The sequence below is a fragment of the Mycobacterium ostraviense genome, from assembly GCF_002705925.1.
Lineage (GTDB): Bacteria > Actinomycetota > Actinomycetes > Mycobacteriales > Mycobacteriaceae > Mycobacterium > Mycobacterium ostraviense.
On sequence record NZ_NKRE01000001.1, the window covers coordinates 3,559,706 to 3,616,331 of the forward strand.

54 protein-coding genes and 4 pseudogenes (1 of these 58 only partly in view) are annotated in these 56,626 nt (G+C 66.0%); 32 read left to right on the top strand and 26 right to left on the bottom strand.

Going from position 1 to position 56,626, the window contains the following annotated elements; all coding sequences use genetic code 11:
* Positions 1-40: 40 nt before the first annotated feature.
* Together chsH3 and kstD are read right to left on the bottom strand one after the other, a co-directional pair.
* Entirely contained in the window at positions 41-922 is an 882-nt protein-coding gene (gene chsH3, locus CDN38_RS16510) for an enoyl-CoA hydratase ChsH3 (RefSeq protein WP_099319061.1), read from the bottom strand.
* 1 nt (position 923) lies between these two features.
* Positions 924-2,618, bottom strand: a complete 1,695-nt coding sequence (gene kstD, locus CDN38_RS16515; protein ID WP_099319410.1) for a 3-oxosteroid 1-dehydrogenase — start codon at positions 2,616-2,618, stop codon at positions 924-926.
* A gap of 83 nt (positions 2,619-2,701) precedes the next feature.
* On the opposite strand from kstD, the gene CDN38_RS16520 reads away from it, so the two are divergent.
* The 6 genes from CDN38_RS16520 (at position 2,702) to CDN38_RS16545 (ending at position 9,024) form a co-directional block, all read left to right on the top strand.
* Positions 2,702-3,487 (top strand): 2-keto-4-pentenoate hydratase, encoded by a 786-nt coding sequence (locus tag CDN38_RS16520; protein WP_075510145.1) that lies wholly within the window; start codon positions 2,702-2,704, stop codon positions 3,485-3,487.
* A gap of 229 nt (positions 3,488-3,716) precedes the next feature.
* Positions 3,717-4,643: an acetaldehyde dehydrogenase (acetylating) gene (locus CDN38_RS16525; RefSeq protein WP_099319062.1), complete on the top strand. Its 927-nt coding sequence runs from the start codon at positions 3,717-3,719 to the stop codon at positions 4,641-4,643.
* Positions 4,640-5,680 (top strand): 4-hydroxy-2-oxovalerate aldolase, encoded by a 1,041-nt coding sequence (dmpG, locus tag CDN38_RS16530; protein ID WP_036406166.1) that lies wholly within the window; start codon positions 4,640-4,642, stop codon positions 5,678-5,680. Before CDN38_RS16525 ends, dmpG begins: the two co-directional genes overlap by 4 nt.
* A 277-nt stretch (positions 5,681-5,957) precedes the next feature.
* On the top strand, positions 5,958-7,094 hold the full coding sequence (locus CDN38_RS16535) for a hypothetical protein (protein WP_099319411.1): 1,137 nt from the start codon (positions 5,958-5,960) through the stop codon (positions 7,092-7,094).
* Positions 7,095-7,096: 2 nt separating this feature from the next.
* The gene (locus CDN38_RS16540; RefSeq protein ID WP_036406160.1) at positions 7,097-7,879 is read left to right on the top strand and encodes an SDR family oxidoreductase; all 783 of its coding nucleotides are present in this window, start codon (positions 7,097-7,099) and stop codon (positions 7,877-7,879) included.
* The gene (locus CDN38_RS16545; RefSeq protein ID WP_036406157.1) at positions 7,879-9,024 is read left to right on the top strand and encodes a sulfotransferase family protein; all 1,146 of its coding nucleotides are present in this window, start codon (positions 7,879-7,881) and stop codon (positions 9,022-9,024) included. Before CDN38_RS16540 ends, CDN38_RS16545 begins: the two co-directional genes overlap by 1 nt.
* Positions 9,025-9,180: 156 nt before the next feature.
* On the opposite strand, the gene CDN38_RS16550 is transcribed toward CDN38_RS16545, so the two are convergent.
* Both CDN38_RS16550 and CDN38_RS16555 read right to left on the bottom strand, forming a co-directional pair.
* The gene (locus tag CDN38_RS16550; protein WP_036415881.1) at positions 9,181-9,630 is read right to left on the bottom strand and encodes a hypothetical protein; all 450 of its coding nucleotides are present in this window, start codon (positions 9,628-9,630) and stop codon (positions 9,181-9,183) included.
* 5 nt (positions 9,631-9,635) lie between these two features.
* Positions 9,636-10,796, bottom strand: coding sequence for a 3-ketosteroid-9-alpha-monooxygenase, oxygenase component (locus CDN38_RS16555; protein ID WP_075510143.1), 1,161 nt, complete (start codon positions 10,794-10,796; stop codon positions 9,636-9,638).
* 115 nt (positions 10,797-10,911) lie between these two features.
* Here CDN38_RS16555 and CDN38_RS16560 point away from each other — a divergent pair, with 115 nt between their 5' ends.
* Positions 10,912-11,436 (top strand): gamma carbonic anhydrase family protein, encoded by a 525-nt coding sequence (locus CDN38_RS16560; RefSeq protein WP_075510142.1) that lies wholly within the window; start codon positions 10,912-10,914, stop codon positions 11,434-11,436.
* A 92-nt stretch (positions 11,437-11,528) separates the two neighbouring features.
* Here CDN38_RS16560 and CDN38_RS16565 read toward each other — a convergent pair whose 3' ends face one another.
* From CDN38_RS16565 to CDN38_RS16595, 7 genes are all read right to left on the bottom strand, one after another.
* Positions 11,529-12,461, bottom strand: coding sequence for an NHL repeat-containing protein (locus tag CDN38_RS16565; RefSeq protein WP_438502292.1), 933 nt, complete (start codon positions 12,459-12,461; stop codon positions 11,529-11,531).
* Positions 12,462-12,605: 144 nt separating this feature from the next.
* The gene (locus CDN38_RS16570) at positions 12,606-12,977 is read right to left on the bottom strand and encodes a hypothetical protein (protein ID WP_075510141.1); all 372 of its coding nucleotides are present in this window, start codon (positions 12,975-12,977) and stop codon (positions 12,606-12,608) included.
* Between the two features lie 10 nt (positions 12,978-12,987).
* Complete coding sequence (locus tag CDN38_RS16575) at positions 12,988-13,398, bottom strand: nuclear transport factor 2 family protein (protein WP_075510140.1); 411 nt, start codon at positions 13,396-13,398, stop codon at positions 12,988-12,990.
* Positions 13,395-14,276 carry a TIGR03619 family F420-dependent LLM class oxidoreductase gene (locus tag CDN38_RS16580; RefSeq protein WP_075510264.1) on the bottom strand — a complete coding sequence of 294 codons (882 nt, stop codon included), beginning with the start codon at positions 14,274-14,276 and terminating at the stop codon, positions 13,395-13,397. The genes CDN38_RS16575 and CDN38_RS16580 overlap by 4 nt, the downstream gene beginning before the upstream one ends.
* A gap of 5 nt (positions 14,277-14,281) precedes the next feature.
* Positions 14,282-15,469: a thiolase family protein gene (locus tag CDN38_RS16585; protein ID WP_075510139.1), complete on the bottom strand. Its 1,188-nt coding sequence runs from the start codon at positions 15,467-15,469 to the stop codon at positions 14,282-14,284.
* On the bottom strand, positions 15,469-16,533 hold the full coding sequence (locus CDN38_RS16590) for a thiolase family protein (RefSeq protein ID WP_075510138.1): 1,065 nt from the start codon (positions 16,531-16,533) through the stop codon (positions 15,469-15,471). The genes CDN38_RS16585 and CDN38_RS16590 overlap by 1 nt, the downstream gene beginning before the upstream one ends.
* Positions 16,534-16,548: 15 nt before the next feature.
* Positions 16,549-17,541, bottom strand: coding sequence for a Zn-ribbon domain-containing OB-fold protein (locus tag CDN38_RS16595; protein ID WP_075510137.1), 993 nt, complete (start codon positions 17,539-17,541; stop codon positions 16,549-16,551).
* A gap of 57 nt (positions 17,542-17,598) precedes the next feature.
* Between CDN38_RS16595 and CDN38_RS16600 the strand changes: the two genes are divergently transcribed.
* Positions 17,599-18,630 carry an LLM class F420-dependent oxidoreductase gene (locus CDN38_RS16600; protein WP_075510136.1) on the top strand — a complete coding sequence of 344 codons (1,032 nt, stop codon included), beginning with the start codon at positions 17,599-17,601 and terminating at the stop codon, positions 18,628-18,630.
* A 51-nt stretch (positions 18,631-18,681) separates the two neighbouring features.
* Here CDN38_RS16600 and CDN38_RS16605 read toward each other — a convergent pair whose 3' ends face one another.
* Positions 18,682-19,401, bottom strand: coding sequence for an acetoacetate decarboxylase family protein (locus CDN38_RS16605; RefSeq protein ID WP_075510263.1), 720 nt, complete (start codon positions 19,399-19,401; stop codon positions 18,682-18,684).
* A gap of 28 nt (positions 19,402-19,429) precedes the next feature.
* Between CDN38_RS16605 and CDN38_RS16610 the strand changes: the two genes are divergently transcribed.
* Positions 19,430-20,635 carry a cytochrome P450 gene (locus CDN38_RS16610; protein ID WP_075510135.1) on the top strand — a complete coding sequence of 402 codons (1,206 nt, stop codon included), beginning with the start codon at positions 19,430-19,432 and terminating at the stop codon, positions 20,633-20,635.
* 62 nt (positions 20,636-20,697) lie between these two features.
* Here the strand turns inward: CDN38_RS16610 and CDN38_RS16615 are convergent, their stop codons facing one another.
* Positions 20,698-21,555, bottom strand: coding sequence for a type IV toxin-antitoxin system AbiEi family antitoxin (locus CDN38_RS16615; protein ID WP_075510134.1), 858 nt, complete (start codon positions 21,553-21,555; stop codon positions 20,698-20,700).
* A gap of 105 nt (positions 21,556-21,660) precedes the next feature.
* Complete coding sequence (locus CDN38_RS16620; RefSeq protein ID WP_233027202.1) at positions 21,661-22,395, bottom strand: crotonase/enoyl-CoA hydratase family protein; 735 nt, start codon at positions 22,393-22,395, stop codon at positions 21,661-21,663.
* Positions 22,396-22,544: 149 nt separating this feature from the next.
* On the opposite strand from CDN38_RS16620, the gene CDN38_RS16625 reads away from it, so the two are divergent.
* Positions 22,545-24,194, top strand: coding sequence for an acyl-CoA synthetase (locus CDN38_RS16625; protein WP_075510132.1), 1,650 nt, complete (start codon positions 22,545-22,547; stop codon positions 24,192-24,194).
* 301 nt (positions 24,195-24,495) lie between these two features.
* Here CDN38_RS16625 and CDN38_RS33050 read toward each other — a convergent pair.
* Positions 24,496-25,355 (bottom strand): annotated as a pseudogene (locus CDN38_RS33050) (PE family protein); the annotation flags it as partial.
* Positions 25,356-25,704: 349 nt separating this feature from the next.
* Here CDN38_RS33050 and CDN38_RS16635 point away from each other — a divergent pair.
* Together CDN38_RS16635 and CDN38_RS16640 are read left to right on the top strand one after the other, a co-directional pair.
* Positions 25,705-26,544 (top strand): amidohydrolase family protein, encoded by an 840-nt coding sequence (locus tag CDN38_RS16635; RefSeq protein WP_075510129.1) that lies wholly within the window; start codon positions 25,705-25,707, stop codon positions 26,542-26,544.
* Positions 26,541-28,088 (top strand): acetolactate synthase large subunit, encoded by a 1,548-nt coding sequence (locus CDN38_RS16640; protein ID WP_075510128.1) that lies wholly within the window; start codon positions 26,541-26,543, stop codon positions 28,086-28,088. Before CDN38_RS16635 ends, CDN38_RS16640 begins: the two co-directional genes overlap by 4 nt.
* A gap of 12 nt (positions 28,089-28,100) precedes the next feature.
* On the opposite strand, the pseudogene CDN38_RS16645 reads toward CDN38_RS16640, so the two are convergent.
* The 4 genes and pseudogenes from CDN38_RS16645 to CDN38_RS16660 form a co-directional block, all read right to left on the bottom strand.
* Positions 28,101-28,812 (bottom strand): annotated as a pseudogene (locus CDN38_RS16645) (hypothetical protein).
* Between the two features lie 34 nt (positions 28,813-28,846).
* Positions 28,847-30,352, bottom strand: a complete 1,506-nt coding sequence (gene fadD17, locus CDN38_RS16650; protein WP_099319063.1) for a long-chain-fatty-acid--CoA ligase FadD17 — start codon at positions 30,350-30,352, stop codon at positions 28,847-28,849.
* Positions 30,353-30,433: 81 nt separating this feature from the next.
* On the bottom strand, positions 30,434-31,531 hold the full coding sequence (locus CDN38_RS16655) for an acyl-CoA dehydrogenase family protein (protein ID WP_075510126.1): 1,098 nt from the start codon (positions 31,529-31,531) through the stop codon (positions 30,434-30,436).
* Between the two features lie 16 nt (positions 31,532-31,547).
* The gene (locus CDN38_RS16660) at positions 31,548-32,750 is read right to left on the bottom strand and encodes an acyl-CoA dehydrogenase (RefSeq protein ID WP_075510125.1); all 1,203 of its coding nucleotides are present in this window, start codon (positions 32,748-32,750) and stop codon (positions 31,548-31,550) included.
* 233 nt (positions 32,751-32,983) lie between these two features.
* Here CDN38_RS16660 and CDN38_RS16665 point away from each other — a divergent pair, with 233 nt between their 5' ends.
* The 13 genes from CDN38_RS16665 (at position 32,984) to usfY (ending at position 45,322) form a co-directional block, all read left to right on the top strand.
* Positions 32,984-33,175 carry a ferredoxin gene (locus CDN38_RS16665; protein ID WP_036395462.1) on the top strand — a complete coding sequence of 64 codons (192 nt, stop codon included), beginning with the start codon at positions 32,984-32,986 and terminating at the stop codon, positions 33,173-33,175.
* Positions 33,176-33,286: 111 nt separating this feature from the next.
* Positions 33,287-34,180, top strand: coding sequence for a 3-oxoacyl-ACP reductase (locus CDN38_RS16670; RefSeq protein ID WP_082277064.1), 894 nt, complete (start codon positions 33,287-33,289; stop codon positions 34,178-34,180).
* Positions 34,181-34,426: 246 nt separating this feature from the next.
* Entirely contained in the window at positions 34,427-35,191 is a 765-nt protein-coding gene (locus CDN38_RS16675; protein ID WP_063470958.1) for an MlaE family ABC transporter permease, read from the top strand.
* 34 nt (positions 35,192-35,225) lie between these two features.
* Positions 35,226-36,068 carry an MlaE family ABC transporter permease gene (locus tag CDN38_RS16680; protein ID WP_099319065.1) on the top strand — a complete coding sequence of 281 codons (843 nt, stop codon included), beginning with the start codon at positions 35,226-35,228 and terminating at the stop codon, positions 36,066-36,068.
* A gap of 15 nt (positions 36,069-36,083) precedes the next feature.
* Entirely contained in the window at positions 36,084-37,286 is a 1,203-nt protein-coding gene (locus CDN38_RS16685) for a virulence factor Mce family protein (protein WP_099319066.1), read from the top strand.
* Positions 37,286-38,338: a virulence factor Mce family protein gene (locus tag CDN38_RS16690; RefSeq protein ID WP_099319067.1), complete on the top strand. Its 1,053-nt coding sequence runs from the start codon at positions 37,286-37,288 to the stop codon at positions 38,336-38,338. Before CDN38_RS16685 ends, CDN38_RS16690 begins: the two co-directional genes overlap by 1 nt.
* Positions 38,328-39,428, top strand: coding sequence for a virulence factor Mce family protein (locus CDN38_RS16695; protein WP_099319068.1), 1,101 nt, complete (start codon positions 38,328-38,330; stop codon positions 39,426-39,428). Before CDN38_RS16690 ends, CDN38_RS16695 begins: the two co-directional genes overlap by 11 nt.
* On the top strand, positions 39,425-40,831 hold the full coding sequence (locus CDN38_RS16700) for a virulence factor Mce family protein (protein WP_099319069.1): 1,407 nt from the start codon (positions 39,425-39,427) through the stop codon (positions 40,829-40,831). Before CDN38_RS16695 ends, CDN38_RS16700 begins: the two co-directional genes overlap by 4 nt.
* Positions 40,828-41,988 (top strand): MCE family protein, encoded by a 1,161-nt coding sequence (locus CDN38_RS16705; protein ID WP_099319070.1) that lies wholly within the window; start codon positions 40,828-40,830, stop codon positions 41,986-41,988. Before CDN38_RS16700 ends, CDN38_RS16705 begins: the two co-directional genes overlap by 4 nt.
* Positions 41,989-42,018: 30 nt before the next feature.
* On the top strand, positions 42,019-43,689 hold the full coding sequence (locus CDN38_RS16710) for a virulence factor Mce family protein (protein ID WP_099319071.1): 1,671 nt from the start codon (positions 42,019-42,021) through the stop codon (positions 43,687-43,689).
* Positions 43,689-44,405 (top strand): Rv1363c family protein, encoded by a 717-nt coding sequence (locus CDN38_RS16715; RefSeq protein ID WP_099319072.1) that lies wholly within the window; start codon positions 43,689-43,691, stop codon positions 44,403-44,405. The genes CDN38_RS16710 and CDN38_RS16715 overlap by 1 nt, the downstream gene beginning before the upstream one ends.
* Positions 44,405-44,905 (top strand): mammalian cell entry protein, encoded by a 501-nt coding sequence (locus CDN38_RS16720; RefSeq protein WP_099319073.1) that lies wholly within the window; start codon positions 44,405-44,407, stop codon positions 44,903-44,905. Before CDN38_RS16715 ends, CDN38_RS16720 begins: the two co-directional genes overlap by 1 nt.
* Positions 44,906-45,025: 120 nt before the next feature.
* Positions 45,026-45,322, top strand: a complete 297-nt coding sequence (usfY, locus tag CDN38_RS16725) for a protein UsfY (protein ID WP_099319074.1) — start codon at positions 45,026-45,028, stop codon at positions 45,320-45,322.
* Between the two features lie 66 nt (positions 45,323-45,388).
* Here the strand turns inward: usfY and CDN38_RS16730 are convergent, their stop codons facing one another.
* From CDN38_RS16730 to CDN38_RS16740, 3 genes and pseudogenes are all read right to left on the bottom strand, one after another.
* A complete protein-coding gene (locus tag CDN38_RS16730) occupies positions 45,389-45,967 on the bottom strand; it encodes a hypothetical protein (protein WP_099319075.1) in 579 nt (192 codons plus the stop codon).
* Positions 45,968-46,112: 145 nt separating this feature from the next.
* Positions 46,113-46,427 carry an Rv3488 family transcriptional regulator gene (locus CDN38_RS16735; RefSeq protein ID WP_099319076.1) on the bottom strand — a complete coding sequence of 105 codons (315 nt, stop codon included), beginning with the start codon at positions 46,425-46,427 and terminating at the stop codon, positions 46,113-46,115.
* Between the two features lie 26 nt (positions 46,428-46,453).
* Positions 46,454-46,984 (bottom strand): annotated as a pseudogene (locus CDN38_RS16740) (multicopper oxidase domain-containing protein); the annotation flags it as partial.
* Positions 46,985-47,203: 219 nt separating this feature from the next.
* Between CDN38_RS16740 and CDN38_RS16745 the strand changes: the two are divergent.
* Together CDN38_RS16745 and CDN38_RS16750 are read left to right on the top strand one after the other, a co-directional pair.
* The gene (locus CDN38_RS16745; RefSeq protein WP_099319077.1) at positions 47,204-47,899 is read left to right on the top strand and encodes an ABC transporter ATP-binding protein; all 696 of its coding nucleotides are present in this window, start codon (positions 47,204-47,206) and stop codon (positions 47,897-47,899) included.
* Positions 47,896-48,678: an ABC transporter permease gene (locus CDN38_RS16750; RefSeq protein ID WP_099319078.1), complete on the top strand. Its 783-nt coding sequence runs from the start codon at positions 47,896-47,898 to the stop codon at positions 48,676-48,678. Before CDN38_RS16745 ends, CDN38_RS16750 begins: the two co-directional genes overlap by 4 nt.
* Here CDN38_RS16750 and CDN38_RS16755 read toward each other — a convergent pair.
* From CDN38_RS16755 to CDN38_RS16765, 3 genes and pseudogenes are all read right to left on the bottom strand, one after another.
* Complete coding sequence (locus CDN38_RS16755) at positions 48,675-50,171, bottom strand: alpha,alpha-trehalose-phosphate synthase (UDP-forming) (protein WP_099319079.1); 1,497 nt, start codon at positions 50,169-50,171, stop codon at positions 48,675-48,677. The two genes, CDN38_RS16750 and CDN38_RS16755, sit on opposite strands and share 4 nt — an antisense overlap.
* Complete coding sequence (locus CDN38_RS16760; protein WP_023368290.1) at positions 50,171-50,335, bottom strand: hypothetical protein; 165 nt, start codon at positions 50,333-50,335, stop codon at positions 50,171-50,173. Before CDN38_RS16760 ends, CDN38_RS16755 begins: the two co-directional genes overlap by 1 nt.
* A 55-nt stretch (positions 50,336-50,390) precedes the next feature.
* Positions 50,391-50,612 (bottom strand): annotated as a pseudogene (locus tag CDN38_RS16765) (FAD-dependent oxidoreductase); the annotation flags it as partial.
* A gap of 240 nt (positions 50,613-50,852) precedes the next feature.
* On the opposite strand from CDN38_RS16765, the gene CDN38_RS16770 reads away from it, so the two are divergent.
* The 3 genes from CDN38_RS16770 (at position 50,853) to CDN38_RS16780 (ending at position 53,693) form a co-directional block, all read left to right on the top strand.
* Entirely contained in the window at positions 50,853-51,800 is a 948-nt protein-coding gene (locus tag CDN38_RS16770; RefSeq protein ID WP_075510108.1) for an enoyl-CoA hydratase, read from the top strand.
* Between the two features lie 263 nt (positions 51,801-52,063).
* Entirely contained in the window at positions 52,064-52,897 is an 834-nt protein-coding gene (locus tag CDN38_RS16775; protein WP_075510107.1) for an SDR family oxidoreductase, read from the top strand.
* 4 nt (positions 52,898-52,901) lie between these two features.
* A complete protein-coding gene (locus tag CDN38_RS16780; protein WP_075510106.1) occupies positions 52,902-53,693 on the top strand; it encodes an SDR family NAD(P)-dependent oxidoreductase in 792 nt (263 codons plus the stop codon).
* A 56-nt stretch (positions 53,694-53,749) separates the two neighbouring features.
* On the opposite strand, the gene CDN38_RS16785 is transcribed toward CDN38_RS16780, so the two are convergent.
* On the bottom strand, positions 53,750-55,309 hold the full coding sequence (locus CDN38_RS16785; protein ID WP_075510105.1) for an LCP family protein: 1,560 nt from the start codon (positions 55,307-55,309) through the stop codon (positions 53,750-53,752).
* Between the two features lie 269 nt (positions 55,310-55,578).
* On the opposite strand from CDN38_RS16785, the gene CDN38_RS16790 reads away from it, so the two are divergent.
* Both CDN38_RS16790 and CDN38_RS16795 read left to right on the top strand, forming a co-directional pair.
* The gene (locus CDN38_RS16790; protein WP_075510104.1) at positions 55,579-56,271 is read left to right on the top strand and encodes an LppP/LprE family lipoprotein; all 693 of its coding nucleotides are present in this window, start codon (positions 55,579-55,581) and stop codon (positions 56,269-56,271) included.
* A gap of 54 nt (positions 56,272-56,325) precedes the next feature.
* On the top strand, positions 56,326-56,626 hold the 5' end (the start) of the coding sequence (locus CDN38_RS16795) for a DUF2510 domain-containing protein (protein WP_075510262.1). It continues 446 nt past the right edge of the window; the window shows 301 of its 747 coding nt (coding positions 1-301); it begins with the start codon at positions 56,326-56,328; its stop codon lies off the right edge, out of view.

The window sequence follows — 56,626 nt, forward strand, 5'->3', positions numbered from 1 at the left end:
GACGCTGCAGTCACGCACCGGCTCGAACGTGACGATGCAGTCACGCCCGGGCGAAAGAAAGAGGAGAGGGCACCAGCTCGATACCGCTGAGCACAACGGTGTTGTCGCGCGACGGCGCGACAACACCGGCAACGATGCGGCCCTGGTCTTTCCACATGTTGACCTGAAGCGTTTCGCCGGGGTACGCCACGCCCGCGAAGCGGGCGCCGTAGGCGGTTACCGCCGTGGCGTCAGCGTCGAGCAGCGCGTCGGTGATGGCCTTGCAGGCCATGCCGTAGGTGCACAGCCCGTGCAGGATGGGCGCGGGAAAGCCTGCGGCAGCGGCGAATTCGGGGTCAGAGTGCAGCGGATTACGATCACCGCACAAGCGGTAGAGCAGCGCCTGCTGCGGCAGCACCGGCATCGCGACCTGCAGATCGGGTGCCCGCTCCGGCGGGGCGTCCGAGGTTGACGGCCCGCGTTCGCCGCCGAATCCGCCCTCGCCGCGGGCGTATATCGAGCGTTTCTGCGTCCACAGCAGTTCGCCGTCGGGTGTGGTCACCCTCGTCTCGCTCCAGATCACCGCGGCCTTGCCCTTGTCCCAGATATCGGTGAACCGGGTGACGGCGCGCGCGGAGCCCGACGGCGGCAGCGGCCTGGGTACTTCCACGCGTTCGCTGGCGTGCAGTACCTTGCTCAGTTCGATGTCGATGCCGGGGAACCGGACGGTGGGCGGTTTGGTGGCGTGGAAGGTGGCGGCTACGGTGGCGAAAGTCGGCAGCACCTGCGGGGTGTCGTCGACCAGGTACCGCAGCTCGCGCGGGTCCGTTGGGTTCGACCCGGCGCCCAATGCCAGTTGGTAAAGCTGGACATCGCTACTGGCCCAAGTGAATTCGACCGGATCCAGTTCGGCGTTCAGGGCGACTTCGACATCGATCGGCATGTTAGCGCTCGCCAGCGATATGCAGGGCGGCCAGGTAGCCGAAGGTCATCGCCGGCCCGATGGTGCCGCCCGGGCCGGGGTAGGTGTGTCCCATCACCGGCGAGCTGACATTGCCTGCGGCATAAAGACCGTCGATGATGCTGCCGTCGTCGCGGAGCGCACGTCCGTGGACGTCGGTGCGGATACCGCCTTTGGTGCCCAGGTCTCCCGGAACCATCTTCGCGGCGTAGTAGGGTGCGTGCCGGATCTCGCCCAAGTTCGGATTGGGCTTGTTGGTCGGGTCACCGTAGTAACGGTCGTAGGCGCTTTCCCCGCGGTGGTAGTCCGTGTCGACGCCGGACCGGGCAAAGCCGTTGAAACGCTGGACCGTCGCGATGAATTGGTCAACCGGGAGGCCGGCCTTGGTGGCCAGTTCCTCCAGCGTCTCGGCCTGGATGATCACGCCCGAATCCAGCCACTTACGCGGAATGCGTTGGCCTGGTTGCAGTCCGGCAAAGATGTAGCGGTCCCGGTACTGCTGGTCGAACACCAGCCAGGCGGGAATGTTCTCGCCCGGTCCGGGACCCTGCCCGTACTTGCCGCCGTACATGTGGTGGCAGGCTTCGACGTAGGGCATCGACTCGTTCATGAACCGGTTACCGGACATGTTGACGATGATCGACCCCGGCGAATTGCGTTCCGACAACGCGAACCACGGCGCATTCACCAGCGGCACCGTCGGGCCCCACCACGCGTCCTCCATCAGATCCAGTGCCGCGCCAAGCTTTTCGCCGGCGACGATGCCGTCGCCAGTATTCGCCTTGGCGCCGACGGTCCATTCGGTAGTGATGGGCGCGCGCTGGTATTTCACCCGCATCTGCTCGTTGTGCTCGAAACCGCCGCAGGCCAGGATCACGCCGCGCCGGGCCCGGATCAGCCGCGGATCGGAAGACTCCGAGGTTCCGGCGTCACGGACGTACACGCCGCGCACCACCCCGTCCTCGACGTAGAGGTCGGTGAGCGCGGTGTTGAGCAACACCGGAACCCCGGCCTGCCGCAGCCCGATCCGCAGCGGACCGATCAGGGCGCGGCCCATGCCGACGAGGTTTTTGCCGGTGGCCTTGGCCCAGATGGTGCGGGCGCCGACCTTCAGGCTGCGCACCACACCCCGTGGGTGCCGCTTGAGCTGGTTCAGCCGCACGTAGTCCTGTTGCATCACAACCACATTCAGCGGCACCTTGCCGTAAGCAGGTTCCAGCGTGGCTTCGTCGGGACCGAGCTTGCGGGCATTGAACGGCTTCGGCTCGATCGAGCGGCCGTCCGGGCGGCCACCGGGCGCCTCGGGGTAATAGTCGGAATAACCCGGCACCCAGCACATTTTCAACGGGGTGTGCTTCAGTACGAACGACAGCATCTCGGGTCCGCGTTCGAGGTAGGTGTCGATGCGTTCCGGCTCAACCCCGCTGGTTGACACGTCACCGATGATGCCGTGCAGATAGGTGCGGGCCGCTTCGGAGCTGTCGCGGACACCGGCGCGCTTGAGCACCTCGTTGTTGGGAATCCAGACGCCGCCGCCGGAGCGCGCGGTCGATCCGCCGTAGTGCGCGGCCTTCTCGACGATTACTGTCGAGAGACCGCGATGCGCGGCGGTCAGCGCTGCCACCATACCGGCGCCACCGCTCCCGACCACGACGACGTCGTAGTCCTGTGCTGTCATGTAGAACACGTTATAGAATTGCCGGGGTCGGGCGCTACTGACCCGGTCACCATGAGGTCGGCAAGACGAGGGGACTTCGGTAAATGCTCACTGTTGCGACCCGCGACGAGCTGGCCGCCGACTTGGCGCAAGCTGAGCGCAGCCGTGAGCCGATCGCTCCGCTGACCGCCGCCCACCCCGACATGGACGTCGTCGACGCCTACGAGATCCAGCTGATCAACATTCGCCAGCGGGTCGCCGAGGGCGCCCGGGTGCTGGGCCACAAAGTGGGGCTGTCGAGCAAGGCCATGCAGCAGATGATGGGTGTCGACGAGCCGGACTACGGACATCTGCTGGACGAGATGCAGGTGTTCGAGGACACGCCGGTCAAGGCGGCCAGATATCTGTATCCGCGGGTCGAGGTAGAGGTGGGCTTCATCTTGTCGGCGGACCTGCCGGGCACGGACTGCACCGAGGACGACGTGCTGGCTGCAACGGAGGCTCTGGTGCCGGCGATCGAGTTGATCGACACCAGGATCACCGACTGGAAGATCGCGCTGTGCGACACGATTGCCGACAACGCGTCGTCGGCGGGCTTCGTGCTGGGCGTGGCGCGGGTGTCGCCCGCCGATATCGACGTCAAGGCCATCGACGCGACGCTGATCCGCAACGGTGAGATGGTGGCCGCGGGCCGCAGCGATGCGGTGCTGGGCAATCCGGTCACCGCCGTGGCCTGGCTGGCCCGCAAGGTGGACAGCTTCGGGGTTCGGTTGCGGCAAGGCGACATCGTGTTGCCCGGATCGTGCACCCGCGCGATCGACGCCCATGCCGGCGACGAATTCGTCGCCGAGTTCACCGGGCTGGGCTCGGTCCGGTTGTCGTTCGAATAGAGGAGCGATCGCAAGCCCGGCGAGGCCGGGCGCAGCGGGTCGCGACCATAGGGTTAGGAGCGATCGCAAGCCCGGCGAGGCCGGGCGCAGCGGGTCGCGACCATAGGGTTAGGAGCGATCGCAAGCCCGGCGAGGCCGGGCGCAGCGGGTCGCGACCATAGGGTTAGGAGCGATCGCAAGCCCGGCGAGGCCGGGCGCTGCGGGTCGCGAGCATAGGGTTAGGAGCAACATGACGGCTAAGGCAAGCGTGGCGATCGTGGGGTCGGGCAACATCAGCACCGACCTGCTCTACAAACTGCTGCGGTCGGAGTGGCTGGAGCCGCGCTGGATGGTGGGCATCGACCCGGAAAGCGAGGGCTTGGCCCGCGCCCGCAAACTGGGGCTGGAGACCAGTCACAAAGGGGTCGACTGGTTGTTGGAGCAGCCCGAAAAACCCGACCTGGTGTTCGAGGCCACCAGCGCCTATGTGCACAAGGCGGCTGCACCGCGCTACGCCGACGCGGGCATCCGTGCCATCGACCTGACGCCGGCAGCGGTGGGCCCGGCGGTGATCCCACCGGCCAACTTGCGCGAGCACCTGGACGCGCCGAACGTCAACATGATCACCTGCGGGGGGCAGGCGACGATTCCGATCGTGTATGCGGTGTCGCGGGTCGTGACGGTGCCATACGCGGAGATCGTCGCCTCGGTGGCTTCGGTGTCGGCGGGACCGGGCACCAGGGCCAACATCGACGAGTTCACCAAGACCACCTCACGCGGTGTGGAGACCATCGGCGGGGCCGCGCGCGGCAAGGCGATCATCATCCTGAATCCGGCCGACCCGCCAATGATCATGCGCGACACCATCTTCTGCGCCATCCCGGAGGACGCCGACCGCGCAGCGATCGCGAAGTCCATCCACGACGTGGTGGCCGAGGTGCAGACCTACGTGCCGGGCTACCGGCTGCTCAACGAGCCGCAGTTCGACGAGCCGTCGATCCATTCGGGCGGCCAGGCGGTGGTCACCACGTTCGTCGAGGTGGAGGGCGCCGGCGACTACCTGCCGCCGTATGCAGGCAACCTCGACATCATGACCGCGGCGGCCACCAAGGTGGGCGAGGAGATCGCCCGCAAAAGCAAAGATGTGACACTTTCGGTTACGGGAGGCACGCGATGACCAGCATCTGGGACGTCCGCATCACGGACACGTCGCTGCGCGACGGGTCCCACCACAAACGTCACCAATTCACCAAAGAGGAGGTCGGCGCCATCGTCGCCGCCCTCGACGCCGCCGGGGTGCCGGTGATCGAGGTGACCCACGGGGACGGGCTGGGCGGATCGTCGTTCAATTACGGCTTCTCCAAGACCCCCGAACAGGAACTGATCAAGCTGGCGGCCGAGACGGCCAAAGAGGCGCGGATCGCGTTCTTGATGTTGCCCGGAGTTGGCACCAAAGACGACATCAAAGAGGCACAGGACAATGGCGGGTCGATCTGCCGGATCGCCACTCATTGCACCGAAGCGGACGTGTCCATTCAGCATTTCGGGCTGGCGCGCGAGTTGGGGCTGGAAACCGTCGGTTTTCTGATGATGGCCCACACCATTTCGCCGGAGAAGCTGGCCGCCCAGGCCCGCATCATGGCCGACGCCGGCTGCCAGTGCGTCTACGTCGTCGACTCGGCCGGGGCCCTGGTGCTCGACGGGGTGGCCGACCGGGTGTCGGCCCTGGTCGCCGAGCTCGGCGACGACGCGCAGGTGGGTTTCCACGGGCATGAGAACCTCGGTCTGGGGGTGGCCAACTCGGTGGAGGCGGTGCGCGCGGGCGCCAAGCAGATCGACGGCAGCGTACGGCGTTTCGGTGCCGGCGCGGGCAACGCCCCGGTCGAGGCGCTGATCGGGGTGTTCGACAAGATCGGCGTGAAAACCGGCATCGACTTCTTCGACATCGCCGACGCCGCCGAGGACGTGGTGCGCCCGGCCATGCCCGCCGAGTGTCTGCTGGACCGCAACGCGCTCATCATGGGCTACTCGGGGGTCTACTCGAGCTTCCTCAAGCATGCGGTCCGTCAATCCGAGCGCTACGGTGTGCCGGCGTCGGCGCTGCTGTATCGAGCAGGTCAGCGCAAGCTGATCGGCGGGCAGGAAGACCAGCTGATCGATATCGCTCTGGAAATAAAGCGGGAGCAAGAAAGCGGCGAAGTCGTCACACATTGACGACGCCGCCAGTCCTTCGTCGAAAACCGGGGTACACATCGGGATTTGGCTTTAGCGAGGCGGGCTTCGGAGTATCTGCGCCGACGCGAAGTGGCTTGTGGCAGGCTCGACGTTGGTCGGGGTTGCGTCACGGGCTCGGTGGGTACTCTCGCGCCCACGAGTGCACCTCCTGAGGTGAGCGGGCTTCGTTTTGCGCGGCTGGCCACGACGGGGGTAAATGTTCGTCCGCGAATTAAATTGACTCAAAATAGGAACACGTTCTAGCGTCGAGGTCGTGTTGTCTAGTCCCGTTTCTGGCCCGCTGACCGAGGCGATCACCGAAGCCGAGAAGCTGGTAACAGCGGCACCGCACATCGAAACCGAAGCCGACCTGCTGGAAGGACTGCAGTACCTGGCCGGCTGCGTCGCCGGCTGCATGCATCTGGCCTTCGACTATGAACGTGACCATCCGTTCCTGCAGTCGGGCACCGGACCGTTCATCAAGATGGGGTTGGACAACCCCGACACCCTGTACTTCGGCACCCGCGTACAGCCCGACCGCGACTACGTGGTCACCGGACGGCGCGGAACCACCACCGACCTGAGCTTCCAGGTGCTCGGCGGCGAGTACACCGACGACAACGTGCCCGCCAGCCAGATCGCATTCGACGACCGTGAACTCGACATCGCCCCGGACGGCACCTTCCAGTGGCAGCTGCGGCCGACCAGCCCCGGGCAGCTGGTGATTCGCGAGGTGTACGGCGACTGGTCACAACAACGCGGCACGCTGGCCATCTCCCGGCTGGACACCGCCGGCACCGCGCCACCGCCGCTGAGCCGCCAGACCGTGGAAAAGCGTTATGCGACAGCGGGAAAGCAACTGTTGAACCGGGTGAAGACCTGGCTGCAATTCCCCCAGTGGTTTTATCTCAACATCCCGGTCAACACCATGGTGGCGCCCCGGCTGACACCGGGGGGCCTGGCTACCCAATACTCGTCGGCCGGTCACTTCGAACTACGGCCCGACCAAGCCCTGGTGATCACCGTGCCGGTGAGCGATGCCCCTTACCTGGGTTTCCAGCTGGGCAGCATGTGGTACATCTCGCTGGACTACATCAACCACCAGACTTCGCTGAACAACAGTCAGGCCCAGGCGGATCCGGACGGCAAGGTTCGGATTGTGGTCGCCGATCAGAATCCCGGCGTGACCAACTGGGTGGAAACGCTCGGCCATCGACGCGGCTTCCTGCAGTTCCGTTGGCAGCGGGTGTCGCGGCAGCTCACCGAGGCGGACGGGCCGACCGTCGAGTTGGTGGACTTCGACGCGGTACCGGCCGCGCTGCCGTATCTGGAACACAACAAGATTTCCGAAGAAGACTGGCGCGCGCGAATCGCCTTGCGTCAGCAGCAAATTGCGGCCAGGATGCTGGGGTAACGATGACCGGGATGCTCGAGGGAAAGATCGTCGTCATCAGTGGTGTCGGGCCGGGGCTCGGCACCACGCTGGCGCACCGATGCGCCGGTGAAGGGGCCGACCTGGTACTGGCCGCTCGCAGCGCCGAGCGCCTCGACGACGTCGCCAAACAGGTTGTCGACACCGGCCGCCAAGCCATTGCGGTGCGTACCGACATCACCGATGACGACCAAGTCAACAACCTCGTCGACGCCACCCTGGAGGCATACGGCAAGATCGACGCGCTGATCAACAACGCGTTCCGGGTACCGTCGATGAAGCCGTTGGCGGAAACCAGTTTCGAGCACATCCGCGACGCCATCGAACTCAGCGCGCTTGGAGCGCTGCGGCTGACCCAGGGCTTCACCCGTGCGCTCGCCGAGACCCACGGCTGCATCGTCAACGTCAACTCCATGGTGTTGCGGCACTCCCAGCCCAAATACGGTGCCTACAAGATGGCCAAGTCTGCGCTGCTCGCGATGTCGCATTCGCTGGCCACCGAACTCGGTCCGAAAGGTATTCGCGTCAACTCCGTTGCGCCCGGCTATATCTGGGGTGACACCCTGAAAGGCTACTTCCAGCACCAAGCCGGCAAGTACGGCACTACGGTGGATCAGATATACCAGGCCACGGCGGCGCACTCCGATCTCAAGCGGCTGCCGACCGAGGACGAGGTGGCGTCGGCGATTATCTTCTTGGCCAGCGACTTGTCCAGCGGCATCACCGGACAGACGTTGGACGTCAACTGCGGGGAGTACCACACCTGATGGCCGATCGCACCGATGTCGCTACGGTGGAGGAACTGCATGCCTCGGCCACGAAGTTGGTCGGACTCGACGATTTCGGTTCCGACGAGGACAACTACCGGGAAGCTCTGGGCGTGCTGTTGGACTCCTACCGGCGCGATGCCGGCCTTACGGTGTTGGGCAGCAAGATGAATCGCTTCTTTTTGCGGGGCGCGCTGGTGGCCAGATTGCTGTCCGAGGCCGCGTGGAAGCAGTACCCGCAGTACGCCGACGTCGCCATCGAGCGGCCGATCTTCGTCACCGGGCTGGTGCGCACCGGCACTACCGCACTGCATCGGTTACTGGGCGCCGACCCGGCCCACCAGGGTCTGCACATGTGGCTCGCCGAGTTCCCGCAGCCACGTCCGCCCCGCGATACATGGGAGTCAAATCCGTTGTACCGCAGGCTTGATGAGCAGTTCACCCAGCACCATCAGCAGAATCCAGGCTATACCGGCTTGCACTTCATGGCCGCCTACGAATTGGAGGAATGCTGGCAGCTGCTGCGGCAGTCGCTGCATTCGGTCTCCTACGAGACGCTGGCGCATCTGCCGAGCTACGCTTCGTGGCTGTCAGAGCAGGACTGGACGCCGGCGTATCGGCGGCACCGGCGCAACCTTCAGTTGATCGGACTCAATGACTTCGAAAAGCGGTGGGTGCTCAAGAATCCCAGCCATTTGTTTGCGCTGGATGCCCTGATGGCCACCTACCCCGATGCGCTGGTGATACAGACTCACCGGCCGGTCGAGACGATTATGGCCTCGATGTGTTCGCTGGCCCAGCACACGTCTGAGGGGTGGTCGACGGTGTTCGTGGGCCCGCAGATCGGCGCCGACGCAATGGATACCTGGTCACGTGGGCTGGAGCGGTTCAATACTGCTCGGGCGCAGTATGATCCGGCCCAGTTCTACGATGTCGACTACCGCGATTTGATTGCCGACCCGCTGGGGACGGTGGCTGCCATTTACCGGCACTTCGGATTGACGCTGACCGATGAGGCCCGACAAGCGATGGCGAAGATTCATGCCGAGAGCCAGACTGGCGAGCGAGCGCCCAAGCACAGCTACTCGCTGGCGGACTACGGGCTGACGGCTGAAGCGGTCAAGGAGCGGTTCGCGGGGTTGTGATTTCGGTGTCGGCAGGTCGCGTCGGCCTTTCAGCGACTTCGGCGCCAGCGCGGCAGGCCACGATGTGTTGTCGCGCATAGGTGGGCACAACGACCATCCTCCCCGCAAAGTGCCACTGTGGCGGATGTGACTAACGCTGCCGGCGCGCCGGCTGGTTCAGTCCTGATGTTCCTCGGTCAGATAGCCTTCGGCGACGGCGTGGTCGATGCTGTCGCTCATTTTCGGACAGGCCCTGGTGCGTGCCGTGTCGCCGCCGGACGCCCGCACTTCGGCGAAATGGGCACAGCGCTGCACGGCCTCGGTATTCCATTGCACCGCCGTATGACCCGGCCCGTGCCGTTTGACCGTGACGGTGACGTGGCAGAATCGGCAATCCACCGGCTGTAGGCCGCCGGTCAGATAACGTTCACGGTCGGCGCGGCTGGCTTCCCGTACCGCGGCGGCGCGTTGCGGATCGTTGGCGAAATCCCATGTCTTGGGCCAGGACCGACGCCCCGCGTGTTCGTCGGATGCCGCGTGATGGTCATGGTGCACACCGCGCAGCAGCAGCATCGAACGGGCCAGCTGATCGACGTCGGGAACCGGTTGATCGTCGGGCGGACTCATGATCGTCAGTGCTGCTCGGCGGGCACGCCGTCGGCGAGTTTTCTTGCTTCCAAGTTCTTTTGGACCTCGGCTTTCCAGAACTCGTTGGCCCGGGTGGTGTCCACCTCCATCTCGAAGCGCTCCACCATTTCGGGGGTGATGTCGGCAACGTCGACATAGAACTGCTCATACCAGCGACGCATCTGATACACCGCGCCGTCTTCCTCGACCAGCAGCGGGTTCGCGATTCTGGTTTTGTGCTTCCAGATCTCGACGTCCTGCATGAACCCCATGCTGACGCCTTCGGTGAATACCCGCGACAGCTTTTCGGTCATCTTCTCGTCCATCCCCTTGGGCTTTTCGACGATCACACCCCACTGCAACACGAACGAGTCCTGAGTCACCGGGTAGTGGCAATTGATCAGGATCGACTCGGACTTGTAGCCGCTGTAGCTATTATGCAGCCAGTTGATCATGAACGACGGCCCGAAATAGGACGCCTCGGAATCCAGGTGTGCTTCGCCGTACGCGGTTCCCAGACCCTCCACATCCGGGCGACCCACGTTGTGCAGATACTGCGAGGCGATGTGGCCCTCGAAGACGTTCTTGAAGTACGTCGGCAACCCGAAATGGATATAGAAGAAGTGCGCCATGTCGGTGACGTTGTCGATGATGTCGCGGCAGTTGGACCCTTCGATGAGGATGCGATTCCACCGCCAGTCCGTCCATTCGTCGCTGGCGGCCTCGGGAATGTCGGGGATCCTGACGGCCGGGTCCGGCGGGTTGCCTTCGTGGTCATGCCAGACGAAGACCAGGCCGCCGCGCACGTCGGTCGCCCAGGCCCGGGTGCGAGCGGTTTTCGGGGTGCGCTTGGCGTATGGCACCAGCTTGCAGCGGCCGTCGCCGCCCCAACGCCAGTCGTGAAACGGGCACGCGATCTCGTCGCCCTTGATGGTGCCCCCGGACAGGTCGCCGCCCATGTGACGGCAGTAGTTGTCGAGGATCTTCAGGTCGCCGTTCGAGTCGGCGAACACCACCAGCTTGGTGCCGAAGGCTTCCACCCCGTGCGGCTTGCCGTCCATGAAGTCCTTGGCGACACCGAGGCAATGCCAGCCCCGCGCGTACCTGGTCGGCAAGGTTCCGGCATCGATCTCCCGGACGCCGACGCTGCTTGTGCCGGTACTCACGCTGTCACCTCCACATCACTGACCACTAATTAGAACACGTTACAGTTTTTGGGCGGGTGAGTGCAATGGCGGCGCGTCTGGCCACAGCATATGCATCGTGCGGTATACGTAAACGATGCCGCAATTTGCCTTCGAGGGCCGCTGTCCGCGCATCGACCCCACCGCGTTCGTAGCACCCACCGCCACGCTGATCGGCGACGTCACCGTCGAAGCGGGAGCGTCGGTTTGGTACAACGCCGTGCTGCGAGGCGACTACGCGCCGGTCGTGGTGCGCGAAGGCGCCAATGTCCAGGACGGCTCGGTGTTGCACGCGCCGCCCGGCATCCCGGTCGACGTCGGGCCCGGGGCGACGATTGCCCACCTGTGCGTGATCCATGGGGTGCACGTGGGACAAGAGGCGTTAATCGCCAACCACGCCACCGTGCTGGACGGTGCGGTGATCGGCGCGCGCAGCATGGTGGCGGCGGGGGCCCTGGTAGTGGCCGGCACCCAGATTCCGCCCGGCGTCCTGGCGGTCGGAGCGCCGGCCAAGGTGAAAGGACCGATCGAAGGAACGGGGGCCGAGACCTGGGTCAATCTCAATCCGCAGGCCTATCGTGACCTGGCCCAACGGCATCTGACTGGCCTGGAGCAGATCTAGCCTGGCCCCAGTTCGGGCGGTCAGTGCGAAGCTTGAATCGGTCTGTCCTGTAGGAGATTTCATTGTCGACCTAATCTGGGCGGTGAATCTCGTTAGCTTGTCGACAGTTTCACCACGCGTTTGTGAAAGTCGGTCACGTAGACGTTGCCCGCATTGTCGACTGCCACACCGTACGGGAAGTTGAGGTCGGTGAAGGGCAACGTCGATGGGGTGTTCGAGTCGGCCGCCAGCTTCAACACCCGGTTGTTGTTCAAGTCTGTGAGGTAGACGCCGCCTTTGTGGTCCACCGCCACACCGTGAGGAAAGTTGAGGTCGGTGAACGGGAGGTAGACCGGGTTGTTCGCACCAGCGGCAAGCTTTACCACGCGGTTGTTTTCACTGTCGGCGACATACACTGCGCCGGCGTCGTCCACTGCCGTGCCCAACGGATGACGAAGGCCGATGAACGGCAGCTCGGTGGGATTGTCCGAGCCTGCCGGCAATTCCAACACGCGGTTGTTGCCGGAGTCGACGACGTAGACGTTGCCGTTGCGATCCACCGCAACGCCATGGGGAGAGCTCAGGCCGGTGAAAGGCAACTCAGCCGGCGTTGGGGAGCCCGCCGGCAGCTTGAGCACCCGGTTGTTGTATGCGTCAACGATGTACACGCCGCCGCTGAGGTCCAGCGCCAAACCAGCCGGACGGTTGAGGCCGGTGAACGGCAACTCGGATTGCCTGTCGGAACCGGCTGCCAGCTTCAACACCCGGTTGTTGCTTGAGTCGGCGACATACACATCGCCCTTATCGTCCACCGCCACCCCATCGGGATCTCCTACCTCGAAAGGCAGCACGATCTGTTTGGAAGCGGCTGGAACGGCCGACGGACCGGCCTGACTGCGTGCGGCCTCCTTCGATGAGGTATGGAAGAAGCCCAGGTGCCCAACAGCTGCGAGGATGGCCGCGAGGACTACGGCGACGCCCGCGATAGCCAGGGTGCGCTGGTTCAACAGCCTGTTACGCCTGAATCCCCTTGCACCCACAGCCAGCTCCCTCACCAGCATTTTGATCGCGACACCTGGACACTACCCGCATGGGCGTTACCCATAGAGCGAGTTGAGCCGGGCAGCACTGGCGAGGACTCGAGCCGCCGGCGCCAAGCCGAGCGTCGGCAGATGAACCGCCGACCGGTGTCAGGCCTTGCCGGTGACTTCCGCGATCAGCGCATCGGGGTCGGTCACGCTGACATACAACGTTTTCAGCGTGACGGGCACGCCGATAACCTTTGCGCGCGCGGGCGGGTCGACGGTCAGCTCGACGATGCCCTTGGAGGAGCCGTTGACCAGCCAGCGGCCCCGGAATCCGTGCGCACCCCAGGAGTACACCCGCTCGTGGTTCGGCTTGGCCTCTTTGATGGACGCCAAGGGGATCTCGGCGCTGAAGCCCCAGCCGAACTTGACGCGCAAGCTGCCGTCCTGCACGCGCACCTCGCTGTGCTCGGGTCCACAGCCGAGCGGCACCGAGAAGGGGAGAAACCAGCGTTCATAACGCAGTTCAGTGGGCACGTTTGAGAGACTACATCTTTTTGGCGGTCGCGGCGGCGCGGTCCATTTCCCAGTAGGCCCGCAGGGCCACCAGCTGTCCGTCGTCATTGGCTTTGTAGGTGAACACCCCTTCGGTGATGATCTGGTGGTCGCCCATCGTGATCAGGATGTGCCCGACGTTGGCTTCCTCGTTGCCGCATTGGAAGGTGTCGCGGAAGAAGAACTCGATCTTGGTGGTGGGCGCGACGGCCTTTTCCCAGAACGCCGCTATCGCGTCGCGGCCGCGGTGGCCCTTGCCCTCGGGGTCGAAAGCCGATGGGCCGATGGGATCTTCGACGACGGCGTCGTCGGCGAACACCGCCAGCCACGCCTGCTTGTCTCGGGCTTGAACCGCCTCCCGGGAGCGCCGGCCGGCCTCGTGTGCGGGGTGTGGATGGGTCATGCGTCCTGCCAACCGGAGTGGATATAGGTGTCGGCGAAGCGTTTCAGCGAGTCCTGCTTCTTCTCGAGCGGCGCATCGAAGCCCAGGCCGTCGAACACCCAGGGCACCACGATGTTGTCGGTGACCCCCATCTCGGCGAGCTCGCGGTGACCGTCGACGCCGAACTTGTCGATGCAGACCGCCTGGATCTCGAACGGCTGGTCGGCTCGGCCGTATTCGGCCCGCAGCGTGTTGAGCTTGCGAATGGTTTCGGCCAGTTGCGCGCCGGTCATCATCGCGGTGCTCCAGCCGTCGCCGACGCGGGCGGCCCGCTTGAGCGCCACGTCGGTGTGCCCGCCGACGTAGAACGGCACCGGCCGGCTGGGGGCCGGACTCATCTGCAGGCGATCGAAATCGAAGAACTCACCGTGGAATTCCACCATGCCGCCACCGAGCACCAGCTTGATCACCTCGATCATCTCGTCGACCCGGGCGCCGCGGCGCTGGTAGGGCACCCCGCACCACTCGAATTCCTCTGGTGCCCAACCAATTCCGATGCCGAAGCCGAAGCGGTTGTTGGTCAGATTGGCCACCGAGCCGACCTGGCGGGCCAGCAGCAGCGGCTGGCGGGAGCCGAGCTTCAGCACGTGGGTGTAGAACCGCAGCGTCGAGGTGGCCGCGCCCATCGCGGCGGCGGCAATCAGCGGGTCAACCCACGGCGTGTTCTCGTCCCACATCCGCGACCCGTCCGGGGTATACGGATAATCGGCGGCCGCCTTCTCCATGAAGAACAGCGAATCCGGTAGGGCGATCGAGTCAAACCCGACTTCCTCGGCGGTCTTGGCGATGCCGACCAGCTGGTCGAGCGGCCCCATGGCGATGCTGCAGGTGTACTTCATCCGGGTCATGGCTTGACCGGCTTTTCAGAGCCCACGACCCACATCGAGAAGTATTGCGAGCCACCACCGTAGGCGTGCCCCAAAGCTTTTCGCGCATTCGGAACCTGGTGATCGCCGCCCTTGCCCATCACCTGGATGGCCGCCTCGGCAAACCGGATCAGACCCGAGGCGCCGATCGGGTTGGAGGACATCACCCCCCCGGAGGGGTTGACCGGTAACCGTCCGCCGATGGCGGTTTCGCCGGCTTCGGTGAGCTTCCAGCCCTCGCCCTCGGGGGCAAACCCGAGGTTCTCCAACCACATCGGCTCGAACCAGGAGAACGGCACGTAGATTTCGGCGGCGTCGATTTCGTCGATGGGGTTGGTGATGCCCGCCGCCTTCCAGAGCGCGGCGGCGGCATCGCGGCCGGCCTGCGGGCTCACCTGGTCGCGACCCGCGTACGCCAGCGGTTCGGTGCGCAACGCGGTGGCATGGATCCACGCCACCGGCTGCCCCTGCGCCACCCGCGCGTCGGCGATCTCCTCACTGCCGATCACCACGGCGCAGGCACCATCGGAGGAGGGACAGGTCTCGTCGTAGCGGATCGGGTCCCACAGCATCGGCGACTCCATCACCTTTTCCAGGGTGATGTCGGGCTGTTGCAAGTGCGCCAACGGGTTACGGCTGCCGTTGAGCCGGTCCTTGACGGCCACCATGGCCCCGATGTGGGTCGGGGCTCCGGAGCGGCGGATATAGGCGCGCACGTGCGGAGCGAAGTAACCACCCGCGCCGGCACCGACCGGCTTGATGAAGGGAATCGGAATCGACAGTGCCCACATGGCATTGGACTCCGACTGCTTCTCCCACGCCATCGCCAGCACCCGGCGGTACTTGCCGGACTGCACCAGGCTGGCCGCCACTACTCCGGTGGACCCGCCGACCGAGCCCGCGGTGTGCACCCGGATCATGGGCTTGCCGGTGGCGCCCATGGCGTCAGCCATGAACAGTTCCGGCATCATGACGCCTTCGAAGAAGTCGGGCGCCTTGCCCACCACGACGGCGTCGATGTCGTCGAAAGTGGACCCGGAATCTTCCAGGGCCCGATCGATGGCCTCGCGCACCATGCCGTTCATCGAGACATCCTGGCGTTTGGCGACGTACTTGGTCTGACCGGTCCCCAGGACCGCGGCCAGCTGTGCTCCCGCTCCGGCCATCAGTTTCTTCCTTCCATGACGGCGACCAGATTCTGTTGCAGCGCAGGCCCGCTGGTGGCGTGCGCCAGCACCCGGCGGGCCGAGCCGTCCCAGATATGTTGGGCGGCAAAGCCGATCCGCTCCAGGCCGGCGACGAACATGGGGTTGGCGGCCAGCGCACCACCGGAGGGATTGATTTTCGTCGCCCCCGGCAAGTTGATGGCATCGGCGAGGATCAGGTGCTGATGGGTGAACGGCGCACAAATCTCGGCCACATCGATGTTACGGGTCTTGCCGCCGCTGGCCGCTTTCGCGGCGGCTCTGGTCGACGGTGACTCGGTGAGGTCGCGCACGCCCAGCGACGGCGACTCGATGCGATGTTCGATACCCGTTATCCACGCCGGGTTATCCCGCAACTCCCGAGCGCGGTCGTCGGCTGCGAGGACGATCGCCGCGGCGCCGTCGGTGATCGGCGCGATGTCGTGGCGGCGCAGCGGGTCGGCGAAGAACGGCCGCTCCAGCAGGTCGTCCATGCTCACCGGGGGCTCGACGGAGTCCACCCGGCGGGCATTGGCGAAGGAGTCGAAAGCTACCCGCGCCATTTGCAATTCGCTCCACTTGCCGGAGTCGAGCCCGAGGCGGGCCTGTAATCCGGCCATGGACACCGAATCCGGCCACAGCGGCGCGACGGTGTAGGGGTCTGTCTGGCGGGACAGGACGCGCCGCAGGGTTCCGGCGGAGGACTTGCCGAAGCCGTACACCAGCGCCGTGTCGACCTCGCCGGTCAGGATTTTGATGTAGGCCTCATACAGTGCCCATGCGGCGTCCATCTCGACGTGCGATTCGTTGATCGGCGGTACGGCGCCGATCGAGTCGATCGCCGAAATGAACGAAAACGCCCGTCCAGCAAGGTAATCCGAGGAGCCAGAACACCAGAAACCGATGTCGGCTTTGGTGATGCCGAGCTCGTCGTAGAGCTGGGCGAAGCACGGCATCAACATCTCGACGCCGTTGGTGGTGCCGTCGGTCCGCCGAACGTGCGGTGCGTGGGCGAAGCCGACCACCGCGACATTGCGAGCGCTCATATGCAGTTAGGCCCTTTACAGGTGGTGTTTGTAGGTGTCGTACTCGGCGTCCGGTTCGCCGGTGGGACGGAAGTACTGGATGTTGTCGATGCCGAATCCCCACTCCTCGCAAGGTTTCCACACCGCCTCGACCCGCATCCCCATCCGCACCTCGTGCGCGTCGACGTCGGAAACCAAATGCAGGAACGGGATATCGGCGCCGTCGAGCAATACGTAGGCCGCCACGTAGGGGGGCTTGATCCGCTGACCCATGAACGGGATGTTGATGATCGCGAACGTCGTCACCGTGCCCTTGTCCGGCAGCTCGACGAACTCGGTGGTCGGCTGGCCGGTGGCCGGGTCGGCGCCGTGCGGTGGGAAATAGACTTTTCCATTCTGGCCGGTGCGTGCGCCCAAGAGTTTGCCCTCGGCGATAGCGCGCAGATACGCGCTTTCCTCGTGGGACGCGGTGTGCTGGATGGTCATTTCGATCGGCGTGACGATCATGGTGACCGGTTCGTGGTCGCCTGGTGCCTCGGGGACCGGTTCGGATTCGCCGCCCAGCGCGAAGTACGCGATATCGGTGATGGCGCCTTGTGGCTCGTCGGCCCAGTGCGCATGCACCCGCGCGCCGGTGCTGATCTTGTCCGGTAGGCCAGCATCGACAGCGTGCATCAGCAGGGTGTCGGCGCCGTCGAGCTTGATCAGCGCCCAGGCGAACGGTCGGTCCAGTGGCTGACCCGCCAGCGGCTCCGGCTGCCAGGTCCAGGAGACGACGGTGCCGACATCGGACACCGGTACCATCTCGCTCAGCGGTTCGTAGGTCACCGGGTCGTATTCCGCGGGTGGCACGTGCACCCGGCCATCGGTTCCGCGAACGCCCAGAACGCGGCGCTCCCGCAGCGCGGTGAAGAACTTGCTCAACGTAGGACCCACTGAACGGGTGTAGTCGAACGACAACGTCAACGGCGCGGAGAGAGGCGGCTCACGATGATCGATCAAGGTCGGGCCGCTCGAGGTGGCTGTCACGCCTTCGAGTAGAACAGGTTCTAACTATCTGAGCAAGAAGGCAGCGAGGAGGCAACGATGAAGCTGGGCCTGCAGCTGGGGTACTGGGGCGCTCAGCCTCCGGAGAACGCCGCGGAACTGGTCGCCGCGGCCGAGGACGCCGGGTTCGACGCCGTGTTCACCGCCGAGGCGTGGGGCTCCGACGCTTACACCCCGCTGGCCTGGTGGGGTTCGGCCACGCGGCGGGTGCGGCTGGGCACCTCGGTGGTCCAGTTGTCCGCGCGCACCCCGACGGCGTGCGCGATGGCGGCGCTGACCTTGGATCATCTGTCCGGTGGCCGCCACATTCTGGGGCTCGGTGTGTCCGGCCCGCAGGTGGTCGAGGGTTGGTACGGCCAGCCGTTCCCCAAGCCGCTGGCCCGCACCCGGGAGTACATCGACATCGTGCGCCAGGTGTGGGCCCGCGAGGAGCCGGTGACCAGCGACGGCCCCCACTATCCGCTGCCGCTGACCGGCTCGGGGACCACCGGGCTGGGTAAGGCGTTGAAGCCCATTACCCATCCGTTGCGGGCCGACATCCCGATCATGCTGGGTGCGGAGGGGCCGAAGAATGTGGCGCTGGCCGCCGAGATCTGCGACGGTTGGCTGCCGATTTTCTATTCGCCCCGGATGGCCGGCATGTACAACGAATGGCTGGACGAGGGATTCGCGCGGCCCGGCGCCCGCCGCAGCCGTGCGGATTTCGAGATCTGCGCGACGGCGCAGATCGTCGTCACCGAAGACCGCGCGGCGGCGTTCACCGGCATCAAGCCGTTCCTGGCCCTCTACATGGGCGGGATGGGCGCCGAGGACACCAACTTCCACGCCGACGTCTATCGACGGATGGGCTACGCCCAGGTCGTCGACGACGTGACCAAGCTGTTCCGGTCCGGGCGCAAGGACGAGGCCGCGGCGGTGATCCCCGATGAGCTCGTCGACGACGCCATGATCGTCGGCGATCTCGACTACGTGCGTAAGCAGATCGTGGCTTGGGAGGCCGCGGGGGTGACCATGATGGTGGTGGCCGCTCGCGGCGTTGAGCAGGTCCGCGACCTTGCCGGGCTGGTTTGAGGGCGGTTCTTGCCAGGCGATTAGAACGCGTTCTAGATTGACCGGGTGGGTTCAGATGGCGTGCGCGTCGCCGAAGGTCATCTCCACGTTGGCCGCCGACTGCGACGCCAGTGCCCGCTTGGGCAGGCCCAGCAAGGCGAGTTCCTTGGCGTAGGGGTGGTCACCGAGGCGCAGCCGGGCGCCCCCGATCCTGGCCCGCAGGCCCGACATCTTCATCTCCCACGGGATCTCCCGGGTGACACCGTCTTGGTGAGAATAGGCCTTGAGCACCTGCGCTTTGCCCGTTGGAATAGGCACTCCGTTGCTGAACTCCATGCCGGCGATGAGCTGCCCGTCGGCGCTGACGTTGAAACTGAATTTGGCGCCCTCACGAACGTTGAAGTCCGCCATGATCTTCGGGAAACCCCAGATGGTGCGGCCGGCCTCGAGGGTGAAGGACTGGTCGACCGGCAGGTGGTGGATGAACGCCGCGGCCTTCGCGAGGGCCCGTGGACCCCGGGCTTGTCGGGCTCGGCTGCCGGGCGGATTGACCATGATGACGGTGCCGTACTCGTGGTACTGGCCGAGGTCGCCGTCGACGTAGTGCACCAGCATCTGCATCACGATCGCTTTGCCCGGCAGATATTCGCACACCGTGAGGCCGCTGTAGTCGATGAGTTTTTGGGTCGGCGCAGCCGGCACCGAGAACATCGCCGAGTGCATATTCGCTGTGCGGATACGGACCGGCATGGTGAGCACCGTGCCGGCGATGGTGTGTTGCGAGACGGGCATGACGCCCACTGTAATGCGGAGGACTGGCATGACTGAAGCCGTTGATAGGCCAGACGTCGATCTGACCGACGGGACCTTCTACGCCAGTCGTGAGGCGCGGGCGGCGTACCGGTGGATGCGAGCGCATGAGCCGGTGTTCCGTGACCGCAACGGACTGGCCGCGGCGTCGACCTATCAGGCGGTGATCGACGCCGAACGGCAGCCCGAGCTGTTCTCCAACGCCGGCGGCATCCGTCCTGACCAGCCGGCCATGCCGATGATGATCGACATGGACGACCCGGCACATCTGTTGCGGCGCAAGCTCGTTAACGCCGGCTTTACCCGCAAGCGGGTGAAAGACAAGGAGGCCTCGATTGCGGCGTTGTGTGACACGCTGATCGACGCGGTGTGTGAACGCGGTGAGTGTGACTTCGTGCGGGATCTGGCCGCGCCGCTGCCGATGGCGGTGATCGGCGACATGCTCGGCGTGCGCCCCGAGCAGCGGGACATGTTCTTGCGCTGGTCGGACGATCTGGTGACGTTTCTGAGTTCCCATGTGTCGCAAGAGGATTTTCAGGTCAGCATGGATGCCTTCGCGGCCTACAACGACTTCACCCGGGGGACTATCGCCGCGCGTCGTGCGGAGCCGACCGACGATCTGGTCAGCGTGTTGGTGAGTTCTGAGGTCGACGGGGAGCGGCTGAGCGACGACGAGTTGGTGATGGAGACGCTGCTGATCCTGATCGGCGGCGACGAGACCACCCGGCATACGCTTAGTGGAGGTACCGAGCAGCTGCTGCGCAACCGCGATCAGTGGGATTCGCTGGTGGCCGACCCGTCGTTGGTGCCCTCTGCGGTTGAGGAGATGCTGCGCTGGACCTCGCCGGTGAAGAACATGTGCCGAATGTTGACTTGTGATACGGACTTTCACGGCACGGCCTTGCGTGCGGGCGAGAAGATGATGCTCTTGTTCGAGTCGGCCAACTTCGACGAGGCGGTTTTCCCGGATGCCGATAGATTTGACATTCAGCGAAATCCGAACAGTCACTTGGCGTTCGGGTTCGGTACGCATTTCTGCCTGGGCAACCAATTGGCGCGCCTGGAGCTGTCGTTGATGACCGATCGGTTGCTGCGGCGGCTGCCGGACTTGCGGCTGGCGTCCTCGGATGATGTGTTGCCGTTGCGGCCGGCGAACTTCGTCAGCGGGCTGGAGTCGATGCCGGTGGTGTTCACTCCTAGTGCGCCGCTGGGTTGAGTTGTCGTTGCGGGTGCGTTGCCTGTGTTGCGCCGAACGTGTTCTCAGCGCGAGATTTTGGCTCATTTTTCGCGCTGACTGCACGCTCGGCGGGCCCAGGCGGCGGCCACGCGGCGCAGGATGCCGCCCGGCACGTCCTCGACGGTGACCCGCACGACGATCCAGCCAAGATCGGTCAGTGCTTCGAAACGCGCGATGTCCTTGTTGAATTGCCTGCGATCGGTCCGATGATGATCGCCCTCGTACTCGACCGCGACTTTGATGTCCGCCCAGCCCATGTCGAGTACGCCGACAAGCTCGCCGTACTGCCCGTAAACCGCGATCTGGGTCTGCGGCCGCGGATAGCCGGCGTCGATGAGCAGCAACCGCAGCCAGGTCTCGCGCGGTGACTCCGCGCCCGCGTCGACCAGCTTGAGTGCGCTGCGGGCACGCCGGATGTTGCGGTGTCCGTTGTAGCGTTCGGCCAGCAATTCGGCGTCGGCGACCCGGAATCTGGTTGCTCTGGCGAGCGCGTCGATAGCCGCAACCGCTGTGCCGGCTGGATTTCGGCAGGCGAGGTCGAGGGCAGTGCGGGCCGGGGTGGTTGCTTGTAGGCCGCCTATCAGCTGGATCTCGTCACTGGCCACGGCGCTCGACCAGGTCAGGATGCCGCGCGGGGGACGGCGGTAGTCATAGAGCAACTGGGCCGGTGCCCGATGGTCAACCCATTTGGCGCCATGTAGTGCGGAAGCCGAGTGGCCGGCGATAACGCCGCGCCGTCGTGACCACAGCCAGGCGGCATGAGCGCGTGTCGTGGCGGTGAGGTCCGTGCCGGGCGGGACGTAGACGTCGGGATGGACCGCGACGTATCGGCTACGTAGCCGATACGGCGTCAGCGCACCCGATACGATCGCTTCACTGCCGATGAAAGGTCCGGTCACGGACTAGCAGTGTGGCGCGGGGTACCGACAAGGCCGTCGAGCGTGTTCTGGCTGTCGAAATTTTGGCCGAATCCTCGCAGTCAGAACACGCTCGGTGAGGCGGATTCAGCGGTTCTGGAAGTTGGGCTTGCGTTTTTCGGCGAACGCCGTCGGGCCTTCCTTGGCGTCATCGGACAGGAAGACCTTGATGCCGATCTGGGTGTCGATCTTGAAGGCGTCGTTTTCGGCCATGCCTTCGGTCTCGCGGATGGTCCGCAGGATCGCCCTCACGGCGAGCGGGCCGTTGTTTTCGATGGTTTCCGCGATTTCGAGGGCTTTCGTCAGGGCCTGCCCGTCGGGCACTAAGTAGCCGATCAAACCGATCTCCTTGGCCTCGGCGGCGGTGATGTGGCGTCCAGTCAGCAGCAGGTCGCAGGCCACGGTGTAGGGGATCTGGCGCACCAGTCGCACCGCAGAGCCGCCCATCGGGTACAGGCTCCACTTGGCCTCGGAAATGCCGAACTTGGCGCTTTCGCCGGCGACGCGGATGTCGGTGCCCTGCAGGATCTCGGTGCCGCCGGCGATCGCGGGTCCTTCCACCGCGGCGATCAACGGTTTGGTGAGTCGTCGGCCTTTGAGCAGGGCGTCGATACGCGACGGGTCGTAGCTGCCGTCCTTGAACGAATCACCCGGCGGCTTCTTGGTTGCCGCCTTGAGATCCATGCCGGCGCAGAAGTAGCCACCGGCCCCGGTGAGGATGGCGCATCGGATGTCGGGATCGTTGTCGATGCGGTCCCAGGCCTCGACCATGATCTGCATCATTTCGCTGCTCAGCGCGTTGCGGGCGTGTGGCCGGTTCATCGTCACGACGAGGGTGTGGCCGCGCTGCTCGACCAGCGCATCCGGTTCGGGTTCGTTTGCTGGTGCTGCGGCGTTGTCCAGGGCCACGGCTAACCGCCTCTCGCTCGACATCGGGCATTCGCTTGTCAAGAAATGTAACACGTTCTAGTTTGGGGTCCGTGGCCCTCAATATTGCCGATCTCGCCGAGCACGCCATCGACGCGGTGCCTGACCGGGTAGCCCTCATCTGCGGCGATGAGCAGCTGACCTACGCCCAACTCGAGGAGAAAGCCAACCGCCTGGCGCACTACCTGCTCGACCACGGAGTGCGGAAGGACGACAAGGTCGGACTGTACTGCCGCAACCGCAACGAGATCGTCATCGCGATGCTCGGCATCGTGAAGGCGGGCGCCATTCTGGTCAACGTCAACTACCGGTACGTCGAGGGAGAGCTTCGGTATCTGTTCGACAACTCCGACATGGTTGCGCTGGTGCACGAGCGCCAGTACTGCGACCGGGTCGCCAACGTGCTACCGGACACACCCAACGTCAAGACGGTCCTCGTCGTCGAGGACGGGAGCGACCAGGACTATCAGCGCTATGGCGGCGTCGAGTTCTACGCGGCGCTGGAGCAGGGCTCACCTGAGCGGGATTTCGGGGAGCGCAGCTCTGATGACATCTACCTCCTCTACACCGGCGGCACGACCGGATTCCCGAAGGGCGTGATGTGGCGCCACGAGGACATCTACCGCGTGCTGTTCGGCGGAACCGACTTCGCCACAGGGAAATTCGTGGAAGACGAATACGACCTAGCGCGTGCAGCCGCCGCTAATCAGCCGATGATCCGTTATCCGATTCCACCGATGATCCACGGGGCCACCCAGTCGGCCACCTGGATGTCCATCTTCTCCGGTCAAACCACCGTTCTGGCACCGGAATTCAACGCTGACGAGGTGTGGCGCACTGTTGAGAAGCACAGGGTGAACCTATTGTTCTTTACCGGTGACGCGATGGCCCGGCCGTTACTGGATGCGCTTGACCGAGAACACGATTACGATCTGTCGTCGCTGTTCCTGCTGGCCAGCACCGCGGCGCTGTTCTCACCGAGCATCAAGCAGAAACTGCTCGAGCTGCTTCCCAATCGGGTTATTACCGACTCAATTGGTTCGTCGGAGACCGGGTTTGGCGGTACCAGCATCGTCGCCGCTGGCGCGTCGCAGAACGGGGGCCCGCGAGTCACTATCGACCACCGGACCGTCGTCCTCGACGAGGCCGGCAACGAGGTGAAGCCCGGTTCCGGGGTGCGTGGCATGATCGCGAAGAAAGGCAACATTCCGGTCGGCTATTACAAGGACGAGAAGAAGACGGCCGAGACGTTCAAGACCATTAACGGTGTGCGGTATGCGATTCCGGGCGACTACGCCATGGTCGAGGCGGACGGAACGGTCACCATGCTGGGCCGCGGCTCCGTGTCGATCAACAGCGGCGGCGAGAAAATTTATCCCGAAGATGTCGAGGCAGCGCTGAAGGGCCATCCCGACGTCTTCGACGCTCTGGTGGTCGGGGTGCCCGATCCCCGCTACGGCCAGCAGGTGGCGGCCGTGGTGCAGGCCCGGCCCGGGTGCCGCCCGTCGCTGGCCGAGTTGGACGGCTTTGTGCGCTCTCAGATCGCGGGATACAAAGTGCCGCGCCGCATTTGGTTCGTCGACGAGGTGAAGCGGTCACCTGCCGGTAAGCCGGATTACCGCTGGGCCAAGGAGCAGACCGAGGCTCGGCCGGCCGACGACGTGCGGGCCGGTCAGGTGACGACTGGGGCGTAATTTGGGCCTGGTGCGGCTTTGCCCGAGCTGAGGCGGCGAATGCGTGAGTGACGTTGTGGGGTAAGGTAATTCAGGTCCGGCTGGGTGGGCTCCGCGTTACACCGCGACGGGGCGCCCTGTATTTCCGGATCGGCTGGTTAGGGGCTCGTTTGGGCGCGCAATATGCGGCGGGTCGGGTGTTCTTGCGCTCGTAACCTGATCGCCTTGAATGCCGGGCGCTGACCCGGTGCGAGTGGTCGTGCGCGACGCCGTTAGCGCGTCTCCGTGTTCGTGGGCGTCGGCTGTTGTGTCCGGGTAGGCGGCCGCCGGCACCGCCGCCCCCGAACAACACCTCGCCGTTTCCGCCGGCGCCGCCGGCCCCCCACAAGAAGCCGCCGTTTCCGCCCGCCCCACCGGTACCCCCGCCGTCGCCGCCTGCGCCGCCGGGCCCGCCGGCACCGATCAGCCATTCGCCGCGGCCCCCGGCGCCGCCGGCGCCGCCGCCGATCCCGCCGATTCCGCCGGCGCCGCCGCCGCCGAACAAGAACCCGCCGTTGCCGCCCGCCCCACCGGCGCCGGCACCGGTCCCGCCGGTGCCGCCTTGGCCGCCGAAGCCAAGCAGCCACCCGCCGTTGCCGCCGGCCCCGCCGTTGGCGCCAATTCCGCCGGCGCCACCCGTGCCGCCGTTGCCCCACAGCCCCGCCGACCCACCGGCGCCACCGGCCTGTCCGGGGGCTCCGGCTGCACCATTACCGCCCGCTGCCGAACAAGATGCCGCCGTCCCCGCCGGCGCCGCCGGGAACCGTCGCATCGGCGCCGTTGCCGATCAGCGGTCGGCCCAGCAACAGCTGGGTCGGCGCGTTCAGGAGGTTGAGCACATCCTGCTCGAGGGTCTGCAACGGTGACGCGTTGGCGGCTTCCGCGAAGGCGTAAGCCCCCGCACCCGCATTCACGGCCTGCAAAAACCGGGCGTGAAACGCCGCGGCCTGAGCACTGATCGCCTGGTATTCCCGGCCGTATGCGCCAAATAATTCCGCAATGCGCGCCGACACACTCATCGGTTGCCGCGGCCAGGACCTCCGTCGTCGACGTGGCCGCGGCTGCGTTGGCCGCACCGATGGTTGAACCGAGGTTGGTCAGATCCTCGGCGGCTGCGGCGATTATGTCCGGGGAGACGAGCACGTGCGCCGTGACGGAAGCTCCAACCGTTTGGGAAACGTCGGCAACGACCGCCCCCCGCGGCGTCGCTAGGTCGGCATCTTATCTACCGAGCGTCTAGCATGTGGGCCGTTTTTCGTCTATTAGTATGGTTGCGATAGCCTCTAGCCGAGTATCAGTTTTCGCCATATAAGCAGTCCGGTACTACACCCTTGATACTTAGGGAAATAGTGACGGTACGAATCTGTCGCCGGGATCGAGGTTCGCGCAGCCGGAGGCGGTCGAAACCCGATCAGGGCCCCACGGGATCGGAGCGGGGGACAGACCGCCGCCGCACGAAAACGTCGGCAGGGCGTCTACAGTTCGAAGCGCGATGACGATCGATGTGTGGATGCAGCACCCGACCCAGCGGTTCCTGCGCAGCGACATGTTGGCCTCGCTTCGGCGCTGGACCGGTGGGTCCATACCCGATACCGAAATCCCCATCTCGGCAACCCTTGCGGTGATGGACGCCGCCGGCGTCGACCTCGGCGTGCTCAGCGCGTGGCGCGGGCCCAACGGCCAGGACCTGATCTCCAACGACGAGGTCGCCGCTTGGGTCGCCGCGCACCCGGACAGGTTTGCCGGCCTGGCGACAGCCGACCTGGACCGGCCTATGGCGGCGGTTCGGGAACTGCGGCGCCGAGTGCGCGACGACGGTTTCGTCGGTCTGCGGGTGGTGCCCTGGCTGTGGAACGCGCCGCCCACCGACCGTCGCTACTACCCGTTGTTCGCCGAGTGCGTCGAGTTGGCCGTGCCGTTCTGCACCCAGGTCGGTCACACCGGCCCGTTGCGGCCATCGGAAACCGGACGCCCGATTCCCTATATCGATCAGGTGGCGCTGGACTTTCCGGAGTTGGTGATCGTGTGCGGGCATGTCGGCTATCCGTGGACCGAGGAGATGGTCGCGGTGGCCCGCAAGCACGAAAACGTCTACATCGACACCTCCGCCTACACCATCAAGCGGCTGCCGCAGGAGCTGGTGAGCTTCATGAAAACCGGTACCGGACAACGCAAGGTCTTGTTCGGCACCAACTATCCGATGATCGCCCATTCGCACGCCCTGGCCGGCCTCGACGAACTCGGTCTCAGCGATGACGCGCGACGAGACTTCCTGCACCGCAACGCCGAACGCGTCTTCGGGGAGCTGGCACGAGGAAAGGTGAACCCATGAACGGTGCTCAAGCTCTGATCAGCACTCTGGTCGACGGCGGTGTCGAGGTGTGCTTCGCGAACCCCGGCACGTCGGAGATGCACTTCGTGGCGGCATTGGACGACGTTCCGCAAATGCGCGGTGTGCTAACGCTTTTCGAAGGTGTGGCCACCGGTGCGGCCGACGGCTACGCCCGCATCGCGGACCGGCCGGCTGCGGTGCTGCTGCACCTGGGTCCCGGACTGGGCAACGGTCTGGCAAACCTACACAACGCGCGGCGCGCGCGGGTGCCGATGGTAGTCGTCGTCGGCGACCACGCGACCTATCACAAAAAGTACGACGCCCCATTGGAATCCGACATCGATGCGCTGGCCGGCACCGTGTCGGGATGGGTGCGCCGCACACAGGCCGCCGCTGACGTCGGAACCGATACCGCCGACGCGGTCGCCGCAAGCCGGTTGGGTCCGCAGATCTCGACGCTGATCCTGCCCGCCGACGCCTCCTGGTCGGAGGGCGCCGCGCCGGCCGCCCCGGTTGTGGAGCGGCCGGCGGCGACCGGTAAGGACCCGGGGCCGGTAGCCAACGTGTTGCGCTCCGGAGAACCCGTGATGTTGCTGATCGGCGGGGACGCCACCCGCGGCCCGGGATTGGCCGCGGCCGCCCGGATCGCCGAGGCCACCGGGGCGCGCTGGTTGTGTGAGACGTTTCCGACCCGGCTGGAGCGCGGCGCCGGCGTGCCCGCCGTGGAGCGCCTCGCGTACTTCGCGGAAGCAGCGACGGCACAGTTGAACGGGGCCAAGCATCTGGTGCTGGCCGGCGCGAAGTCGCCGGTGTCGTTTTTCGCCTACCCCGGCATGCCCAGCGATCTGGTGCCGGCCGGATGTGCGGTGCATCTGCTCGCCGAGCCCAGGGGAGCGGCGGACGCCCTGGTCGCGCTGGCCGACGAGTTGGCACCGGGCACCCGCGCGCCGGTGGCGGCCGCGTCGCGTCCGCAACTTCCGACGGGTCCGCTGACGTCGGCGTCGGCGGCCGAGGTGATCGGCGCGCTGATGCCCGATCGGGCGATCGTCGTCGACGAATCCAACACTTCGGGTCTGCTGCTGGCACAAGCCACCGCCGGGGCGCCGGCTCATGACTGGCTGACGCTGACCGGCGGGGCGATCGGCTACGGCATCCCGGCGGCGGTGGGTGCCGCGGTCGCCGCTCCCGATCGTCCGGTGCTGTGCCTGCAATCCGACGGGTCGGCGATGTACACGATTTCGGGATTGTGGACCCAGGCGCGGGAAAACCTCGACGTCACCACCGTCATCTACAACAACGGCGCCTACGACATCCTGCGGATCGAGTTGCAGCGCGTCGGCGCCGGATCCGCTCCCGGCCCCAAGGCGCTGAATCTACTCGACATATCGCCCCCCAGAATGGATTTCGTCAAGATGGCCGAGGGCATGGGTGTGCCGGCGCGGCGCGTCACCACCTGTGAGGAGTTCGCCGACGCCCTGCGTGCCGCCGTTGCCGAACCCGGACCGCACCTGATCGACGCGATGGTGCCGTCGCTGTTGGGATAACCCCCGGGCGCGTCACTGCCCGGTCAGCTCGCGGAAATGGTTGACGAGCCAATCCGTCATCCGGTTGAGCACATCCACGGCGGTCTCGAACTTCGCTGCCTGGGCTGCCAACGCCACGCCCGCATACCCGAATTCGGTGGGGTATGAACCCGAATTGCCGAACCAAATAGTCACCGTCGCTCCCAGGCCCCCAACCGCCTTTTGCGGCAACACCTTTGGCGGCTAGCCCCCAACGATGATCGCTGCAGAGCTGGTGCATCAAATCGGTGACACCGACGGCGCCGGCGAGGCCCACCAGGTGCGCCGCAAACCATGCTTGCCTGTCCAGTGGCCACTGCGTCTGCCCGAATGCCGTGAAACCCGGCCGAAGCCGCCGCGATTCGACCACGGTGCCCGCATCGCCGGCTTCTCGGAGCACGGTTTGCACCTGCCGCGCCGCGTCGGCACGATCTCCCAGTTGCGACCACAGCACCTCCGCGGCGACATCGTCCGATTCGGTGATCGCCTTGACCGCGAGGTCTTTGGCAAGGCTGCGATCGTGACGTGGCGCAGCGATCACCAACGGAACTTTGATGGTTGACCAAGCAACGCCGGTCGACCACCGGCCCAACGCAGATGCCTCGGTTCGACCCGGTACGGCGATGGCCAGGCCGATGATCGCCGGCACCGTGGCCGAAAGTTCCTCGAAGCCCGCGTCGAGTGCCGGGTTCGGTTGGGTGGTCATGGCCTCCTTGCGTGCAGCGGGTCCACTAAACCGCCTATCGCCGTATCGGCCACACCGGATCACCGCAGTCGACACCCTCGGCCGACAACTGGCGTTTGAGCACTTTGAACGTCGGCGTCTTCGGCAAAGCGGCGCTCACCCGGACGTATGACGGCCACTGCTTGGGCCCGAGGTCGGATTGTTGAGCTAGAAAAGCCCGGAACGAGCCGACGTCGAAGTCGACACCCGACGCCATCACCACCGCCGCCATCACCTGATCACCGACCACCGGATCGGGGACCGGATAAACCGCTACCTCGACGACTCCGGGGTAGCGCAGCAGCACCCGTTCGATCGGTGCCGTGCCGAGATTCTCCCCGTCGACTCGCATCCAATCACCCAGCCGCCCAGCGAAATAGGCATATCCGGCTTCGTCGCGGTAGGCCAGGTCGCCGCTGTGGTAGACGCCACCGGCCATGCGCTCGGCGGACGCGGCGTCGTCGTTGTAGTAGCCCTCGAAGCGACCCGGCCCGGCAACGTTGACCAACTCGCCGACGACGCCGGGTGGGCACTGTTCGCCGGTCTCGGGGTCGACGATCTGAATCCCGTCTGGCAGCGGTCCCAGCGCGCCGGCCGGAGTGTCGGGTGTCCGGCTGATCGCCACGCCGCCTTCGGTCGAACCGAACCCGTCGATGACCACACAGCCGAATCGGCGCGCGAAACGCTCGACGTCGCCGGGCACCCCTTCATTGCCGTATACCGCCCGCAGCGGGTTGTCGGCGTCGTCGGGCTGCTCGGGTGTGGCAAGCACGTACGACAACGGTTTGCCGACGTAATTTGCGTAAGTCGCGCCGTAGCGGCGCACGTCCGTCATGAAGCCGGAGGCAGAAAACTTACGGCGCAACGCCATTGAGCCCTGGCATGCCAGCGCCACCGCCCATCCGACCAGGACCGCGTTGGAATGGAACAACGGCATCGACACATAGCAGACGTCGTCACGGCCCAGGCCGAAGCGCTGGGTCATGGTCACCCCGGCGATCGCGACCTTGCTGTGACTGCACTTCACCGCCTTCGGGTCACCGCTGGTGCCCGAGGTGTAGATCAACATGAAAGTGTCCGCGGATGAGGCGGATTGGAAACACACCTCGGCATCGTGTCGAGCCGCGACCTGGTCGGCCCATTCGGCGGAATCCACGTTGACGTGGCCCAGATCACTCAGCGGCGCAACAGATTCCGAGTCGGCGAGCACGAGCTGACAGTCGGCGTGCCGGATGTCGCGGGCCAGTGCCGCGCCACGGCGCACCGGATTGAGGCCCACCGGAACGATGCCCGACATCCCGGCCGCCACCAGCATTGCCGAGAAGAACGGGGTGTTCTGCAGCAGCACCCCGACATGCGGCGGACGCGCCGGGTCGAGCCGCTCACGCAGCGCTGCCGCGATGGCGGCGCCGTGCCGTAGGTGATCACGCCAGCTGGTGAACGAGTCCTCGAAATAAACGCCCCGGTCGCCGATTTCGGCCAACGGCACCAGCAGTTGGGTGACGGTCGGATCAGTGCTCACTGCGTCAGACTCCTCGTCGCCTCGAGCGTGACGCCGCAGTCACGCTCGCATCCGAGCGTGACGCCACTGTCACGCAAGCCACTAGGCTGGGGTCTCCGCCAGTTCCCGGCCGATCCGGCGCAGCTGCCTGGTGGCACCGCCCAGGGCGAACTCGGTCTCCTTGGCCGCCAGAAAGTATCGATGCACCGGGTGGTCGGTGTCGACGCCGACACCGCCATGTACGTGCACGATCGTGTGCGCCACCCGGTGCCCGGCGTCGGCGGCCCAGAACGCGGCCGATGCCACGTCGAGCTCGGCCGGCAGATCTTCGGCGACTTTCCAGGCCGCCTGCGTCAGCGTCAGCCGCAGCCCTTTGACGTCGATATAACCGTCGGCCAGCCGTTGCCCCACCGCCTGGAAGCTCCCGATCGGGCGGTCGAATTGCTCTCGGGTACGGGCGTATTCGGCCGTCATCTGCAATCCGCGCTCCAGGACGCCGAGCTGGAATGCGCTGCGGCCCAAGGTATATATCGTGCGCAGCCAGGAGACCACAGCACTGCCGCCAACCCGGCGCGAGTCATCCACCGCAACACCATCGAGGGTCAGATGCCCGATGCTGCCCAGGCCGGTGGTGTGCAGGGCGGTCACGGTCACCCCCGGGTCATCGGCGGAAACAAGGAAAACCTCTGTGCCGGAATCGGTTTCGGCAGGAACCAGGAAGGCGTCCGCGACCGGGCCGTAGCCCACCTGGGTGCGCGTGCCGGTGAGCCGAAAGCCCTCGCCGGCGGCAACAGCCTGCACCGGACCCTCGCCCATCTCACCGTCGAGCGCGACGGTCAAGATCTTCGACCCGCTGACCGCCGGCACCCCCCAGCCCTGCTGCAATTCCTCGGAGCTGAACCGGGCCAGCGCACCGGCGGCCAGTACCACCGACTCGAGATAGGGCACCGCGGCCAGCTGGTGACCGAGCGCGACCAGTATCGCAACCTGTTCGAGCACCCCGAATCCGTCGCCGCCCAGAGCCGACGGGGCAGCGCTGGTCAGGATGTCGGCGCCGGCCAGCTTGCCCCACAGCTCGCGGTCAAACCGTTGCTCCAACGCGTCCAGCTGCCGTTGATGCGCCGGGGTGCACACCGCGTCGACGATCGTGTCCACCAGGCCGCCGAGGTCGGCCGCGGCTTCGGTTGTCGAGAAATCCATTGCTGCTTCCGTCCTTTTAGCGGCTGGCCCGCGGCAGGCCCATGGCCACCATGCCGATGATGTCGCGCTGCACTTCGTTGGTACCGCCACCGAAGGTCAGGATCAGGCATGCCCGGTGCATCCGCTCCACCCGGCCGCGCAGCAACACGCCGGGCGAATCCTGGCGCAGCGTCGCCGCGGTACCCAGCACCTCCATCAGCAGCCGGTAGGCCTCGGTGGCTAGCTCGGTCCCGAACACCTTGGCCGCCGACGCATCGGCCGGGGACAGCGCCTCGCTCGCCGATGAACCTTGCGAGGAAGCCAGCTCCCAGTTGATCAGCTTGAGCACCTCGGCTTTGGCGTGCACCCGGGCCAGGTTGAGCTGCACCCATTCCGAGTCGATGAGCCGCGCTCCGCTGGAATCCTTGGTGTTCTGCGCCCATTCACGGACCTCGCGCAGGCACAGGAAGATCGGAGCCGGCGACACCAGCGCCACCCGCTCGTGGTTGAGCTGGTTGGTCACCAGCTTCCAGCCGCCGTTCTCGTCGCCGACCCGGTTGGTCACCGGCACCCGCACGTCGGTGTAGTAGGTGGCGCTGGTGTCCGGGCCGGCCATGGTGTGCACCGGCGTCCAGGAGAATCCGTCGGCGGTCGTCGGCACGATCAGCACCGAGATGCCCCGGTGCTTCTTGGCCCCAATAGATTCCGGGTTGGTGCGCACCGCCAGCCAGACGTAGTCGGCGTACTGGATCAGGCTGGTCCACATCTTCTGCCCGTTGATCACGTAGTCGTCGCCGTCGCGGACGGCGGTGGTGCGCAGGTTCGCCAGGTCGGTGCCGGCGCCCGGCTCGGAGTAGCCGATCGAGAAATGCAGGTCCCCCGCAGCGATGCGCGGCAGGAAGAATTTCTTCTGCTCGTCGGTGCCGTAGGCCATGATGGTCGGCGCGACGCTGTTGATCGTCAGGAACGGCACCGGTGCACCTGCCAGCGCCGCCTCGTCGGCGAAAATCAGCGAGTCCATCGGCGAGCGGTCCTGGCCGCCGTATTCCGTGGGCCAGTTCAGGGTGAGCCAGCCGTCCTTGCCCATCTGCGCGACCGTCTCCCGATACACATTCCCGACGCCGATTTCGCCCCCGATCGAACTCAGCGCCTCGCGCCGCTCCGGCGTCATCAAGGTGGTGAAGTACGACCGCAGTTCGCGGCGCAGCTCTTCCTGCTCAGGTGTGTAACTGATGCGCATTCCTGCCGCCTCCGGTCAAACGTCGTGCACATAATGCCGTCACTGGCCGTCACCGGCCGCCTCAACGAGCGCCTCAACGAGCGCCTGAACGGGCGCGAACGGCTACCCATCCGTTCTCCCGGTTGTAACACGTTCTAGTCTGGGAATCCAGCGACGGTTTCGTCAGGGGCGCCACAGTCCTATGGTGGTGCTACGGAGTGATCAGGTAAAGCGCCAGCTTCAGGGAGGATGCCGTGCGGGTAAAGGTGGACCGTGACCGGTGTGAAGGCAACGCGGTGTGCTTGGGAATTGCACCGGATATCTTCGACCTGGACGACGAGGATTATGCCGTCGTGAAGCTCGACCCCATTCCGCCGGACCGAGAGGCCCTGGCCGAGCAGGCGATCGCCGAGTGTCCGCGGGCCGCTCTGCTCCGCGAGGACTAGGCGCCCAGAACCCGAACTAGAGGTATTCATAAATTGACTAGGGCCAACGGCCCGGCTTCCGCTGCGACCCCCCCGCGGTCCGCATCCTCGCCGGGCAGCAGCACCAACGCAATCGATCTGTCCGGAAAGGTCGCGGTGGTCACCGGCGCCGCCGCGGGACTGGGCCGCGCCGAGGCGGTGGGGCTGGCCAGGCTCGGCGCGGTCGTCGTGGTCAACGACATCGGTGCCGCCCTGGACAACTCGGACGTCATCGACGAGATCAGCAGCACCGGCGCCAAAGCGGTCGCGGTGGCCGGCGACATCAGCCAGCGCGCAACCGCCGACGAACTCGTCGCCACCGCCGACGGGCTGGGCGGGCTGGACATCGTGGTCAACAACGCCGGTATCACCCGCGACCGGATGTTGTTCAACATGTCCGACGAGGATTGGGACCAGGTCATCGCGGTGCACCTGCGCGGCCATTTCCTGCTCACCCGTAACGCGGCCACCTACTGGCGCGCGAAAGCCAAAGACACCCCGGACGGCTCGGTCTACGCCCGGCTGGTCAACACCTCCTCGGAGGCGGGGCTGGTCGGTCCCGCGGGACAGGCCAACTACGGCGCGGCCAAGGCGGGCATCACCGCGCTCACCCTGTCCGCGGCGCGGGCGCTGGGCCGCTACGGCGTGCGCGCCAACGCGATCTGCCCGCGGGCCCGCACCGCAATGACCGCCGAGGTCTTCGGCGCCGAACCCGATATCGAAGGAGGCGAGATCGACCCGTTGTCGCCGGAGCACGTGGTCAGCCTGGTCCAGTTTCTGGCGTCGCCGGCGGCCGCGGAGGTCAACGGGCAACTGTTCATCGTCTACGGCCCGCAGGTGACGCTGGTGGCCGCGCCGACGGTGGAGCGGCGCTTCAGCGCGGACGGCTCGGCGTGGGAGCCCGCCCAGCTGAGTGACACATTGCGGGACTACTTTGCTGGCCGGGCTCCGGACCGCAGTTTTTCGGCTACCGGTCTGATGGCATAGTAGGGGCCCGACGACGGGCCGGGGGGCTTGTCGGGCCCCGCGGCCACAGCTAGAACCTGTGTCAGAATGACCGCTCGAGAAAGGGTTTAACCAGCCAAATTAACGCAGGTTATGCAAAGTACTGTTCATTGACACGGCGAAGTCGTTCTGGGTTAATATGAGCCGGCTCACACGGAGTCGTGTCCGAACCCTGGTCGGGCTCAGGGGAACCACCGGCTTCGCCGCCTAGCAGACGGGGGAACCAAGTTGATTCAACAGCTTGCGGTTCCGGCCCGGGCCGTCGGCGGGTTCTTCGAAATGTCGATCGACACCGCGCGTGCTGCTTTCCGGCGTCCGTTTCAGTTCCGCGAGTTCCTCGATCAGACCTGGATGGTCGCCCGGGTATCGCTGGTCCCCACGCTGCTGGTCTCCATCCCGTTCACGGTCCTGGTGGCCTTCACCCTCAACATCCTGCTGCGTGAGATCGGTGCGGCCGACCTCTCCGGCGCCGGAACGGCATTCGGCACCATCACCCAGCTCGGCCCGGTGGTGACCGTGCTGGTGGTCGCCGGTGCCGGCGCCACCGCAATCTGCGCCGACCTGGGCGCCCGCACCATCCGCGAAGAGATCGACGCGATGCGGGTGCTGGGCATCGACCCGATCCAACGCCTGGTCGTGCCAAGGGTTTTGGCGTCGACGCTGGTCGCGTTGCTGCTCAACGGATTGGTGTGCGCCATCGGTTTGTCCGGTGGCTACGTGTTCTCCGTCTTCCTGCAGGGGGTCAACCCCGGTGCTTTCATCAACGGGCTGACCGTGCTGACCGGTCTGCGCGAGTTGATCCTGGCCGAAGTCAAAGCGCTGCTGTTCGGCGTGATGGCCGGGCTGGTCGGCTGCTACCGTGGCCTGACCGTCAAGGGCGGGCCCAAGGGTGTCGGCAACGCGGTCAACGAAACTGTCGTCTACGCGTTCATCTGCCTGTTCGTGATCAACGTGGTGATGACGGCCATCGGCGTACGAATCTCGGCGAAGTAACACATGAAGGAAACCAAGCGATGGTGATGAAGCGATGAGCTATGACGTCACTATCCGCTTCCGCCGATTCATGTCCCGGCTGCAGGAGCCGGTCGACAGTTTCGGCGAGCAGGCGCTGTTCTACGGCGAAACCGTGCGCTACATCCCCAATGCCATCACGCGATACCGCAAAGAGACCATCCGGCTGGTCGCCGAGATGACCCTGGGCGCGGGCGCGCTGGTCATGATCGGCGGCACGGTCGGCGTGGCGGCCTTCCTGACGCTGGCCTCCGGTGGCGTCATCGCGGTGCAGGGCTACTCGTCGCTGGGCGACATCGGGATCGAGGCGCTCACCGGATTCCTGTCGGCGTTTTTGAACGTGCGCGTCGTCGCGCCGGTGATCGCCGGCATCGCCCTGGCGGCCACCATCGGCGCCGGCGCCACCGCCCAGCTGGGCGCGATGCGGGTGTCCGAGGAGATTGACGCGGTCGAATGCATGGCCGTCCACTCGGTCTCGTATCTGGTGTCGACCCGGTTGATCGCCGGCCTGGTCGCCATCGTCCCGCTGTACTCGCTGTCGGTGCTGGCCGCGTTCTTCGCCGCCCGGTTCACCACGGTGTTCATCAACGGGCAGTCCAAAGGCCTCTACGACCACTACTTCAACACCTTCCTTATTCCGTCCGACCTGCTGTGGTCGTTCCTGCAGGCGATCGTGATGTCGATCGCGGTGATGCTGGTGCATACCTATTACGGCTACAACGCCAGCGGTGGATCGGTCGGCGTGGGCATTGCGGTCGGCCAGGCGGTGCGGACGTCGTTGATCGTGGTGGTGGTCATTACTCTGTTCATCTCGCTGGCCGTGTACGGCGCGTCCGGCAACTTCAACCTCTCTGGATAAGGACTCGGCAGGGACATGGCAGACGGATCGCGACGCACCAGTGTGCGGGTGGCGGCGGCGCTGCTGGCCGGTCTGCTGGTGGGTTCGGCCGTCCTGACCTACCTGTCCTATACCGCGGCCTTTACCTCGACCGACACCGTCATCGTGTCCGCGCCGCGGGCAGGTCTGGTGATGGAGGAGGGCGCCAAGGTCAAGTTCCGCGGCGTCCAGGTCGGCACCGTCGAGGACATCACCTACAGCGGTGACCAGGCACGGCTGCGGCTGGCCATCAGAAGCGGCGAGATGCACTTCATCCCGTCCAACGCGACCGTGCACATCGCCGGCAACACCATCTTCGGCGCCAAGTCGGTGGAGTTCGAGCCGCCCAAGACGGCGCCGTCGCCCACGCCGCTGCGGCCCAATGCGCATGTCGAGGCACCCCAGGTGCAGCTCGAGGTCAACACGCTGTTCCAGTCGCTCATCGACTTGCTGCACAAGATCGACCCGGTCGAATTGAACGGAACGCTCAGCGCGCTGTCCGAAGGCCTGCGCGGCCACGGCGACGACCTCGGCGCGCTATTGGCCGGGCTGAATACGCTGACGCGCCAAGCGAATCCGAAGCTGCCCACGCTGCAGGAGGATTTCCGCAAGGCGGGCATCGTGACCAACGTCTATGCCGACGCCGCGCCCGACCTCAACACCGTGTTCGACAGCCTGCCCACCATCAACAAGACACTGGTGGACAAGCAGAAAGACCTGAACACCACGCTGCTGGCCACCATCGGCCTGGCCAACAACGCCTACGAGACGCTGGAGCCCGCCGAGCAGAACTTCATCGACGCCATCAACCGGTTGCGGGCCCCGCTGAAGGTGGCCGCCGACTACTCGCCGGAATTCGGCTGTCTGTTCAAGGGAATCGGCCGCGGTATCAAGGAGTTTGCCCCGTTGATCGGTGTCCGCAAGGCGGGCCTGTTCACCTCGTCGAATTTCGTGCTGGGCGCGCCGAGCTACACCTACCCGGAGAGCCTGCCGATCGTCAACGCCTCCGGCGGGCCGAACTGCCGCGGTTTGCCGGACATCCCGACCAAGCAGAACGGTGGGTCGTTCTACCGCGCGCCGTTCCTGGTCACCGATAACGCCTACATCCCCTACGAGCCGTTCACCGAGGTGCAGGTCGACGCGCCGTCGACGCTGCAGTTCTTGTTCCACGGCGCCTTCGCGGAACGGGACGACTTCTGATGGCGGGCGGGGGGATGCCGTCGTATCGCACGATGGTGATCAAGGTCAGCATCTTCGCACTGGCCATGTTGCTGGTGGGCGCGGCCCTGGTGGTGGTGTTCGGCGACTTCCGGTTCGGCCCGACGAACGTCTATCACGCCACCTTCACCAACGCGTCGCGGCTGAAGGCGGGCCAGAAGGTGCGCATCGCCGGGGTGCCGGTCGGGTCGGTTAAGGCCGTTAAGCTCAACTCGGACAACACCATCGACGTGGCATTCGCGATCGACCGGAGCTACACGGTGTACTCGTCCACGCGTGCGGTGGTCCGGTACGAAAACCTGGTCGGCGACCGGTACCTGGAGATCACCTCCGGGCCCGGGGAGCTGCGCAAGCTGCCGCCGGGCGGCACCATCAACGCCCAGCACACCCAGCCGGCACTGGACCTCGATGCGTTGCTGGGGGGACTGAAGCCGGTGCTCAAGGGCCTCGACGCGGACAAGGTCAACACGATCACCAGCGCGGTCATCGAGTTGCTGCAGGGCCAGGGCGGCGCGTTGTCCGACGTGCTCGCCCAGACCAGTGCCTTTTCCACGGCCCTGGGCCAACGCGACCAGCTGATCGGTGACGCGATCACCAACCTCAACGCGGTGCTGGCGACCGTCGACCAGAAGAGCGCGCAATTCTCCGCCACTGTCGACCAGCTGCAACAGCTGATCACCGGGCTGGCCAACAACAAGGACGCGGTTGCCGGCGCGATCCCGCCGCTGGCCTCCACGACGACCGATCTCACCGACCTGCTGAGAAATTCGCGTCGGCCGTTGCAGGGGATCCTGGAAAACACCCGGCCGCTGGCCACCGAGCTCGACGACCGCAAGGCCGAGATCAACAACGACATCGAGCAGCTCGGCGAGGACTACCTGCGGTTGGCCGCGCTCGGCTCCTACGGGGCGTTCTTCAACATCTACTTCTGCACCGTGACGATCAAGATCAACGGTCCGGCCGGCAGCGACATCTTGATCCCGATGGGCGGCCAGCCGGATCCCAGCAAGGGAAGGTGCGCCTTTGCCAAATAACGAGCCAAATAACGAGCCAAATAACAACAAGCCAAGCAGTAAACGCGATCGCGACCCGCTGCGCACCGGCATCTTCGGCGTGGTGTTGGTGGCCTGCGTCGTGCTGATCGCATTCGGCTACGCCGGGCTGCCCTTCATTCCCCAGGGCAAGACCTACGACGCCTATTTCACCGATGCGGGCGGTATCACGCCCGGTAACGCCGTCTACGTCTCGGGCTTCAAGGTGGGCAAGGTCACCGACGTGAGCCTGGCCGGTGACAGCGCCAAGATCACCTTCAGTGTGGACCGCAAGGTCGTCGTCGGCGACCAGTCGCTGGCCGCGATCCGGACCGACACCATCCTGGGCGAGCGGTCCATCTCGGTGACCCCGGCCGGCAGCGGGCATGCCACCACGATTCCGCTGAGCCGCACCACCACGCCCTACACCCTCAACGGCGCCCTCGAGGACCTGGGCCGCAACGCCAACAACCTGAACAAGCCGCAGTTCGAGCAGGCATTGAAGGTGCTCACCGAGACGCTGCACGACGCCACACCGCAGCTGCGCGGTGCGCTGGACGGCGTGACGTCGCTGTCGCGCACCCTGAACAGCCGCGACGAAGCGCTGCAGGGCCTGCTGGCGCACGCCAAGACGGTAACCGGGGTGTTGTCGCAGCGCGCCGAGCAGGTCAACAAGCTGATCGATGACGGCAACCAGCTGTTCGCCGCGCTCGACGAGCGCCGTGCCGCGCTGGGCGCACTCATCTCCGGCATCGACGACGTCTCGGCGCAGATTTCCGGCTTCGTCGCCGACAACCGCCGAGAGTTCGGCCCGGCCCTGTCCAAGCTCAACCAGGTGCTGAGCAACCTCAACGAGCGCCGCGACTACATCACCGAAGCCCTCAAGCGGCTGCCGGCCTACGCGACCACGCTGGGCGAGGTCGTCGGATCCGGACCGGGATTCAACGTCAACGTCTTCAGCGCGATTCCGGCGCCGCTGATGGCCATGGTGTTCGACATGGTCTACCAGCCCGGCAAACTGCCGGACAGCTTTGCCGACTATCTGCGCGGGCTCATCCAGGAACGCTGGATCATTAGGCCGAAGTCACCATGACGACCGCCATGCAGCGACGTTTCGGCCGCCGGCGGGTACGGACCGCCACCATCATCGCGTTGGTCGCGATGCTGGTGGGCGGTGTCTACGTGCTGGCTTCGGTGGGCGGCCACGGCCGCAAGATCGTCGCGTACTTCACTTCCGCCGTCGGGCTCTACCCCGGCGACGAGGTCCGCATCCTCGGAGTTCCGGTCGGTACGGTGGACACGATCGAGCCGCGGCCGTCCGACGTCAAGATCACCATGTCGGTGTCCGAGGGCGTCAAGATTCCCCGCGACGCCCAGGCCGTCATCATGTCGCCAAACCTGGTGGCCGCGCGGTTCATTCAGCTCACTCCCGCCTACACCGGCGGCGCGGTGCTGCCCGAGGGAGCCAGCATCGAGCTGTCCCGCACCGCGGTCCCGGTGGAGTGGGACGAGGTCAAGGAAGCGCTGACGCAACTGTCGGTCACGCTCAGCCCGGCGGCGGGGGAACTGCAGGGCCCGCTGGGAGCAGCGATCGACCAGGCCGCAAGCACGCTCGACGGCAACGGCGACTCGTTCCACAAGGCGCTGCAAGAGCTTTCGCAAGTGGCTGGGCGCCTGGGGGATTCGCGCAGCGACATTTTCAGCACGGTCAAGAACCTGCAGGTGCTGGTCGACGCGCTGTCGCAGAGCAACGAACAGATCGTGCAGTTCGCCGGGCACGTGGCCGCGGTGTCACAGGTGCTCGCCGACAGCTCACGCAACCTCGACCACACCCTGGGTACGCTCAACCAGGCGCTCTCCGATATCCGGGGGTTTCTGCACGAGAACAACTCGACGCTGATCGAAACGGTCAGCCAGCTGGGCGACCTCACCCAGACCTTGAGTAACCAGAGCGACAACCTCGAGCAGGTGTTGCACGTGGCGGGTCCCGGTATCGCCAACTTCTACAACATCTACGACCCCGCGCAGGGCACCCTGAACGGTCTGTTGTCGATACCCAACTTCGCCAACCCCGTGCAATTCATCTGCGGCGGCTCCTTCGACACCCCTGCGGGAACTTCGGGACCCGACTACTACCGGCGCGCCGAATTGTGCCGGGAGCGCTTGGGCCCGGTGCTGCGCCGGCTCACGGCGAACTACCCGCCGCTCATGTTCCACCCGCTCAACACCATCACGGCCTACAAGGGCCAGGTCATCTACGACACCCCGGCCACCCAGGCCAAGGCCGAGACGCCGGTTCCGGAGTTGACCTGGATTCCGGCCAAGCCGGCGACACAGCCCGCGCCGGGCAACACCACCGACCTGCAGAGCCTGCTTGTTCCGCAGGCGCCGGGCCCCCCGCCCGGGTACGGCCCGCTGCCGGGGCCGCCGCCTGCTCCGGCTGCCTCCCCGGCGCCCGGGGCACCGCTGCCCGCCGAGCAGGGGGCCGGCCGGTGAGACGAATCATGTTGCGCGCCGGCGTGTTTGCTGCGGGCAGCACGCTGCTCGCCGGTTGTCAGTTCGGCGGGCTGAACTCGCTTCCGTTGCCCGGCACCGCCGGCCACGGCGACGGCGCATACACGATCACCGCTGAGATGCCCGACGTGGCCACGCTGCCGCAGAACTCGCCGGTGATGGTCGACGACGTCACCGTCGGCAGTGTCGCCGGCATCGACGCCATGCAGCGGCCCGACGGATCCTTTTATGCCGCAGTGAAATTGGCTCTCGACAAGCAAGTGGTGCTGCCGTGCAACTCCACCGCCACGGTCGCCCAGACGTCGCTGCTGGGCTCGATGCACATCGACCTGGTGCGTCCGGCGGACCATCCGACCGGCAAGTTGAGCGACCCTGGCTGCCCGCCAATCCCGGAGTCCCGCACCGGCCGCGCGCCCACGACCGAGGAGGTGTTCGCGGCACTCGGGGTGGTGGTCAACAAGGGCAATGTCGGTGCGCTGGAGGAGATCACCGACGAGACCTATCAAGCCGTGGCGGGCCGGCAGGGTCAGTTCACAGACTTGATCCCCAGGCTCGCGGAGTTGACGGCCGGTCTCAACAAGCAGGTCAACGACATCATCAACGCGGTCGACGGGCTGAACAGATTCGCCGCAATCCTGGCGCGGGACAAGGACAATCTGGGCCGGGCGCTGGACACCTTGCCCGACGCGCTTCGGGTGCTCAACAAGAACCGCGCCAGCATCGTCGAGGCGTTCGCCGCGCTGAAAAAGCTGGCCATGGTCACCTCCCACGTACTGTCCAAGACCAAGACCGACTTCGCCGCAGACCTGAAAGACCTCTACTCCGTCGTCAAGGCGATCAACGACAACCGTAAGGAATTCGTCACCTCGCAGCAGCTGCTGCTGACCTTCCCGTTCCCCAACTTCGGCATCAAGCAGGCGGTGCGCGGCGACTACCTCAACGTGTTCACCACGTTCGACCTGACCCTGCGGCGAATCGGTGAGACGTTCTTCACCACGTCGTATGCACTCGACCCGAACATGGCGCACCTGGACGAGGTCCTCAACCCGCCCGACTTCTTGACCGGGGAACTGGCCAACCTGTCCGGACAGGCGGCCGACCCGTTCAAGATTCCGCCCGGTACGGCTTCGGGTCAGTAAGGGTCAGTAAGGGGCAGTAGGGATGCGGAGATGATCGACAGACTCACCAGGATCCAGCTGGCCATCTTCGGGGTGATCACCGTCATCACCCTGGTGGTGATGGGTGTCTTCTACCTGCGGTTGCCGGCCACGTTCGGCCTCGGAACCTACGGTGTCAGCGCCGATTTCGTCGCCGGTGGTGGTTTGTACAAGAACGCCAACGTCACCTACCGCGGTGTGGAAGTGGGGCGGGTGCAGTCGGTCGAGCTGAATCCGTCCGGCGTCACCGCCGAAATACGGCTGAACAGCGGCACTCCGATTCCCTCGAACGTCACCGCCACCGTGAAGAGTGTGTCGGCCATCGGCGAGCAGTACGTCGACCTGGTGCCGCCCGCCAATCCGTCGCCGGCCAAGCTGCGCAACGGATCCAAGATCGAGCGCAAGAACACCCGGATCGGCCAAGACGTCGCCGACCTGCTGCACAAGGCCGAGGTGCTGGTCAACAGTCTGGGCGACACACGGCTGCGGGAATTGCTGCACGAGGCGTTCACCGCGACCAACGGCACCGGTCCGGAGCTGGCCCGGCTGGTGGAATCGGCACGGTTGCTGGTGGACGAGGCCAACACCAACTACCCGCAGGTCTCGCAGCTGATCGATCAGGCCGGTCCGTTCCTGCAAGCTCAAGTCCGCGCCGGCGCCGACATCAAGTCGCTGGCCGACGGGCTGGCGCGGTTCACCGCCGAGCTCCGTGCGGCCGACCCGCGGCTGCGTGACACCCTGGCCACCGCTCCGGACGCGATCGACGAGGCCAACACGGCGTTCTCCGGTATCCGGCCCTCCTTCCCGGCGCTGGCGGCCAGCCTGGCCAACCTGGGCCGGGTGGGCGTGATCTATCACAAGTCGATCGAGCAGCTGCTGGTGGTGCTGCCGGCGCTGTTCGCCGCGCTCACCACCGCCGCCGGTGGGGTGCCCCAGGACGAGGGCGCCAAGCTGGACTTCAAGATCGATCTGAACGACCCGCCGCCGTGCAACGTCGGCTTCATTCCGCCGCCGCTGATCCGCTCGCCCGCCGACGAGGGGCTGCGGGAAATCCCGACGGACATGTACTGCAAGACCGCCCAGAACGACCCCAGCACGGTGCGGGGCGCGCGGAACTACCCGTGCCAGGAGTTTCCCGGCAAGCGGGCGCCGACGATCCAGTTGTGCCGCGACCCGAAGGGCTACGTGCCGCTCGGCCGCAACCCGTGGCGCGGGCCGCCGGTCCCGTACGACACACCGGTGACCAATGGGCTGAACGTGTTGCCACCCAACAAGTTTCCCTACATTCCGCCGGACGCCGATCCGGACCCGGGCACGCCGATCGCCGGGCCGCCGCCACCGGGCGTGGTCCCCGGTCCCGGACCGGCGCCGCACCAGCCGGCGCAGCCGGCGCCGCCGCCCAACGACAACGGCCCGCCGCCGCCCTTCACGTCGTGGATGCCCCCGGATTACCCGCCGCAGCCACCGCTGCTTCCGTACCCGAAGACGCTGCCGCCGCCGCCCCCGCCGGTGGGCACCGGACCGGAACCGCAAGCCAGCGGGCAGGCTTACACCACCTATGACCAGAACACCGGAGTCTTCAAGGACCCGGCGGGCGGCACTGGTATCTTCGCGCCCGGCATCAGCGGCGCATCCAGCGCGGAGAATTGGGTGGACCTCATGCTTGCTCCGAAGGCTATGTAGTGGCACCACAGCAGCCGGGGGCGCAGCGGGTGCGCCGGCGGGCGTCTCGCGCGGCGGGTCCGGCCAAGGCGGCATCGAGCGACGGTGAAGCAGCCGAAGCCCCCGTCAAGGTCGCGTCCACGGCGGAGCCGAAGCGGCCGGCCAAGCCGGTCACGCCGGTCACGGCTCGGTCGGCGGTCCGGCCGCCGCCCCGGCGACGGGCCCGCGGCCGGCTGGTGGCCTGGATCTCGCTGGCGGCCGCGGTGGTGGTCATCGGCGCGCTGAGCTCGGGGGTGCTGGTCCTGGTCGGTCAGCATCGAGACGCCGACGCCGAGCAGGCCCGGCAGCGACGCTTCGTCGACACCGCCACGCAGCTGGTGGTCAACATGTTCAGCTACACGCCGAACACCATCGACGAGGCCGTCAACCGATTCGTCAACAGCACCAGCGGTCCGCTGCGCGGCATGCTCAGCGCCAACAACAACGTCGACAACCTCAAAGGCCTGTTCCGCGCCACCAACGCCACGTCCGAGGCCGTCATCAACGGTGCCGCCCTGGAAGGCATCGACGCCGTCAGCGACAACGCTTCGGTGCTGGTTTCGGTGCGGGTCACGGTTGCCGATATCGACGGCGTCAACAAACCGTCCATGCCCTACCGGTTACGGGTCATCGTGCACGAGGACGAGACCGGACGGATGACCGGCTACGACCTGAAGTATCCCGACGGGGGCAACTGATGCGACTGCGGCGCGTGTGGCGTGCGCTGGGTGCCGTTGCCGGTGTCCTGCTGGTCGCCGCGATCGTGGGACTGGCCGCGGCCGGCGGGTGGTTCTACTGGGACCGGGTGGAATCCACCGGCGAGCGGGCCGCACGGGCGGAGTTGCCGAAGGTGGCCGCCGACCAGATACCGAAGGTGTTCGCCTACGACTACCAGACGGTCGAACGCAGCCTCAGCGACGCCTACCCGCTGTTGACGCCGGACTATCGCCAGGAGTTCAAGCGCAGCGCCAACGCGCAGATCATCCCGGAGGCCAAGAAGCGCGAGGTGGTGGTCCAGGCCAATGTGGTCGGCGTGGGAGTGATGTCGGCGCAACGAAATTCGGCGTCGGTGATGGTGTACATGAACCGCACCGTGACCGACAAGTCACGCCAGCCGCTCTACGACGGCAGCCGGCTGCGGGTGGACTACAAGCGCATCGACGGCAAGTGGCTGATCGCCTACATCACGCCGATCTGAGCCCGGTCCCGAGCGGTCGAGGCCGGAGCCGACGCAGCTGCGCGACCCGGAAAATTATCTGTGACCTAGCGCACAATCTAGGCGTACTCTAGAGGCGTCTCTTGGAGAAGGGAGACGTCAATGAAGGGTGCATATCGCGATCCGGTGGAGCACTCCCGAACCACCCAACCGCATGCCGGTGAATCGTTCATCGACACACTGTGGCTGCCGGGGTTGTTTCTCATCGTCCTCGGCGTGATCGGCCTGGCCGGGATTGTGGCTTCCCTGGCCTACAACCGTCACGAGCTGCTACTAACGCTGGGCTCAGCCGCGGCGGGTTTGCTGATCGCCGGTGGGTTGTTGATCATGGCCGAGCATCACCGGGTACAACGCGTGGAACGTCGGTGGCTGGCTGAACACCCGGACTACTGGCGTTAGCTCCAGGTAGGGCACTCGGGCGCCCGTCGTAACGACGCGCCCGCAGCTATTGCTGCCCGTCGCCTGTCAGTAGCAGATGGCAATCTGGTTGCAGCGCAACGGGTACCGTTCGATCGGGCTGGGCGGCGGCCCCACCAGCTGGAGTGAGAACGGCTCCTTTTTCATGTCTGGCGCCAGACCACAGACCGCGCCATGCAAGCTGGTGTGCGTGCCGCTCATGTTCTCGTCGCTGAACGCATAGGTTTCGGTTGACGGCGCGGTGCTGCCGTCGGGACACAACACGCCCTCTGCCTGGTTCACCTGGAAGGTCCACAGCACACTGGTCAGCCGAGCCCGGGCGCTGAAGTTCTGCAGCTTGTCGGCGCGGGTGAGCTGTTGGGGCGTCGTGCTCGCGATATTGAGCGCACACTGGAACGCCCACGTGACCGGGTCGGAGTAGTCGTTCATGTTGCGCGTTCCGGACGGCTGGTCGCACAGCGCGGTGATGGTCCAGGTAACCCCGGACACGCCGGCCTGGTTGAAGGAGTAGGCACCGTCCGGCGGTGGCGCGACAGCATGGGCCGGGTCGCCTGATTCCAGCGCGGTCGCCAGTGCGACGGCTGAGACGATGCCCGCGCCGGCGGCCAGTCCGTGACGGATGTTCACGTCGCTTCCTCCTCGATCTTCTTCTCTGCCTGCCATGCTGCGGTGCTGCATCGAGTATCACAGCGTTTCGGCAGGAACACCATGGCTTCGCAACGCCGGCCGGCGCGCTAGGTCAGGCCCAGCTCAGGCCCAGCTCAGGCCCCGGTCAGGCCCCGGTCAGGTTCTCGGTGCCGAGGACTTCGTGGGCCAGCTCTCGAAGGGCACGGCGATCGTCGGCCAACGCCGCGCGTCCGGCCGCGGTGGCCCGGTAGACGCGGCGCGCCCGGCCGGCCACCACCTGTTGCTCCGACACCAGCAGATCGTCGGCCTCCAGCCGGTGCAGTGTCGGATACAGGGTGCCGGGGCTCACCTGGTATCCGTGGCGGCTCAGTTCCCCGGTCAGCCACGCGCCATGGACTTCTCCCTCGGCGGCGTGATGCAGGATGTGCAGCCGCATTGGGGCCCGCTGAAATTCCCGCATAGACAACCCCTTTCGGGATAACCCCGTTGTTGGTGGCAGTGCAACAGCGACAGCCCCGGTTGGTCGGCGGTGAAATCGACCTCCATGATCTGGTACCCGTCCAGCATCGCCACATCCTTGCGAACGCCTGTCGTCGGTGTGCCTGCGACATGGGTGATTTCGAAGGTATGCCGATGCAGATGCATCGGGTGGATGTCGTCGGTGGCGTTGCGGAACCGCAGCCGGTAGCGCTGTCCCCGGACCATGTCGAGGACCGGTTGGTTGGTGCCCATGGCGAACGCGGCGCCGTTGAGGGTCCAGACGTTGAACCCGCTGCTGGCGGCGTTGCGCTTTTCGATGAGCAGGTCGATAACCTGATCCGCGGCCGGGGGAGCGCCGCCGCTGCCGAACACCCGGTAGTCCCAGCCAAACTCGGGCGGCGGGGCCCATTGCGGGTCGCCGGTGCGGCCGGCGTATTCGACGACGGTGCCCATGCCCGCTTGACGGTCCTCGTCGGAGAGGTCGCCGAGGATCCAGACCCCGGGGTGGTTCATCTCCACGATCGCCGAGACGCGTTTGGTTTTTCAGCTCGGCGACCGCGTCGCCGGCCAGCAAGCCGCCGGGCAGTTGTGGACGTCGACGGTGATCTGCTTGCCCTCGGTAAACCTCAGCAGTGGGCCGGGGAACTGCTAACTCGGACTCCGATATCGTGTTCCGATAGTCTTCGGGGCGAGCGTACCGCAGATGCTGGGCCCCGCGACCGACCCCTACACACGAGAGCAGACCAAGGCGTGGCAGTGGATCAGGATTCGGTGTTCGAATTCATCGATGTCGTCGTCGAACGCGACCGGGTGCGAGCGTTGGACGGGTTCACCGGCGCCATTCCTCGGCACGGGCTGACGGCGGTGTTTGGCCCGTCGGGATCGGGCAAGTCGACGCTGCTGCGGTTGTGCAATCGACTGGAGGTGCCGACGAGCGGGCGAGTATTGTTCTGCGGCAAGGACATCTCCGGCATCGACCCGCTGTGGCTGCGACGCCGGGTGGGCATGTGTTTTCAGCGTCCGACGCCGTTTCCGGGCACGGTGGCCGACAACCTGTTGGCGGCCGAGTCGACCGCGTCGCAAGCGCAGCTGCAGGACACGCTGGCGCGGGTGGCGCTCACCGGGTCATGGTTGGACCGCGACGCGACCGCGTTGTCGGGCGGGGAGGCGCAGCGCATGTGCCTGGCCCGCACCCTGATGGCCCGCCCGCAGGTGCTGCTGCTCGACGAACCCACCTCAGCCGTCGACGCCGAGGCGGCCCGGGTGATCGAGCGTGCGGTGCGTCGGCTGGCCGACGACGGCATTCCCGCCCTGTGGGTCACCCACGACCCGGCGCAAGCCGAGCGGGCCGCTGACCGGATATTGCACATCGAACGGGGCCGCTGCGTGGGACTCGTCGACGTCGCTTCCAAGCCGGCCGACGGTAAGGCCGACGATCAGGTGACGTCGTGACCGGCCAGGTCGGTTGGATCGGGCTGGCGACATCACTGGCCCTGGTGGTGTTCGCGGCGGGGATCTCGCTGTGGCAGCGGCTGGGCCTGGAAAGGCAGGTGGTGTGGGCGGCCGCCCGCGCGCTGGTGCAGTTGCTGCTCGTCGGGGGCGCGCTGACGCTGCTCTTCGCACCCGGTCGGTCGCTGTGGTGGTCGTGGGCGTGGACCGCCGGCATGATCGGCTACGCCGGCGATGTCGCCCGCCGGCGGGCAGCCGAGGTGCCCCGGCTGGCGCCGCTGGCCATCGCCGCGTTCGCCGCGGCGGCCGCGATCACCTTGGGGGTGATATTCGGGCTGCGGGTCTTTCCGCTGCAGGCCCGAACCCTGGTGCCGATTGCCGGGATGATGATCGGCAACTCGATGACCGCCATGGTGCTGGTAGCCCGGCGCCTGGTCGACGAGCTGCGCGACAAACGTGACGAGGTGGAAGCCAGACTCGCCCTCGGGCAGCCGTCGCGCCAGGCCGCGGCTCCCTATCTGCGGATCGCGCTGCGGTCGGCGATCTCGCCGCAGATCGAGACAACGAAAGCCACCGGGCTGGTGTTCCTGCCCGGCGCCATGACCGGACTCATCCTGGCCGGGGTACCACCGGTGCAGGCCGTGCTGGTGCAGGCGGTGGTGATGTTCCTGGTCCTGGGCTCGGTCGCGACCACCACCGTCGTGGTCGCCCTCGGGCTGGTGCGCCTGGTTTTCACCCGGGACCATCGGTTACTGCCGCTGCGCTCCCGGCCCCGGAATTAATCCGGGTCCTTCGGACGCGCCTCGGCGAGGGCATCGAGGAACGAGCGGGCCCAGCGGTCCACGTCATGGGCCAGCACCTGGCGTCGCAGCGCGCGCATCCGGCGCCGTCCCTCCTCGTCGGTCTGGTTGAGCGCCGCCTCGATCGCGTCCTTGAGCCCTTCGAGGTCATGCGGGTTGACCAGGTATGCCTGTCGCAGTTCGGCGGCGGCTCCGGTGAATTCACTGAGGACCAGGGCGCCGCCGAGATCACTGCGGCACGCGACGTACTCCTTGGCCACCAGGTTCATCCCGTCCCGCAGCGGAGTGACCAACATGACGTCACTGGCCACGAAATAGGCGATCAGCTCGTCGCGGGGCACCGGACGGTGCAGGTAATGCACGACCGGGTGACCGACCTCGGCGTACTCGCCATTGATGTGGCCGACCTGGCGTTCGATGTCGTTACGCAGTATCTGGTAACTCTCGACCCGTTCGCGGCTGGGTGTTGCCAGCTGGATCAACACGGTGTCGTCGCGTTTGGCGCGTCCCTCGGCTAGCAGCTCGTAGAACGCCTTCAACCGCACGTCGATGCCCTTGGTGTAGTCGAGCCGGTCCACGCCGAGCAGAATCTTGCGGGGGTTGCCGAGTTCGGCGCGGATCTCGCGAGCGCGGCGTTTGATGTTGCGGTTGCGCGCCGCCTGATCGAGGGCGCCGGAGTCGATGGAGATCGGGAAGGCACCCACCCGGACGGTACGGGACTCGAGCTGAACCTCGCCGAACCGCGACCGGACACCGACGGCTCCCCGCGAGGTTTCGGCGCCGACCAGGCGGCGAGACAAGATCAAGAAATTCTGCGCGCCGCCGGCGAGGTGAAACCCCACCAGATCAGCACCGAGCAGGCCTTCGATGATCTCGGTGCGCCACGGCAGCTGCATGAACAGCTCCACCGGCGGGAATGGGATGTGCAAGAAGAATCCGATGGTCAGGTCGGGCCGCATCGTGCGCAGCATCTTAGGAACCAGTTGCAGCTGGTAGTCCTGGACCCACACGATCGCGCCGCGGGCGGCCGCGCGTGAGGTGGCTTCGGCGAAGCGACGGTTGACGTCGACGTACCGCTCCCACCACTCGCGGAGGTAGCGGGGCTTGACGATGACGTCGTGATACAACGGCCACAACGTGGCGTTCGAAAACCCCTCGTAGTACTCTGCGACGTCATCGGCGCTCAGCCGTACCGGATGCAGCTGCAGTTCGTCCTGCAGAATCGGCTCATCGTGGACGGTGGTCTCGGCTTGCGTCCCATCGTCGATCAGGCCGGGCCAGCCGACCCAGGCCCCGCGTCGGCGCCGCAGTAACGGCTCGAGCGCGGTGACCAGCCCGCCGGGGCTGCGCTTCCAGGTGGTGGTGCCGTCGGGAAGCCGCTCCTGGTCGACGGGCAGTCGGTTGGCGACGACGACGAAGTCCGAGTCCCCGAAGACTTCCCTTGTTGTGGGCTCCGCGGATCCCCTGGAAGCCATTAGCTCTCGAGTTTCGCCGGCCCAATACCGAGCATGGACAAGAAAATGCGGCACTCATCGGCGTCGTTGGCGTATGCGGCGACCACCCGCCTGGCCTGGCTCGCGGTGCTGTCGGCCACCGGTTCCACGTCGCCGATATCGCCATGGTCAGTTTTGGTAGGCATTACACAACTGTAAGCGAAGCTAAATCCGGGACGCAGCCGCGGCGGCGAGCCAGGCTCAATCCGCGGCGAGCAGACCGTGATCCCATTGACCATAGACTTCGATTCCGAATTCATCCATGAGCCTGCGGACGTCTGGCTGTGCGTCTTCGTCGCCTACCCACTGCCCGCCGATCTCGAAGAGCGCACCGTTGGAAAGCTTTGCCGACCAGGTGCGCCCGCCAACGCGGGGTCCGGCTTCGAACACGGTTACCGAGTGCCCCGCTTGATGAATGCGGTATGCGGCGGTTAATTAGCCCCGCATATCCCGCCCCCACGACACAGAAACCTGACTCGAGCTGGGCCATCAGTACTCTCCCGAGGAGTCGGGTCAGTGGCCTTACGCTACTCCGTCCGAAGCGGGTAGCGCGGTGATTCAGAATTGACCGAGTGCCGGTCCGCGACAACCCCTGCGGCCCTCTGCTTACAGAGTCGCCGTAATCTGTAAAGATCGATACCCGAGGCAAGACAGGTGGGCGCAATGACACTCTCGGACAGAGCCAGTACCCAAGCCGGCACCGCAGCTGACGGCACCAGGCCCGCCGAGCTGGTGAACTACGAAACCCTCGACGATGGGCGCATCGCGCGGATTTGGCTCAACCGGCCGGAGGCCCACAACGCGCAGAATCGAACCCTGCTGGTTCAGCTCGACGAGGCGTTCTGCCGCGCCGAAGCAGACGACACCGTTCGGGTGGTGATCCTGGCCGCACGGGGAAAGAACTTCTCCGCCGGGCACGATCTCGGGTCCGAGGAGGCGATGCTGGAGCGAAAGCCCGGACCGGCGCAGCATCCGACCTTCCGCTCCCACGGCGCCACCCGCGATGCGGTCATCGAAAAGCTATACCTGCAAGAGTGGCACTTCTATTTCCAGAACACCTGCCGCTGGCGCGATTTGCGCAAGATCACCATCGCTCAGGTTCAGGGCAACGCGATCTCGGCGGGCCTGATGTTGATCTGGGCCTGCGATCTGATCGTCGCCGCCGACAATGCCAAGTTCAGCGACGTGGTGGCGGTAAGACTGGGTATGCCGGGCGTCGAATATTACGCTCACCCTTGGGAATTCGGTCCGCGCAAGGCCAAAGAGCTGTTGCTGACCGGTGATTCGCTGGACGCCGACGAGGCATACCGGCTCGGCATGGTGTCGAAGGTCTTTCCGGCTGCCGAGCTGGAGGAAAAGACCTTGGAGTTCGCGCGGCGCATCGCCGAACGCCCCACCATGGCGGCGTTGCTGGTCAAGGACTCGGTCAACGCCGCCTCCGACGCCATGGGCTTCACCGAGGCGCTGCGGCATGCGTTGCACGTCCACGAGCTGGGACACGCGCACTGGGCCGCCCACAACCAGAACAGATACCCGGTCGGCCTGCCGCCCGACGTCGAAGACTGGCGGACGGCCAAGCCGACCAAGGCGGCCCGCCGGGATACGCCGTAGCGCCGCGATCCAGTCACATCCGTCACACCTGTACCCGGAAAGGGAGAGGTGTCCCTTCTGCCCACCTAATAGCGACACCTTCGGTCGCGACGGCCCGCCACCCGATGTGTCGCTAGTAGCTGGGCAGATTGCCACCCACCTGCGCAAAGAAACCGGTGTGGCAGCTGTGAAAGTTATCGCAGACACCGGGGACTGATGCCCGCGACGACAGCCGCATGGTTCGATGACGAGAACCTGTTTCAGCTTCACCGTAAGGGACTCGAATGCAGCTTTCCTTTCAGGACCGGACCTACCTGGTCACCGGCGGCGGCAGCGGAATCGGCAAGGGGGTGGCCGCCGGTCTGGTGGCGGCCGGAGCCTCGGTCATGATCGTGGGCCGCAACCCCGACCGGCTGGCCGGCGCCGTGCAAGAACTTGAAGCGCTGAAAGCCCGCGGCGGTTCCATCCGCTACGAGCCCGCGGACGTCACCAACGAGGAGGAGACCGCCCGGGCGGTCCACGCGGTAACAGCATGGCACGGGCAGCTGCACGGCGTGGTGCACTGCGCGGGCGGGTCGGAGACCATCGGGCCGATCTCCCAGATCGACTCGGCGGCCTGGCGTCGCACCGTCGACCTCAACGTCAACGGCACCATGTACGTCCTTAAACATGCCGCGCGGGAGATGGTGCGCGGCGGTGGCGGGTCCTTCGTCGGCATCTCTTCGATCGCGGCCAGCAACACCCACCGCTGGTTCGGCGCCTACGGGGTCACCAAGTCCGCCGTCGACCATCTGATGCAGTTAGCGGCCGATGAGCTCGGTCCATCCTGGGTGCGGGTCAACAGCATCCGCCCGGGCCTGATCCGCACCGAACTCGTCGCGCCGGTCATCGAATCGCCGGAGCTGAGTCGCGACTACGCAATCTGCACGCCGCTGCCGCGGGTCGGCGAGGTCGAGGACGTCGCCAACCTCGCGATGTTTCTGCTCAGCGACGCTGCTGGTTTTATCACCGGGCAGGTGATCAACGTCGACGGCGGCCACATGTTGCGACGGGGCCCGGACTTCTCGGCGATGCTGGAACCGGTGTTCGGCCGCGACGGGTTACGCGGAGTGGTCTGAAACCATGAAGCGACTCGAAGGCCAGCGGATCTTGGTGACCGGCGCCGCCTCCGGGATCGGTCAGGCCACCGCACTGCGGCTGCTGGGCGAGGGGGCCGCGGTGGTGGGCGCCGACATCGCGGCCGACGGATTGGCCACGACAGCGGACCGCGCCGCCGAGGCCGGGACCGGCCACCGGTTCACCATCGGGGAGATGAACGTCGCCGACGAGCGGTCGGTGGCCAACGGCGTGCGCCGGGCCGTCGACACCCTCGGTGGTCTGGACTCACTGGTCAACGCCGCAGGTATGTTGCGCGCCGCGCACACTCACCAGACCGGCACCGAGCAGTGGAATCAGATCATCGCGGTCAACCTCACCGGCACCTTCCTGGTGGTCCGGGAAGCCCTGCCGGCGCTGCTGGCCAACCAGCGCAGCACGATCGTGAACTTCAGCTCCACCTCGGCATCGTTCGCCCATCCGTACATGGCGGCCTACGCGGCGAGCAAGGGCGGTGTCCAGGCCTTCACCCATTCCCTGGCGGTCGAATACGCGAAGGCGGGTCTGCGTGCGGTGTGCGTGGCGCCCGGCAGCATCAAGTCCGGCATCACCGATGCCACCGGCGGTTACCTTCCGCAAGACGCCGACTGGTCGCTGTTTACCCGGCTGATGCCGGTTCTGCCCACCACCGAGAAATCCAGCGGCGCCGGAATGGCCGATCCGTCGGTGGTCGCCGGCGTCATCGCCATGCTGGTGTCGCAGGACGGTGCGTTCATCACCGGCACCGAAATCCGCATCGACGGCGGAACCCACGCCTAGCTAATTCACGCTGCGCGCGTTGCGCGCCTTAATTCACGCTGCGCGCGTTGCGCGCCTTAATTCACACAGGGAACTCCGCCGCCATCGATCGGTTTTCCGTGATCGGGCGTCGGATACGTGGTCAGGGTGCCGCCACTGTAATAGGTGTTGGGCTTGTTCCCGGTCGATGTCCCGGTCGATGTGGTGGTCGTGCTCGTTTCCTGAGATTCGTCGAGGGCCGGCATCGCGAAGTCGGTATCCACGGTCAGCTGGATGTGTCCCGGCGCCAAGCTGGGGTCCGCTTTCAACGTGTCGACGCCGAGCAGGCTGGCCAGATTCTGCGCGTCGGTTTGGGCGCCGGTGCCGTATTTGATCGTGCTGGTCGAGGGATCGCCGGCTTGGCGGTCCCGGACCTGGCCGGCGGTGTAGCCGCGTTTTCGCAGCGCGCTGGACACCTGGCTGGCCATCCCACTGATGCTGCCCGCATTGACCACGTCGACGACGGTGGACGGGTCCGGTTTCGCGGCGGGGGTCGTGGTTGTCGCCGCCGGGGCACCGGTGCCGATCGCCGCGGCTACCTCGGCCTTGATCGCGGCCGGGTCGATGATGTTGACGTCCTGGCCGTCGATGTTGTCATAGCGCACCACAGGCAGGGTCCGGAACTCGACGTTCCCGCCCGCCAGTTCGCCCATGCGGCGGAACAGATCCTCATCCCAGCCGGCCGACAACACGACGTCTTTACGGGCCACGGTCATCAGGCTGTCGAGGCGGTCCAGATTGGTGAAGGTGCCCGAATCCTGCAGATCGTGCATCACCGACGACAGAAATGCCTGCTGCCGATGGGTCCGGTCCAGGTCCCCGTTGTCCAGACCGTGACGCTGCCGCACGAACGCCAGCGCCTGGGCCGCGTCGAGTCGCTGGCGTCCGGCGAGAAAGTCGGCGCCGGAATACGAGTCGTATACGGCGTGGTTCAAACACACCTCGACACCGCCCAGCGTCTCGGCCAGATCGTAGAAACCGGCCAGATTGACCTCGGCGAAGTAATCGATCGGAACGCCGGTGAGGCTGCGGACCGCACGCAGGGTCGCCGCCCGGCCGGCCTCGCGGCCCCGGGTCTCCAGCTCTCGCTGGGAGCTCACCCCTTGGTTGGCCAACTGCTGAGCGACGTACTGCTTGGTGAGCCCGTACGCTTCCTTGATCTTGATGTGGTTGTAGCCCGGAACGCCGGTGAAGGGCACCCAGTCGTCACGGGGGATCGAGAAGGCGACAACCTTTCCGTCGGCGCCGACGTGCACGAGGATCAGGGTGTTGGTGTTGTAGCCCCCCTGGTCGGAATCACCGGCGTGCAGGTGTTTGAGGATCGACCACGGCAGGTCGTTGCCCTCCTGGTCTTTGCGGGAGTCCAGCCCGATCAGCAGGATGTTCATGTTGTTGCCGGTGGACCGCGGGTCCTCGGCGGTCAGGGCCTGGGAAATGGTGATGCCACTCAGCGCGCCGTGAGCCACCCAATATCCGGCCCCGGTCATGCCCAGGGCCACCACGGAGACCAGGGTCATGAAGCTTCGCGACAGCCGTCGGCGCAGCGGCGACGGCTTACGGACAGCGCGACGGCGGTGACGTCCGCCCGAACGACCCATCACAAGCCTCGACCCGTCACCGGTTCACCGGCCGGCGCCGGGTCGGCGGTTTGCCGGGACGTCGTTTGCTGCATGCCGTCTAGTATGCGGCAGATTGCTGCGCAGCCCCCACTCCAGATGCGCGGATGTGGGCAGACTCACCCGCTGAGCAGCGGCTACTCCGCGGCCAGTTCATTTCCCCTACCTGCACCTTCTGGCTACAATTCGCCAAGCTCGGAAGTACCGGGGAGGCGTCTGCCGCCCAACAGGGAGGGGTGTCGGGCACGAACATGGCATCGGGCGATATCGACCCTAACTGGCCCCCGCCGGCCTACGAGCCATCCGACGATGTCGATACGACTCCACCGACTCCACCGACTCGACCGGCGGGGCCGGCCCGGTCCGGACGCGTCAGCTGGCTGGTGGCGGTAGCCGTCCTAGCCGTCGTAGCGCTCGGCATCGTGGCGGTCGTGGTGTTCTCGGGCAAGCCGCGGCCCGGCGCCGGTCCAACGGCGGCGCCCACGACCGCCCCGTCGAATCCGCCGACTACGACGTCCACCACGCCCGCGGGCCCGTGCGGGCCGGATGAGGCAACCGCGGTGTCCGCGGCACTCGCCCAACTCCCCCCGGACAAGAAGACCGGCAAACCATGGAATCACACCCCGCAGTTCAGCGACTACGATCCGTGCGCGGACTTGTCGGCGGTGGTGGTGACGGTGGTGGATGCCACCCGCAGCTCACCGGACCAGGCGCTGATGTTTCACCGCGGGGCGTTCGTCGGCACTGCCACCCCGGTGGCGTATCCGTTCACCGAATTGGAGGTCCCGGCCTCCACCGACGACCTGGTCGTCCTCACTTACCGGAGCAGACAAAGCTGTGACGCCTGCGATGACGGCACGCTGACCACCGTCGGGTTTCAGTGGCAAGGCGACCACGTCCAAATGCTCGATCCGCCCCCGGAGTCGTTGGACTCACCGCCGTGATCCGACGTGCCCGGCCGAGCCCTCACCGACCCCGACGTTGAATGGAGCGTGACCGTGCCGACTTCACCGCCGGCAGGATGGTATTTCAATCCCGACGGTTCGGGCGGACAGCGATATTGGGACGGTCAGCACTGGACCAAGCATTGCCGGGCGGACCGCTCGACGGCACGCTCACCGTTTCGGGCCCTTGCCAACGGGGTGCGCCGGGGCTGGTCAGGGATGCCGGCGGCACTGCGGCTGCTACTTCCCATCGCCTTGGTGCTGATGTCGGTCGGAATCGGATTCGCGTTCTGGGTGAAATCACCCCGCGACGACTGGGCACGGCTGCCGAAGCGGCTCAACTGCCAGCTGCAGG

Bases quoted from the DNA above. Each gene is read 5' to 3' on its own strand.
- chsH3 (WP_099319061.1), bottom strand. From the start codon at position 922: ATGCCGATCGATGTCGAAGTCGCCCTGAACGCCGAACTGGATCCGGTC.
- kstD (WP_099319410.1), bottom strand. From the start codon at position 2,618: ATGACAGCACAGGACTACGACGTCGTCGTGGTCGGGAGCGGTGGCGCC.
- CDN38_RS16520 (WP_075510145.1), top strand. From the start codon at position 2,702: ATGCTCACTGTTGCGACCCGCGACGAGCTGGCCGCCGACTTGGCGCAA.
- CDN38_RS16525 (WP_099319062.1), top strand. From the start codon at position 3,717: ATGACGGCTAAGGCAAGCGTGGCGATCGTGGGGTCGGGCAACATCAGC.
- dmpG (WP_036406166.1), top strand. From the start codon at position 4,640: ATGACCAGCATCTGGGACGTCCGCATCACGGACACGTCGCTGCGCGAC.
- CDN38_RS16540 (WP_036406160.1), top strand. From the start codon at position 7,097: ATGACCGGGATGCTCGAGGGAAAGATCGTCGTCATCAGTGGTGTCGGG.
- CDN38_RS16545 (WP_036406157.1), top strand. From the start codon at position 7,879: ATGGCCGATCGCACCGATGTCGCTACGGTGGAGGAACTGCATGCCTCG.
- CDN38_RS16550 (WP_036415881.1), bottom strand. From the start codon at position 9,630: ATGAGTCCGCCCGACGATCAACCGGTTCCCGACGTCGATCAGCTGGCC.
- CDN38_RS16560 (WP_075510142.1), top strand. From the start codon at position 10,912: ATGCCGCAATTTGCCTTCGAGGGCCGCTGTCCGCGCATCGACCCCACC.
- CDN38_RS16575 (WP_075510140.1), bottom strand. From the start codon at position 13,398: ATGACCCATCCACACCCCGCACACGAGGCCGGCCGGCGCTCCCGGGAG.
- CDN38_RS16580 (WP_075510264.1), bottom strand. From the start codon at position 14,276: ATGAAGTACACCTGCAGCATCGCCATGGGGCCGCTCGACCAGCTGGTC.
- CDN38_RS16585 (WP_075510139.1), bottom strand. From the start codon at position 15,469: ATGGCCGGAGCGGGAGCACAGCTGGCCGCGGTCCTGGGGACCGGTCAG.
- CDN38_RS16590 (WP_075510138.1), bottom strand. From the start codon at position 16,533: ATGAGCGCTCGCAATGTCGCGGTGGTCGGCTTCGCCCACGCACCGCAC.
- CDN38_RS16600 (WP_075510136.1), top strand. From the start codon at position 17,599: ATGAAGCTGGGCCTGCAGCTGGGGTACTGGGGCGCTCAGCCTCCGGAG.
- CDN38_RS16605 (WP_075510263.1), bottom strand. From the start codon at position 19,401: ATGCCCGTCTCGCAACACACCATCGCCGGCACGGTGCTCACCATGCCG.
- CDN38_RS16610 (WP_075510135.1), top strand. From the start codon at position 19,430: ATGACTGAAGCCGTTGATAGGCCAGACGTCGATCTGACCGACGGGACC.
- CDN38_RS16620 (WP_233027202.1), bottom strand. From the start codon at position 22,395: ATGAACCGGCCACACGCCCGCAACGCGCTGAGCAGCGAAATGATGCAG.
- CDN38_RS16635 (WP_075510129.1), top strand. From the start codon at position 25,705: ATGACGATCGATGTGTGGATGCAGCACCCGACCCAGCGGTTCCTGCGC.
- CDN38_RS16640 (WP_075510128.1), top strand. From the start codon at position 26,541: ATGAACGGTGCTCAAGCTCTGATCAGCACTCTGGTCGACGGCGGTGTC.
- CDN38_RS16655 (WP_075510126.1), bottom strand. From the start codon at position 31,531: ATGGATTTCTCGACAACCGAAGCCGCGGCCGACCTCGGCGGCCTGGTG.
- CDN38_RS16660 (WP_075510125.1), bottom strand. From the start codon at position 32,750: ATGCGCATCAGTTACACACCTGAGCAGGAAGAGCTGCGCCGCGAACTG.
- CDN38_RS16680 (WP_099319065.1), top strand. From the start codon at position 35,226: ATGAGCTATGACGTCACTATCCGCTTCCGCCGATTCATGTCCCGGCTG.
- CDN38_RS16685 (WP_099319066.1), top strand. From the start codon at position 36,084: ATGGCAGACGGATCGCGACGCACCAGTGTGCGGGTGGCGGCGGCGCTG.
- CDN38_RS16690 (WP_099319067.1), top strand. From the start codon at position 37,286: ATGGCGGGCGGGGGGATGCCGTCGTATCGCACGATGGTGATCAAGGTC.
- CDN38_RS16700 (WP_099319069.1), top strand. From the start codon at position 39,425: ATGACGACCGCCATGCAGCGACGTTTCGGCCGCCGGCGGGTACGGACC.
- CDN38_RS16710 (WP_099319071.1), top strand. From the start codon at position 42,019: ATGATCGACAGACTCACCAGGATCCAGCTGGCCATCTTCGGGGTGATC.
- CDN38_RS16720 (WP_099319073.1), top strand. From the start codon at position 44,405: ATGCGACTGCGGCGCGTGTGGCGTGCGCTGGGTGCCGTTGCCGGTGTC.
- usfY (WP_099319074.1), top strand. From the start codon at position 45,026: ATGAAGGGTGCATATCGCGATCCGGTGGAGCACTCCCGAACCACCCAA.
- CDN38_RS16735 (WP_099319076.1), bottom strand. From the start codon at position 46,427: ATGCGGGAATTTCAGCGGGCCCCAATGCGGCTGCACATCCTGCATCAC.
- CDN38_RS16755 (WP_099319079.1), bottom strand. From the start codon at position 50,171: ATGGCTTCCAGGGGATCCGCGGAGCCCACAACAAGGGAAGTCTTCGGG.
- CDN38_RS16760 (WP_023368290.1), bottom strand. From the start codon at position 50,335: ATGCCTACCAAAACTGACCATGGCGATATCGGCGACGTGGAACCGGTG.
- CDN38_RS16770 (WP_075510108.1), top strand. From the start codon at position 50,853: ATGACACTCTCGGACAGAGCCAGTACCCAAGCCGGCACCGCAGCTGAC.
- CDN38_RS16775 (WP_075510107.1), top strand. From the start codon at position 52,064: ATGCAGCTTTCCTTTCAGGACCGGACCTACCTGGTCACCGGCGGCGGC.
- CDN38_RS16780 (WP_075510106.1), top strand. From the start codon at position 52,902: ATGAAGCGACTCGAAGGCCAGCGGATCTTGGTGACCGGCGCCGCCTCC.
- CDN38_RS16785 (WP_075510105.1), bottom strand. From the start codon at position 55,309: ATGGGTCGTTCGGGCGGACGTCACCGCCGTCGCGCTGTCCGTAAGCCG.
- CDN38_RS16790 (WP_075510104.1), top strand. From the start codon at position 55,579: ATGGCATCGGGCGATATCGACCCTAACTGGCCCCCGCCGGCCTACGAG.